Source organism: Pontibacter ramchanderi (genome assembly GCF_002846395.1).
Taxonomy (GTDB): domain Bacteria; phylum Bacteroidota; class Bacteroidia; order Cytophagales; family Hymenobacteraceae; genus Pontibacter; species Pontibacter ramchanderi.
Map to the genome: position 1 here is coordinate 518,837 of NZ_PJMU01000003.1, position 57,671 is coordinate 576,507.

The 57,671-nt window shown below is 46.4% G+C and carries 51 protein-coding genes (2 of these 51 running past the window's edge); 16 read left to right on the plus strand and 35 right to left on the minus strand.

What is annotated here, in order from left to right; genetic code table 11:
* The 5 genes from BD749_RS14815 to BD749_RS14835 all read left to right on the plus strand — a co-directional run.
* Positions 1–2,666, plus strand: partial view of a SusC/RagA family TonB-linked outer membrane protein gene (locus tag BD749_RS14815; protein WP_101445759.1) — the 3' portion only. 412 nt of this gene lie to the left of the window's left edge; the window shows 2,666 of its 3,078 coding nt (coding positions 413–3,078); the start codon falls outside the window, past its left edge; it ends in the stop codon at positions 2,664–2,666.
* Between the two features lie 20 nt (positions 2,667–2,686).
* Positions 2,687–4,075 carry a RagB/SusD family nutrient uptake outer membrane protein gene (locus tag BD749_RS14820; protein WP_101445761.1) on the plus strand — a complete coding sequence of 463 codons (1,389 nt, stop codon included), beginning with the start codon at positions 2,687–2,689 and terminating at the stop codon, positions 4,073–4,075.
* A 141-nt stretch (positions 4,076–4,216) separates the two neighbouring features.
* Entirely contained in the window at positions 4,217–4,609 is a 393-nt protein-coding gene (locus BD749_RS14825; RefSeq protein ID WP_101445765.1) for a BlaI/MecI/CopY family transcriptional regulator, read from the plus strand.
* Positions 4,593–6,023 (plus strand): M56 family metallopeptidase, encoded by a 1,431-nt coding sequence (locus BD749_RS14830; protein WP_101445770.1) that lies wholly within the window; start codon positions 4,593–4,595, stop codon positions 6,021–6,023. The genes BD749_RS14825 and BD749_RS14830 overlap by 17 nt, the downstream gene beginning before the upstream one ends.
* A gap of 102 nt (positions 6,024–6,125) precedes the next feature.
* Positions 6,126–7,388, plus strand: a complete 1,263-nt coding sequence (locus BD749_RS14835; RefSeq protein ID WP_101445772.1) for a TonB family protein — start codon at positions 6,126–6,128, stop codon at positions 7,386–7,388.
* Between the two features lie 210 nt (positions 7,389–7,598).
* Here BD749_RS14835 and surE read toward each other — a convergent pair whose 3' ends face one another.
* Entirely contained in the window at positions 7,599–8,372 is a 774-nt protein-coding gene (surE, locus tag BD749_RS14840; protein ID WP_101445776.1) for a 5'/3'-nucleotidase SurE, read from the minus strand.
* Positions 8,373–8,491: 119 nt separating this feature from the next.
* Here surE and BD749_RS14845 point away from each other — a divergent pair, with 119 nt between their 5' ends.
* From BD749_RS14845 to BD749_RS14860, 4 genes are all read left to right on the plus strand, one after another.
* Entirely contained in the window at positions 8,492–9,127 is a 636-nt protein-coding gene (locus BD749_RS14845; protein ID WP_101445778.1) for a mechanosensitive ion channel protein MscS, read from the plus strand.
* 40 nt (positions 9,128–9,167) lie between these two features.
* Complete coding sequence (locus tag BD749_RS14850) at positions 9,168–9,614, plus strand: DoxX family protein (protein WP_101445782.1); 447 nt, start codon at positions 9,168–9,170, stop codon at positions 9,612–9,614.
* A 250-nt stretch (positions 9,615–9,864) separates the two neighbouring features.
* Complete coding sequence (locus BD749_RS14855) at positions 9,865–11,616, plus strand: M14 family metallopeptidase (protein WP_101445785.1); 1,752 nt, start codon at positions 9,865–9,867, stop codon at positions 11,614–11,616.
* Positions 11,617–11,752: 136 nt separating this feature from the next.
* Positions 11,753–13,234, plus strand: a complete 1,482-nt coding sequence (locus tag BD749_RS14860; protein ID WP_101445788.1) for a PQQ-dependent sugar dehydrogenase — start codon at positions 11,753–11,755, stop codon at positions 13,232–13,234.
* A gap of 537 nt (positions 13,235–13,771) precedes the next feature.
* Here the strand turns inward: BD749_RS14860 and BD749_RS14865 are convergent.
* Entirely contained in the window at positions 13,772–14,971 is a 1,200-nt protein-coding gene (locus BD749_RS14865; RefSeq protein ID WP_101445791.1) for a dipeptidase, read from the minus strand.
* A 192-nt stretch (positions 14,972–15,163) separates the two neighbouring features.
* Positions 15,164–15,712 (minus strand): DUF3267 domain-containing protein, encoded by a 549-nt coding sequence (locus BD749_RS14870; RefSeq protein ID WP_245869260.1) that lies wholly within the window; start codon positions 15,710–15,712, stop codon positions 15,164–15,166.
* Between the two features lie 123 nt (positions 15,713–15,835).
* Here BD749_RS14870 and BD749_RS14875 point away from each other — a divergent pair, with 123 nt between their 5' ends.
* The 3 genes from BD749_RS14875 (at position 15,836) to BD749_RS14885 (ending at position 18,381) form a co-directional block, all read left to right on the plus strand.
* Complete coding sequence (locus tag BD749_RS14875; RefSeq protein ID WP_180336421.1) at positions 15,836–16,588, plus strand: DUF2490 domain-containing protein; 753 nt, start codon at positions 15,836–15,838, stop codon at positions 16,586–16,588.
* 124 nt (positions 16,589–16,712) lie between these two features.
* On the plus strand, positions 16,713–17,603 hold the full coding sequence (locus BD749_RS14880; RefSeq protein ID WP_101445803.1) for an ABC transporter ATP-binding protein: 891 nt from the start codon (positions 16,713–16,715) through the stop codon (positions 17,601–17,603).
* Positions 17,604–17,610: 7 nt separating this feature from the next.
* Positions 17,611–18,381 (plus strand): ABC transporter permease, encoded by a 771-nt coding sequence (locus BD749_RS14885; RefSeq protein WP_101445807.1) that lies wholly within the window; start codon positions 17,611–17,613, stop codon positions 18,379–18,381.
* Positions 18,382–18,392: 11 nt separating this feature from the next.
* On the opposite strand, the gene BD749_RS14890 is transcribed toward BD749_RS14885, so the two are convergent.
* The 4 genes from BD749_RS14890 to BD749_RS14905 all read right to left on the minus strand — a co-directional run bounded on the left by BD749_RS14890 (position 18,393) and on the right by BD749_RS14905 (position 23,208).
* Positions 18,393–19,064 (minus strand): hypothetical protein, encoded by a 672-nt coding sequence (locus BD749_RS14890; protein ID WP_143741269.1) that lies wholly within the window; start codon positions 19,062–19,064, stop codon positions 18,393–18,395.
* Between the two features lie 214 nt (positions 19,065–19,278).
* Positions 19,279–20,520: a bifunctional 3,4-dihydroxy-2-butanone-4-phosphate synthase/GTP cyclohydrolase II gene (locus tag BD749_RS14895; protein WP_101445815.1), complete on the minus strand. Its 1,242-nt coding sequence runs from the start codon at positions 20,518–20,520 to the stop codon at positions 19,279–19,281.
* Positions 20,521–20,660: 140 nt separating this feature from the next.
* Positions 20,661–22,589, minus strand: a complete 1,929-nt coding sequence (dnaG, locus tag BD749_RS14900) for a DNA primase (RefSeq protein ID WP_101445817.1) — start codon at positions 22,587–22,589, stop codon at positions 20,661–20,663.
* 79 nt (positions 22,590–22,668) lie between these two features.
* On the minus strand, positions 22,669–23,208 hold the full coding sequence (locus BD749_RS14905; RefSeq protein ID WP_101446647.1) for a transposase: 540 nt from the start codon (positions 23,206–23,208) through the stop codon (positions 22,669–22,671).
* Positions 23,209–23,532: 324 nt separating this feature from the next.
* Between BD749_RS14905 and BD749_RS14910 the strand changes: the two genes are divergently transcribed.
* From BD749_RS14910 to BD749_RS14925, 4 genes are all read left to right on the plus strand, one after another.
* Complete coding sequence (locus tag BD749_RS14910; RefSeq protein WP_101445819.1) at positions 23,533–24,636, plus strand: Mrp/NBP35 family ATP-binding protein; 1,104 nt, start codon at positions 23,533–23,535, stop codon at positions 24,634–24,636.
* A gap of 5 nt (positions 24,637–24,641) precedes the next feature.
* Complete coding sequence (locus tag BD749_RS14915; protein ID WP_101445821.1) at positions 24,642–24,908, plus strand: NifU family protein; 267 nt, start codon at positions 24,642–24,644, stop codon at positions 24,906–24,908.
* Between the two features lie 135 nt (positions 24,909–25,043).
* Positions 25,044–26,315, plus strand: coding sequence for a fumarylacetoacetase (fahA, locus tag BD749_RS14920; RefSeq protein ID WP_180336422.1), 1,272 nt, complete (start codon positions 25,044–25,046; stop codon positions 26,313–26,315).
* A 231-nt stretch (positions 26,316–26,546) separates the two neighbouring features.
* Positions 26,547–26,912 (plus strand): endonuclease domain-containing protein, encoded by a 366-nt coding sequence (locus BD749_RS14925; protein ID WP_101445823.1) that lies wholly within the window; start codon positions 26,547–26,549, stop codon positions 26,910–26,912.
* Positions 26,913–27,029: 117 nt separating this feature from the next.
* Here the strand turns inward: BD749_RS14925 and BD749_RS14930 are convergent, their stop codons facing one another.
* The 28 genes from BD749_RS14930 to BD749_RS15065 all read right to left on the minus strand — a co-directional run.
* Positions 27,030–28,961 carry a polysaccharide biosynthesis protein gene (locus BD749_RS14930; RefSeq protein ID WP_101445825.1) on the minus strand — a complete coding sequence of 644 codons (1,932 nt, stop codon included), beginning with the start codon at positions 28,959–28,961 and terminating at the stop codon, positions 27,030–27,032.
* Positions 28,962–29,306: 345 nt separating this feature from the next.
* Positions 29,307–30,440 carry a DegT/DnrJ/EryC1/StrS family aminotransferase gene (locus tag BD749_RS14935; protein ID WP_101445827.1) on the minus strand — a complete coding sequence of 378 codons (1,134 nt, stop codon included), beginning with the start codon at positions 30,438–30,440 and terminating at the stop codon, positions 29,307–29,309.
* Between the two features lie 135 nt (positions 30,441–30,575).
* Positions 30,576–31,175 (minus strand): acetyltransferase, encoded by a 600-nt coding sequence (locus BD749_RS14940; RefSeq protein ID WP_101445829.1) that lies wholly within the window; start codon positions 31,173–31,175, stop codon positions 30,576–30,578.
* A gap of 505 nt (positions 31,176–31,680) precedes the next feature.
* Positions 31,681–32,304 (minus strand): sugar transferase, encoded by a 624-nt coding sequence (locus BD749_RS14945; protein WP_101445831.1) that lies wholly within the window; start codon positions 32,302–32,304, stop codon positions 31,681–31,683.
* A complete protein-coding gene (locus BD749_RS14950) occupies positions 32,291–33,460 on the minus strand; it encodes a glycosyltransferase family 4 protein (RefSeq protein WP_101445833.1) in 1,170 nt (389 codons plus the stop codon). The genes BD749_RS14945 and BD749_RS14950 overlap by 14 nt, the downstream gene beginning before the upstream one ends.
* A gap of 119 nt (positions 33,461–33,579) precedes the next feature.
* Positions 33,580–34,578, minus strand: a complete 999-nt coding sequence (locus BD749_RS14955) for a polysaccharide deacetylase family protein (protein WP_101445835.1) — start codon at positions 34,576–34,578, stop codon at positions 33,580–33,582.
* 89 nt (positions 34,579–34,667) lie between these two features.
* Positions 34,668–35,888, minus strand: coding sequence for a hypothetical protein (locus BD749_RS14960; RefSeq protein WP_101445838.1), 1,221 nt, complete (start codon positions 35,886–35,888; stop codon positions 34,668–34,670).
* A 6-nt stretch (positions 35,889–35,894) separates the two neighbouring features.
* Complete coding sequence (locus BD749_RS14965) at positions 35,895–36,854, minus strand: GNAT family N-acetyltransferase (RefSeq protein WP_101445840.1); 960 nt, start codon at positions 36,852–36,854, stop codon at positions 35,895–35,897.
* Between the two features lie 199 nt (positions 36,855–37,053).
* A complete protein-coding gene (locus tag BD749_RS14970) occupies positions 37,054–38,241 on the minus strand; it encodes a glycosyltransferase (RefSeq protein WP_245869263.1) in 1,188 nt (395 codons plus the stop codon).
* Positions 38,231–39,352 carry a glycosyltransferase family 4 protein gene (locus BD749_RS14975; protein WP_101445843.1) on the minus strand — a complete coding sequence of 374 codons (1,122 nt, stop codon included), beginning with the start codon at positions 39,350–39,352 and terminating at the stop codon, positions 38,231–38,233. The genes BD749_RS14970 and BD749_RS14975 overlap by 11 nt, the downstream gene beginning before the upstream one ends.
* Complete coding sequence (locus tag BD749_RS14980; protein ID WP_101445845.1) at positions 39,349–40,470, minus strand: glycosyltransferase; 1,122 nt, start codon at positions 40,468–40,470, stop codon at positions 39,349–39,351. The genes BD749_RS14975 and BD749_RS14980 overlap by 4 nt, the downstream gene beginning before the upstream one ends.
* A 1-nt stretch (position 40,471) precedes the next feature.
* Positions 40,472–42,133, minus strand: coding sequence for a hypothetical protein (locus tag BD749_RS14985; RefSeq protein ID WP_101445847.1), 1,662 nt, complete (start codon positions 42,131–42,133; stop codon positions 40,472–40,474).
* Positions 42,126–42,995, minus strand: coding sequence for a glycosyltransferase family 2 protein (locus BD749_RS14990; protein WP_101445848.1), 870 nt, complete (start codon positions 42,993–42,995; stop codon positions 42,126–42,128). The genes BD749_RS14985 and BD749_RS14990 overlap by 8 nt, the downstream gene beginning before the upstream one ends.
* Positions 42,992–43,801 (minus strand): glycosyltransferase family 2 protein, encoded by an 810-nt coding sequence (locus tag BD749_RS14995; RefSeq protein ID WP_101445849.1) that lies wholly within the window; start codon positions 43,799–43,801, stop codon positions 42,992–42,994. Before BD749_RS14995 ends, BD749_RS14990 begins: the two co-directional genes overlap by 4 nt.
* Before the next feature lie 31 nt (positions 43,802–43,832).
* Entirely contained in the window at positions 43,833–44,513 is a 681-nt protein-coding gene (locus BD749_RS15000; protein ID WP_218972557.1) for a CatB-related O-acetyltransferase, read from the minus strand.
* Between the two features lie 5 nt (positions 44,514–44,518).
* Positions 44,519–45,958, minus strand: a complete 1,440-nt coding sequence (locus BD749_RS15005) for a hypothetical protein (RefSeq protein WP_101445850.1) — start codon at positions 45,956–45,958, stop codon at positions 44,519–44,521.
* Complete coding sequence (locus BD749_RS15010) at positions 45,924–47,357, minus strand: lipopolysaccharide biosynthesis protein (RefSeq protein ID WP_101445851.1); 1,434 nt, start codon at positions 47,355–47,357, stop codon at positions 45,924–45,926. The genes BD749_RS15005 and BD749_RS15010 overlap by 35 nt, the downstream gene beginning before the upstream one ends.
* Positions 47,358–47,361: 4 nt before the next feature.
* Positions 47,362–48,039, minus strand: coding sequence for an acylneuraminate cytidylyltransferase family protein (locus BD749_RS15015; protein ID WP_101445852.1), 678 nt, complete (start codon positions 48,037–48,039; stop codon positions 47,362–47,364).
* A complete protein-coding gene (locus tag BD749_RS15020; RefSeq protein ID WP_101445853.1) occupies positions 48,040–49,086 on the minus strand; it encodes a nucleotidyltransferase family protein in 1,047 nt (348 codons plus the stop codon).
* A 2-nt stretch (positions 49,087–49,088) separates the two neighbouring features.
* Positions 49,089–49,760 (minus strand): PIG-L deacetylase family protein, encoded by a 672-nt coding sequence (locus tag BD749_RS15025; protein WP_101445855.1) that lies wholly within the window; start codon positions 49,758–49,760, stop codon positions 49,089–49,091.
* Positions 49,760–50,641: a methionyl-tRNA formyltransferase gene (locus BD749_RS15030; protein ID WP_101445857.1), complete on the minus strand. Its 882-nt coding sequence runs from the start codon at positions 50,639–50,641 to the stop codon at positions 49,760–49,762. The genes BD749_RS15025 and BD749_RS15030 overlap by 1 nt, the downstream gene beginning before the upstream one ends.
* Positions 50,638–51,735: a UDP-N-acetylglucosamine 2-epimerase gene (neuC, locus tag BD749_RS15035; protein WP_245869266.1), complete on the minus strand. Its 1,098-nt coding sequence runs from the start codon at positions 51,733–51,735 to the stop codon at positions 50,638–50,640. Before neuC ends, BD749_RS15030 begins: the two co-directional genes overlap by 4 nt.
* A gap of 53 nt (positions 51,736–51,788) precedes the next feature.
* Positions 51,789–52,817: an N-acetylneuraminate synthase gene (neuB, locus tag BD749_RS15040; protein ID WP_101445859.1), complete on the minus strand. Its 1,029-nt coding sequence runs from the start codon at positions 52,815–52,817 to the stop codon at positions 51,789–51,791.
* Position 52,818: 1 nt separating this feature from the next.
* On the minus strand, positions 52,819–53,988 hold the full coding sequence (locus BD749_RS15045) for a LegC family aminotransferase (RefSeq protein WP_101445860.1): 1,170 nt from the start codon (positions 53,986–53,988) through the stop codon (positions 52,819–52,821).
* 35 nt (positions 53,989–54,023) lie between these two features.
* Complete coding sequence (locus tag BD749_RS15050; protein ID WP_101445861.1) at positions 54,024–55,025, minus strand: NAD-dependent 4,6-dehydratase LegB; 1,002 nt, start codon at positions 55,023–55,025, stop codon at positions 54,024–54,026.
* A gap of 32 nt (positions 55,026–55,057) precedes the next feature.
* On the minus strand, positions 55,058–56,056 hold the full coding sequence (locus BD749_RS15055; RefSeq protein ID WP_101445862.1) for an SDR family oxidoreductase: 999 nt from the start codon (positions 56,054–56,056) through the stop codon (positions 55,058–55,060).
* An 86-nt stretch (positions 56,057–56,142) separates the two neighbouring features.
* Positions 56,143–57,453 carry a nucleotide sugar dehydrogenase gene (locus BD749_RS15060; protein ID WP_317046362.1) on the minus strand — a complete coding sequence of 437 codons (1,311 nt, stop codon included), beginning with the start codon at positions 57,451–57,453 and terminating at the stop codon, positions 56,143–56,145.
* A gap of 138 nt (positions 57,454–57,591) precedes the next feature.
* Positions 57,592–57,671, minus strand: partial view of a GumC family protein gene (locus BD749_RS15065; protein ID WP_101445863.1) — the end only. 2,281 nt of this gene lie beyond the right edge of the window; only the last 80 of its 2,361 coding nucleotides appear in the window; its start codon lies off the right edge, out of view — the gene reads right to left on this strand; its stop codon occupies positions 57,592–57,594.

A 57,671-nucleotide genomic window follows, 5' to 3' on the forward strand; every position in this document is an offset into this window, starting at 1 on the left:
TTGACCAGGCGCTTCAGGGACGCGCTGCCGGTGTGCAGATCTCACAGAACTCCGGTACCCCTGGCGGTGGTATTACCGTGCGTGTGCGTGGTGCAACCTCTATTTCTGCCAGCAACCAGCCACTTTACGTGGTAGACGGCGTGCCGCTAACAACAGGCGACTTCTCTCAGTTGGGCTTTGGTGGTCAGTCTGTTAACGCTGTGACCGACATTAACCCGAACGACATTGAGTCGATCGACATCCTGAAAGACGCTTCTGCCGCCGCCATCTACGGTTCGCGCGCGGCCAACGGTGTTGTACTGATCACTACCAAGCGTGGCTCTGCCCGCCAGACGCAGGTGAACTTCAACATGTACGCCGGCACACAGAACTACTGGAAAAAGCCGAAGCTTTTGAATGCGGATCAGTATTTCGAAATCATGAAAGAAGCTTTCGTGAACGATGGTTTTCCACTGGAAGATTATAATAAAGAAGAGTTCTTTGAGTGGTACTATGGTGGTGATCTCGGTTTCCCACTGACAGACACGGATTGGGTAGACGAGATTTCCCGCTCGGCAGGCATCTCCAACTACGAAATCTCGTTGAGCGGTGGCGATCCGAAAACTCGCTACTATGTATCCGGCAACTACTTCGACCAGAAGGGCGTGGTAATCGGTAGCCGTTACCAGCGCTACTCTACACGTCTGAACCTGGACCACCAGGCAAACGACAAATTCTCGCTGGGCACCAGCATACAGCTCAGCCGCTCCGACAGCGACCGTATCATCAGCGACAACTCCATTACCAGCCCGTTTGCCAATGCACTGGCAGCCTCTCCGCTGTGGCCTGTTTTCACCGATCCGGCTACCAGAACGTATTCTTATCCTAACTTCTACTATACCAACCCGGTAGCAGAAGGCCTGGAGAACGACAACGAAACACGCAACCTGCGTGCCGTGGGTAACGCCTTTGCCAAATACGCAATTGTACCAGGCCTTGACCTGCAGGTGAAGGGTGGCGTGGACGTGCTGAACGTGGAAGAACGCCGCTACAGCGCTGCAAATTTTGAGGGTGCTACATACCTGGAGCAGGATGGTCAGGCTGTGAACGCTACCACAACTGTTACCAAGCGCCTGTTGGAAGCAACTTTGGCTTACAACAAGACTTTCAATGAAATACACAGCCTGTCTAGTGTGATTGGTACCAGCAACGAGGACAACCAGATCCGCAGCGCCAGCGTAACGGGCGAGGGCTTTGCCAGTGAGCGTTTCCGCTACGTATCCAGTGCTGCCCGCGTGAATGCAGGTACAAACTCTGAAATTGAGTCTTCACTGGTTTCATTCTTCGGTCGTGTTAACTACTCCTTCAGAGACAGATACCTGTTGGGTGTAAACTTCCGTGCTGACGGTTCATCACGCTTCGGTGAGAACAACCGCTATGGTTACTTCCCATCTGTTTCTGCTGGCTGGAGACTGATCGAGGAAGACTTTATGTCTGGCCTTGACTTCATGAGCGAACTGAAACTGCGCGCCTCTTACGGTGTAACGGGTAACCAGGAGATCGGCGACTTCCGATACCTGGCCCTTTACACAGGCGGCAGCAACTACCTCGACCTGTCGGGTCTGGCACAGTCGCAGTTGGCTAACCCGGACCTGAAGTGGGAAACGACGAAGCAGTTTAACGTGGGTACCGACATCGGCTTCCTGAACGGCCGTGTTAACCTGGCCTTCGACTACTATGTGAAAAAGACCGACGACCTGCTGTTTGCACGCCCTGTGCCTACTCAGAGCGGTTTCTCAAGCGTGCAGTTTAACGTAGGCTCTACCGAGAACAAAGGCTTTGAAATTGCCCTGAACACCGTGAACATCTCTAACCCGGGCAACGGTTTTAACTGGACTACTGACTTCAACATTGCCCGTAACCGCAACAAGGTAACGTCGCTTTACGAAGGACAGGACATTTTCTACGGTTTCGGTGGTAACTCACTGGTGCTGCGCGAAGGCTACCCGATCGGTACGTTCTACGGCCTGATCTCTGACGGTATCTACAGCAGACAAGACGAAGTGCCTGCCTCTAAAACAGAGTTTAACGGCACACTGGCCGGCGACGTGAACTACCGCGACCTCAACGACGACGGTATCATCACAGACGACGACTTCACCGTAATCGGTAACGCACAGCCAGACTTTATTGGTGGTTTCACAAACACATTCCGTTACAAAGGCTTCGACCTGAACGTGTTCTTCCAGTTCTCTTACGGCAACGACATCGCCATGCCATCGCGTGAGTACCAAATGCACCTGGGCCGTTACGACGACAACATGGTGGAAGAGGTACTGGGCAGATGGCGCCAGGAAGGTGACGTGACCGACGTGCCGCGTGCCACTTATTTTGATGATAACTACAACGGCAGAAGCAACTCTTCACGCTTCATCTACGACGGTTCGTACATGCGCCTCAAAAACATGGTACTTGGCTATACCCTGCCAACATCAGTAAGTGAGCGTCTGAAAATGAGAACCCTCCGCGTGTATGCGCAGGCCCAGAACCTGGTTACGTTCACAGATTACCCAGGCTTCGACCCGGAAGTGAACTTTGCAGGTACCAGCAACACCACATTGGGTGTAGACTTCTACACAGTGCCACAGAGCCGTACCATTACATTTGGTGTTAATGTTGGATTTTAATCATTAAACCGATTATCAAGATGAAAAAATATTCATACATATTGGCCGCAGCACTTGGTTTGAGCGTGATGACCGGCTGCGAAGAAAGACTGGAAGTGGCACCGACCACGCAAGTGGAGGCGGATATTGCCGTAACAGATTTCAATTCGTTGGACAAGGCTGCACTTGGTGCTTACAGTGCCGTACAATCTTCAGACTACTATGGTTACCGCTACGCCTTCTACAACGAGGTATACTCCGACAACATGGAGTTCATCGGTACTTTTACAACCGACCGTGAAGCGACAAACCGCAACTTTACAGCTTCTAACCTGCAAATAAACAATACCTGGAGCGCGATCTATGTGGTGATCAACCGTGCGAATACGGTTATCACGCAGGCAGAACGTTTGTTCACTGCCGGTACGATTACAGCGGAGCAGCGCGATGCCATTCAGGGAGAAATGTATTTCCTGAGAGGCCTGGCTTACTTTGACCTGGTAAAGGTGTTTGGCGGCGTGCCGCTTGAACTTAATGCTACTACCGGCCTGCCAGATATCCAGTTTTTGCCACGCTCTTCTGAGCAGGACGTCTACAATTCGATCATCAGCGACCTGACCAATGCGGAGAACATGCTGGGTACGACCGAAAGCTCAGACCCACGCCGCGCATCCGGTTTGGCTGCGTCTGCCCTGCTGGCCCGCGTATACCTGCAAAACGGCAACTACGCCCAGGCGCAGGCCAAAGCCAGCCAGGTGATCGAGAGCGGAGCCTTTGAACTGATGCCTACGTTTGCCAGCATATTCACGACTGAGGGAAGCGGCAACCGTGAGTCTATCTTCGAGGTCGACTTTACTACAAACGATCAGAACAGCTTGGGCTCTGCCACCAACCCGAACACGCCCGGCCAGAAGTTTTATGTACGCCAAGGCACTTATGAGGCGCTGCAGGCATCGGCGGCTAATGGCGATACCCGCTTCCAGGCAACTGTGCGTGTTGAAGGATCTGCCAACCGCCGCAGACTGCTGAAGTACGAGGATGCTGTGAACAATGCGGACAACGTGATCGTGATCCGCCTGGCAGAGATGTACCTGATCAGAGCAGAAGCTGCTGTAAGGCAAACTGCCAACGGGGGCGATAACATTCTGCCAGTGCTGCCAACGGTACTTGCCGATATCAACGCGATCAGAAGCAGAGCAGGCCTGCCACGACTGCTGGCCCTGACAAACAGAGCCGCTCTGGATGAGATCCTGCGTCAGCGTCGTTTGGAGTTCGTAGGTGAAGGCCTTCGCTTTATTGACCTGCGCCGCTACAACCAGACCTGTAGCGTGCTGGGCTTCTGCGATGCGCAGGCCTTCCGCAACCTGTGGCCTATACCGCTGCAGCAGATTGAGCGCAACCCTAACCTGGACAAGAACGAGGGTTATTAACACCTGATATTCAATCAAATAAAATAAAAAAGCTCTCCCTGTGGAGAGCTTTTTTATTTTAAATCGCACAAAAACTAAACAATTAGTTTGAAAACTAAGTAATTAGTTATATGTTTATCCTAACATAGCGAAAAGCACCTTATGAAAGAACTCACCAAAGCCGAAGAAGAGATCATGCAGATCCTCTGGAAACTGGAAAAGGGATTTGTGAAAGATATCCTGGAAGAGATGCCCGAGCCCAAACCAGCCTACAACACCGTGTCCACCATCGTGCGTATTCTGGAGAAGAAAGGCTTTGTCGGGTATACCGCCTTTGGCAAGTCGCATGAGTATTTCCCGCTCGTGGCTGAGGACAAGTATAAGAGCTTCTTTCTGAAAAACTTTATGAGCGGCTATTTCGGGGGTTCCTTCGAAAAGCTCGTTTCGTTCTTCGCCAAGGACAACAACCTGGATGTGAAAGAGCTCGACCAATTGATGCGCCATGTAAAAAACGACCTGAAAGAAGAGGACCAACAAGATGGAAACAACGGTTAATTACCTCCTGCAATCGGCCCTGGTGCTGCTGGTGCTCTATGTGTTTTACAGAGTCGTGCTGCACAACCAGCCCGGCCTGCTCTACAACAGGCTATACCTGCTGCTGGCTCCTCTAGTGGCCCTCATCATTCCGCTGCTGGAGCTGCCGCTACCCTTCCAGACGGTGCTTCCCACACCTAATGTGATACCGGCCATCCAACTGCAGGAAGTGCAGGTAACTGCTTTCGGGCCTTCCAGTGCAGAAGCTGCACCTTTACTCAGCCTCCGTGAAATGCTGCTTCTGCTTTACGGTGCCGTGGGTCTGGTTTTGCTCGTCCGACTAGGTATACAAGTGGCTCGGATCCGGTCGCTGGCCTCCGCCGCCAGCCCCCTGCCCGCGCCAGATTCCGCAGCAACCGTGCTCCAGACCGAAGGACAGGCACCTTCTTTCGCCTTTCTGCACTACGTGTTTTTGGGAGACATGCGGCACCTGTCCCCACAGGAACAGCAGCAGATCCTATCGCATGAAATAGCCCACGTGCGCCTGCGCCATACCTACGACGTGCTTTATTATGAGGTGTTGACGGCGGTGCTGTGGTTTAACCCGTTGGTGTGGCTGATGAAAGAAGAGCTGCGCAACGTACACGAGTTTCAGGCAGATGCCGAGGTGCTGGCCAACTGCCAGCCGCAGGAATACAGCTCGCTATTGGCCAAGGAGGCGCTTTTTATGGCCGGCATTCCGGTGGGGAGTTATTTCCAGAAACCGCAGGTGTTCCGCCGGCTGCGCATGCTGCAACTGCATGGCCAGCCAACCAGCAAAATGCGCCTGTTGCTGGCACTGCCGGTTATCCTCTTGTTGCTTGTAACTTTCTCCGCCAATACCGTAAGCGCCGACGTGTCAGCTTTTGTCGAGGAGCCGGCATCGCTGAAGGAAATCCTGATCACAGCCCCGGCCCGAAAAGCAGGTATACCAGTGAGGGAGCAGGAGCGCCCAGGTATAAGCCAGGAGCCCCTAGCAGCGCCAGCCAAAGAAACAGCCCCTGTGGTGAAGAAAGACATCAAAATGGTGGAGCCTGCCGCTAAGTCTGCTCCTTTAAACGAAGAACCTGCTGATGAGAAGCCCTATACCTATGTAGAGAATATGCCCGAGTTCAAGGGTGGCGAAGCGGAGATGATGAAGTTTATGGGGCGCAACATCCGCTACCCGAAAGATGCGCAGGAGGCCGGCACTGAGGGGCTGGTTGTGCTGAGCTTTGTAGTAGACAAAGAAGGGCAGTTGCAGGACATCGCCATCGTAAAGTCGCTGCACGAGTCGCTTGACAAGGAAGCCCTGCGTGTAGTGGAGAAAATGAATGGCCAGTGGACGCCGGGCAGCCAGAATGGGAGAACTGTACCGGTCCGCTATACCTTGCCGGTTCGCTTCTCGATAAAGTAATAGCTTATAGCCTTTCTATACCTGATTTGCCCGGTCTAAAAACCGGGACAGGACGACTATTGCCTTTTCTTTTCTAAAACAGAACCTTAAAACTTACATCTCATGAAAAACAAAAACACACACAAAGCCTGGCTGGCCGCTCCCCTGCTGGCCCTTTCCCTCAGCTTCGGCATGCAGCCGGAGGCCGTAGCGCAAAGCACAAAAACAAATAAGGAGCCTTACGCCTATGTAGAGCAGATGCCTGAGTTTAAGGGCGGCGAGGCCGGGATGATGAAATTCCTGGGCACCAACATCCAGTATCCGGCCGCTGCCAGGAGCAATGGCGTGGAAGGCTTGGTGGTGGCCAGCTTTGTAGTGGAGACCGACGGCAGTATAAACGAAGTGAAGATCCTGAAGTCGCTGGGGCACGGTACCGACGAGGAAACACAGCGGGTCGTGAAACTGATGAACGGCCATTGGCTGCCAGGCAGGCAAAAGGGTGAGGTAGTGCGGGTGCGCTATACCTTGCCGGTGCGCTTTGCGCTCACCGAAGCCGACCGAGCCGCATCAGCCGATGTAGCCAACCGCATGCCTGCCTTTAAGGGAGACGAGGGGGCTATGCAGCAAACCATGAAGGCCCACCTCGCCCTACCAGCAGAAGCCAAAAAGGAGAACCTGAATGCCCGTGTGGTAGTGAAGTTCTATGTAGACAAAGCAGGCCAGGTAAGCAACGTGCGGCTGGAAGGCACCAAACTGAAGAAAACGGTTGGCCCCGGCTCCGAACTCGATTACATGGACGCTTCCACGTTTCAGCTGCAGAATAAAACCATTTTGGCCAAACTTTCCGAATCGGCAATGGCGGCAGTTAAGGCTACGTCTGGCCAGTGGGAGCCGGCCCTAAAGAGCGGCCAGCCAACCGGTGCCGAGGTGGTACTGCCTGTGCAGTTCCTGAGCTCGGAATCGGGCCAGGGTAGCGAAAAAATGGGCACACCGAGCATGACAAAGTATACCAAGAATTTCTACAAAGCCGAAGAGGTGGATGTAAAGCCAACTTTAAAGGATGGTTCTTTAGAACGCTACCTCGCCAAAAACCTGCGCTACCCAGCTGGAGCTGACTACGAAGGTATAATAGGTTTGACGTACATGGTTAAAGAGAACGGCGACGTCATGACCATGATTCCGACCAGCATCGGCAAAGAATTACACGACATGCTGTCGACCGCTTTCCGCAGCACAAACGGGAAATGGAACCCAGGCAAGGTAGACGGTCAAGCGGTGGCTGTATCGCAAACGGTTAAAATCCTGTTCGTGATCGAGGGAAGCGCCAAAAAGCCCTCAGCCGAAGACCTGAAAAGCGCCGATGTGGTGGTGACAAAGCGTAAATAAGCTATTCAAACGCTACAGCCGACTAATTTAAGCAGTAACGGAGCAAAGCACAGCCCCACTACTTGCCTTGCTCAAAGGAAGTTATGAGGTAGTGGTCGTGAATAAAAAGGCAGAGGCGCGGAAACTGAAAATCAAAGTTAAGTAACAAGAAAGCCACCAGGATGCAGCATCCTGGTGGCTTTCTCTTAAACGCTATACCTAAGCTATACCTTACAAATCCCACTCGTTGAGCGTCGACATGGCGTGATAGGCGGTCATATCGAACTGGCAGGGCACCACCGACACGTAGTTATTCAACAGCGCCCACTCGTCGGTGTCCTCTCCCCTGTCATGGTTCACAAAGCTGCCCGTGAGCCAGAAATAGCGGCGGTTGCGCGGGTCCAGTCGCTCGTCGAACTCCTCCTGCCACTTGGCATGGGCCTGACGGCATATCTTCACGCCTTGAATCGGCTCGCTGCTTTTCTTAGGCAGGTTCACGTTCAGCGCCGTGTTTTCAGGTATACCATGCTCCAGCGCCTGCCGGATGATCAGTTCTACAAACTCCTCGGTATGCGAAAAATCAGCCTCGTGCCCGTAGTCGCAGAGGGAAAACCCGATGGCAGGAAGCCCTTCGATGGCCGCCTCAATAGCCGCAGACATGGTGCCGGAGTAGAGCACGCTGATGCTGGAGTTAGAGCCATGGTTGATGCCGCTTACCACCAGGTCGGGCTTGCGGTCTTTCAGCACATGAAACTTGGCCAGCTTCACGCAATCGGCCGGGGTGCCGGAGCACTCGTAGGCCTCTATACCTAAATCGTCGAAAGCAATGGAGCGGTCGAGGCGCAGCGTGTTACCAATCGTAATCGCGTGTCCCATACCTGACTGCGGCCCATCGGGTGCCACAACCACTACTTCTCCTACCTTTTGGGCCACGCGCACCAGCGTACGTATACCTGGCGCTGTAATGCCGTCGTCGTTCGAAACCAGTATCAATGGTAAAGCCATTTTGTTATTTTAAGTTGATGTATGACTAAATAAACGTTTTACGTTTTCGTGCTAATATACGACAACCCGGACTGTCATAACAGGGTTAGAATGAATATAACGATCCATTGCCTCACCTTATGCTGAAGAAACTCTTTTACGCCGTCTTGTTGGGGGTGGGCATGGCAGCTTGCCTTTCCGACCGCGACAACACCGATCAGACGGCCACTGCCACAGACACGCTACCCGACGATGGCGACCTAACGACAACAACTGCCGATCCTGAAACGAGCTCCCCTGCGGCAGACCCTGCAAACCTGGTGATCGCCCGGGGCCGGGCCGGACTGGTGCGCATCGGAATGCCCATAGCAGAACTGCGCAGCCAGGCAATGCCAGGCCTGCAGATACGAGACACCACGCTGCAACTCGAGGGCCAGCCCTACACGGCGTATGTGGTCAGCACCACGGAGCGCGCACCAGGTATACTGGTGGAGCAAAACTGCGAACCCGACTGCCAGGTATGGCGCATCAGCATCCGCGACCCTCATTACAAAACAGCACAAGGTATAGGACTCGGATCGAAATACAGTGAAGTGGCACAGCACTTTCCCATCTCCTACACGAGTATGGGCGAGGCGGGTTTTGTGGCAGTGAGCGAACAGGCGGGCCTATCCTTTATACTGGACACCAGCCAGTTAGATCAGAATATCCTGCACAAACTAAAGCCAGAACAGGTACCGGCCAATACCCTGGTGCGCGGCATTTTAATATATTAGATTTTTGTGATATTTCCGCGGATTGCGTATTATTGCTCTCATGTCATTACTCCGCACCCGCTACAGCTATAAAAACACCGGTCTACTGCTGCTTCGCATCGGCATCGGCATTATGTTCATTCTGCATGGCTGGCCTAAAATGGTCGGCGGGCCCGAGCGCTGGGCCAAGATCGGGGCGAACATGCAGCTGCTGGGGATAGACTTTATGCCGGAGTTCTGGGGCTTTATGGCGGCATTCGCCGAAACAGTGGGCGGTGCCCTGCTGGTGCTGGGACTTTTCTTCCGGCCTACCATTATCCTGCTCGTTATCACCATGGTGGTGGCCACGTGGCGCCACGTGGCGGCCGGCGACGGTTTCGGGGGCTATTCTCATGCCTTGGAAGCAGCTATCCTTTTCTTTGCGCTTTACTTTATCGGCCCGGGCAGGTATAGCCTGGACAAAGCCTTGTTTCCGACAAACAAACACCGCAAGACTTTTCAGGTATAGCTTTTTCAAACGATGGAGTATGTTGGCAAAAGCCCATAGGCGTTCATAGTAGCGTCTGGTAACTAACTGCTTTAAAATACCCCCTGCACCCTCTGAACACAGAGATAAACCTTTTCCTCTATACCTATACCTGACCAAAGTCTCCGCTATACCCTGTATCCATAAAATGGAAGTCCTCACACTTTTCTAATTCCATTTCTGAGCATAAATGGTTAACATTGCTTTGCAAGACCAATTGTAAACACCATACATGCTAACCACCCTGCTCTTGGCCACGCTGCTGGCCACCGGAACACCTGACAAAACCGACCTCAAAACGCCCTACGAGAAAGGCAACAAGAACCAGACTGCCACCTACGACGAAGCCATCGACTGGTACCGCAAGCTCGATGCCGCCTACGACGAGGTGAAAATGGTGCCTTACGGCTACACCGATTCCGGCCGACTGCTGCACCTGGTCATCATCTCCACCGATAAGGATTTTGATCCGAAATCGGTTAAACAGAAAGACAAGCGCGTGCTGCTGATCCAGAACGGCATCCACCCCGGAGAGCCGGAAGGTATAGACGCGACCATGCTGCTGGCCCGCGACTACCTGCAGGACAAAAACAAACGCAAGCAGCTCGATAATGTGGTGCTCGCCATTATACCTGTTTACAACATCGGAGGCGCCCTGAACCGCAACAGCCATACCCGCACCAACCAGAATGGTCCGGAGAGCTACGGCTTCCGGGGCAATGCCCGCAACCTCGACCTGAACCGCGACTACCTTAAGACGGATTCTAAAAACGCCCAGACCTTCCACCTCATCTACCGCGATTGGGACCCGGATGTGTTCATGGACAACCATACCTCCAACGGCGCCGATTACCAGCACGTGATGACGCTGATCGCCACGCAGCACAACAAACTCAACCCGACGCTGGCCGGTTACCTGCAGGGCAAAATGCTGCCGGCGCTTTATGAGGGAATGAAAAAAGACAAATTCCCGATGGTGCCCTACATGAATACCATTGGTGAGACGCCTGAGAAAGGCATCATTGGCTTTATGGAGTCGCCACGTTATGCCACAGGCTACACGGCGCTGTACAATACCATAGGCTTTGTGCCGGAAACGCACATGCTCAAGCCCTTCGACCAGCGGGTGCAGTCGACTTACAAGCTGATGGAGCACATGATCAGCACCGTGAGCCGCGATGCCAAAGAGATAGGCCAGCTCCGCGCCAAAGCCAAACAGGAAACGCTAACGCAGAAAACCTTCGCGCTGGACTGGCAGCTGGATACCACCAAAGTGGAGAAGATCCCTTTCCTGGGCTATGCCGCCAAGTACAAGCCGAGCGAAGTGAGCGGACTCGAGCGCCTCTACTACGACCGCAAAGCCCCTTATTCCACTAACATCAACTACTACAACACCTTCACCCCAACCGTAACGGTAGAGAAGCCGGTGGCCTATATTATTCCGCAGGCCTGGCGCGAGGTGATTGACCGCCTGAAGCTGAACAAAGTGGAAATGCGCCAACTCAAGCGCGACACCACCCTTACCCTCGACACTTACTACATCACCGACTACAAAACCGGGCAGCGTCCGTACGAGGGCCACTACCTGCACTACGGCACGCAAGTGGAGACGCGCACCATGCCGCGCCAGTTTCTGAAAGGCGACTACGTGGTATACCTGAATCAGGAGGCCAACCGCTTTCTGGTAGAGGCCCTGGAGCCGCAAGCCGTGGACTCCTACTTCAACTGGAACTTCTTCGACGGCATCCTGATGCAGAAAGAGTACTTCTCGAGCTATGTATTTGAAGACCTGGCCGCTGAGATTCTCCAAAAGAACCCGGACCTGCGCAAGCAGTTGGAAGAGCGAAAGAAAAAAGATCCGGAGTTCGCCAAGAGCGCCCGCGCCCAGCTGGACTTTGTGTACCGCAACTCCCCGCACTACGAGCCGACGCACCAGATGTACCCGGTCGGCCGACTGATGCAGGATGTGAAACTGCCACTGTAAAAAAAATTAGTCTATCATTGCGAAGGCCACCTTCATCGGGTGGCTTTCGCAGTTTTAAGGTATAGCGAAGAAATCATATATTTGTATACACCAGCTTGCGATCCACGTACAGCCCGAAGATTGAAACGCACAAACTATGTTAAAGACAAATCACCTGCTCCCTCTCCTGGGCTTAACTCTGATCACCCTCAACAGCTGCACCAGTTCCGGCAACAGTGCCAGCTCAACAGATGCAAAAACATCACCCGTTGCTCAAAATTCCATGCAGGAAGTGGCGCTCAGCGAGGCTCAGTTGGAGAAAGCCCGCACCAACTACGCCAGCTACTGCTCCGGCTGCCATGGCGAGCAGATGGAGGCCTTCACCGACCGGAAGTGGAAGCATGGCAATACGGCTGAAAACCTGTTTGCCGCCATTAAGCACGGCTACCCGGAGGAAGGGATGCCTGCCTTTGAGCAGACCTTTAACGACCAGGAGATCACAGCGCTGGTAGCCTACATACAGGAAGGTATACAGAACGTAAAGCAGTATGACTTCAGCGAAGAGACCAAAGCTGCTTCCGTTTATACCTCCGAGTCGCTCAGCTACCGCCTCGATACCGTTGCTACAGGTATGGAAGTACCTTGGGGCATGGCTTTCCTGCCAAACGGCGATATGCTGATCACTGACCGGAACGGGGCTTTTTACCGTCTGCCGAAGGATAGCCGGTCTTTGCAGAAAATTGCCGGCGCTCCGGAGGTGTTGGCACAAGGCCAAGGTGGCCTGCTGGATGTAGAACTGCACCCTGATTTCGCCAGAAACAACCTGATCTACCTCTCCTACTCCGCTTTTAGGAAAGAAGGAGACCAAACGCTTTCGACCACGGCTGTGATGCGCGCCAAACTGGAGGGCAATAAGCTCACGGATCAGAAAGTAATCTTCGAGGCACAGCCCTGGGCCCGCACCCGCCACCACTACGGCTCCCGCCTCGAGTTTGGTCGCGACGGTCTGCTGTATGTATCGGTAGGCGACCGCGGCCAGCACCACGAGAATGCCCAGACCATCGAAAGAGCGCCGGGCAAAGTGCACCGCATCAAAGACGACGGCACGATACCTGCCGATAACCCTTTCGCAAACGAAAAAGGAGCCATTGGCTCTATCTGGACTATTGGTAACCGCAACCTCCAGGGCATGACCATCCACCCACGCTCCGGCGCTATCTGGACAAACGAGCACGGCCCGCGCGGTGGTGATGAAGTAAACATCGCTGAACGCGGTAAGAATTATGGCTGGCCTGTCATTTCCTACGGCATCAACTACAACGGCACTGTGCTGACGGAGCTGACCAAAAAAGAAGGTATGGAACAACCGCTCTGGTACTGGGTACCCTCTATCGCCCCTTCCGGTATGGCCTTCGTGACGGGCAACCGCTACAAAGGCTGGGAAGGTGACCTGCTGGTGGGATCGCTGCGCTTCCAATTCCTGAGCAAACTCAAGATGGATGGTGATAAGATCGTGAGCGAGGAGAAGCTCCTGAAGAATATCGGTCGTGTGCGGGATGTGAAGATGGGGCCTGATGGGTATATCTATGTAGCGGTGGAGAGTCCGGGGACTATTTACAGGGTTGTACCTGTAGAGTAAGGTATAGCGGTTTCATGGCGCGTCCGTGCTGGTGTCTGCTATTGTGGAGCTCTGCCTCAGGTATAGGTAAAGCTAATAGTGTGGCCATACCTAGCCTGCGTTGCTTTGTAGCTTGCCCTGGCCGGGCGGGCCTCACTTTTTTCTTTGATGAAAAGAAAGAGGGCCCCTACCCCCAGTAAGCAAAAAAATCAAGACGATTTTGAACTCGCTGACCGCTCAAACACAAAATCGTCGGTTGTGCACCTGGCACTGCTGTCTGTTGCATAGTTGGAGGGGCAAGTTAGCCTTGCTATACCTGCCTGCGTTTTGTCAGGAGTGTACAATTCCCGTTAGCTACAACGCCTATACCTCGGTATGGCAGTTACTGGCTCCCCTCCTTGGACAAGGAGGGGCAGGGGTGTGTCAATCGTGCACGAAATCCTGTTAATCCGTGGGGGTAGGGGCCCTCTCTAATCCTGAAAATCCTTATTCAGACAACAAAAAAGGTCAGGCTCTCCTAAATGAGAGCCTGACCTTTTTTGCTATACCTTGAGTGGCTTAAGAACCCACGTTCGCGCGGAGCACGCGTAGGAAGTTTTCCCCCAGGATTTTTTTAACGTCTGCTTCGCTATACCCTCTGGCTAGCAACTCGCGGGTGATAACAGGCATATCGGCTACGCTGTCGAGTTGTTGGGGGGTGGAGGTAATACCGTCGAAGTCAGAGCCGAGGCCTACGTGGTCCACACCAACCAACTTTACGATATGATCTAAGTGATCGAGGAGCAGAGAAAGCGGGGGACGCAGTTGGGCAGCCTCTTCCGGGTAGTTTGCTTTCGCCCAGTCGTAGATTTCAATTGAGTTTTTGCCCTCCTTGCGCAGTGCGTCTACCTCGTCTTTGTGGTTGGTCCGGAAGGCGTTCATGCGTTTGTCATAGTCTGGATCGAGGAAACCAGAGAAGAAGTTGAGGTGGATTACGCCGCCATTTTTGGCGATCGCTTTGATCTGGTCGTCTTTCAGGTTGCGGAAATGCGGATTGAAGTGGTGCACACAGCTGTGCGAGATCAGAACCGGTTTGGTGGTGGTGGCCATGGCATCCCAGAAAGTACGCTCTCCTACGTGGCTCAGGTCAACCAGCATCCCCAGCTCGTTCATTTTCCGGACCACCTGCTTGCCTAGCTTGGTGAGCCCGGGTTTTCTTTTTTTGGGTAGTTTGCCGCTTGTCTCATCCATAGCCGATGTGGCCCAGGAAGTTGAGTTGTTCCAGGTCAGGGTCATGTAGATGGTGCCTCGCTTGTGAAGCTCCTCCAGGTACCGCAGGTTATCCTCGATCATATGTCCGCCTTCTACCCCGATCATGGTCGCTATTTTGTTTTGCGCCACGGCCTGCTCTATGTCGGCGGGCGTGCGGGCGATCATCATTTTGTCGGGGTTCCGCCCCACAATGGCGTAAAGGGAGTCGATCTGCAAGTTGGCGAATTGAAAGCCTTTGCCTTTTCCGTAGGTTTCGTCGCTCCAGACTGAAAACACCTGCACATCCACGCCGCCTTCTTTAAAGCGGGCAAGGTCAGAGTGCGTTTTGCCCCGCAGGTCGTCTTCCAGTCGCAGGCCCTCCAGCACCGAGATCAGCACATCGTTGTGAGTATCTACTACAATTGCCTTTTCGTGCACTTGCCTGTAATCCTGTGCCGATGCCTGCAGTGTGCCGAAAAGCAAAGCCGCCAACGTTGCGCCTCCGCCCAGTAGTTTCCTAAAATTCATAGAGTGATGCTTAGCCATACCTTAAATATAGCGAAAATGCGCAACTTTCCTAGTCTGACCCGACCTTCACGGCCGGCTGATAGCAGGAAGAAAGAACTGATCGGAAAGTGCACAGGTATAGGTATGGAAAAAATCCTTATGTACAGGCATAGCGTTGACTACTGTGGCATAGCAAGTCTTTCTACCAGGCAGCTATACCTTGGTCAGCACATAGCAACCGATCTTATCGGGGTGATCCTGCACGAGGTCGGAGCTTTGCTGATGGCGCAACATCCAGAGGATCAGCAGGTCGCCGGCAGCGGCCATGCTGAAGAACAGGCCGAACAGGAAAAGCAGAAAATGGCCCATGGCTATACCTGCCAGCGCTGGCAGCAGTCCCATGACCAGTCCCGGCATCATACCACCCAGCGCGTAGTGCCTGAGCGGAAGCACTTCTTTGCAATGGCAGTAGGGTGTCAGCATTTTCCAGTGCACACCAAATTTTATCGATCTGAAACCATCCCGACAGAAGGCAGCCCAGGTGAGCCCATGCAACAGCTCATGCACCGCGGCCCCCACAACAAACACCAACAGCAAGACAAAAGGCGATAAAAGCAGCAGTTTCTGCTGGGTCTCGGCGAGCTGCCGTATATGCTGGGTAGAGAACTGTTCGGGCCACACTACCCAGTAAGCCACCCCATATAAGAGCATGATGGGCACAATAAAGGTCACCGCCCGCACATTGGCTTCTGCGGCGGTCATGCTCAATTCAGTTTTAATGTATTCTTCTCCTCCCAGCGGCATGTGGCAATTTTAGACTAAATAACAATAAAGAGCTAAATATTCAAGTTGAATTTCAGCTTTTTGAGGATGAACTTTGTTTGCATGAACTCAAAAGGTATACTCCTCCGACTTTTGTTGGGCTTGCTGCTAGTTTCCGGACTGGGCTCGCCGGCATTGGCACAAAGCGAACGTGTTAAAGATGTAAACAGCAACGGCTGGTACATGTATTTCGGCGACCACAAGCTCAACAGCCGGTGGGGCTTGCATACCGAGCTGCAATGGCGGCGCCACAACGTCATCAGCGATCCGCAGCAGCTGCTTGTGCGCACCGGTATAAACTACGACCTCACACCATTGGCTATGTTTACGCTGGGCTACGGCTACATCGAAACGCACCCATACGGCGATTTCCCGGCGGCGGGCACTTTTCCGGAGCACCGCATCTACCAGCAGCTGCAGATTCGTAACAGCCTGTCGCGCGTGGGCCTGCAGCACCGCTACCGGCTGGAGCAACGCTGGATTAGACCGGCAGGCGCCGAAACCACCACGTACCTGAACCGGGCTCGCTACATGCTCAAGGCCACCCTGCCCCTTTTTGGGCCCAGCATCGAATCCGGCGAACCTTTCCTGGCGGCGTACAACGAGATCTTCATTGGCTTTGGCAACAACATACAGCGCAACATCTTCGACCAGAACCGGGCCTATGCCGCCCTGGGCTTCAAGGTAAATGATGCCGCCTCATTGGAACTGGGCTACCTGAACCAGATCGTGCAGCGCGCCAACGGCACCGTATTTGAGCACAACCATACCCTGCAGGTGAGCCTCTTCTACAACCTCAATTTCAGCGAAAACTAAACCGGCCAGGTAGCCTATACCTACAAATTGCCTCAAAAGCATGCAGGCCATACCTGGTTGGGGCTTCTTTCTTTTCTTGAGCAGTATCAGAAAAAGGCTATATTTGTTTAAACGACTCCCCGCTATGGCAACAGTCTTATACTTGGATGAACTCTCAAAGAATTACGGAAGCCTGAAGGCCGTCGACCGGCTATCGCTGGAGGTGGAAGCAGGCAGCATTTATGGCTTGCTTGGACCCAACGGCAGCGGCAAAACCACCACCCTGGGGATGGTGCTGGATGTGATCCGGCCAAGCAACGGCAGTTTTCTGTGGTTCGGACGGTCTATCAGCAAGGAAACCAAGCTGCGGGTAGGCGCCCTGCTCGAAACACCCAACTTTTACCCTTACCTCACGGCCAAAGCCAACCTGCAGGTAGTAGCCGATACCAAGCAGGCAAACCACCGGCACATAAACAAAATGCTCGACATGGTAGGGCTGGGTACCCGCAGCCATACTACTTTCAAGGGCTTTTCGCTGGGCATGAAGCAACGCCTGGCCCTGGCAGCCGCCATGCTCAACGACCCGGAGGTACTGGTGCTCGACGAACCCACCAACGGCCTTGACCCGCAAGGTATAGCCGAGGTGCGCGACCTGATCACCCGCATCGCTGCACAGGGCAAAACCATTCTGCTGGCCAGTCACCTCCTGGATGAAGTGGAGAAGGTATGCACACATGTAGCGGTGCTGCAATCAGGCAAACTCAAGGCCAATGGCCCGGTGGGAAACATTCTCTCCGCCAAAGACCAGTTGCTGATCAGTGCCGAAGAGCTGCCCCCCGTGTTGCAGTTGTTGGAGCGACTGCCCTATGTTGTGCAGTTTGCGCAGGAGAAGAGCTACATCAGCCTCACGCTTTCAGAAGGCTACACCAGCACCGACCTCAACCGCGACATGTTTGCGCAGGGTATTGTGCTCTCCCAAATTCTGGTGCGCCGCAAAAGTCTGGAGGCACAGTTCCTTGAAATCACCCAAAAATAAGCCCCGCATGAACCTGATCAGAACCGAGCTCAGAAAGATCATCCACTATCCGACTTTCTGGACCATCATGGCCATTTACGTACTGCTACAGGTACTGCTGATCTATTTCAGCAGTAACCTGATGGTGAGCGGGCAGTCGCTGGGGAAGTCGCTGTATGATTTCCCCAATATCTGGATGCGCTTCTCCTATATCGCCTACTTTTTCAACCTGCTGCTGGGTATACTGCTCATTGTGCTGATCACGGACGAATACAGTTTCCGTACGCTCCGCCAGCAAGTGATCGACGGGCGTTCGCGTGCCGAGGCGGTGCTGGCCAAATTTTACGTAACGTTGGGCCTGGCTGCAGCCGGCACCGTTTTTCTGTTGGCGATGGGATTGCTTTTTGGCTTGATTTACAGCACTAATACCAGCATAGAAGCCATTTTCAGCAAGATCGATTACCTCTCTTACTTTTTCGTGCAGGCTGTTGGCTACATGTGCCTGGCCATGTTCTTTGCCTTCCTGATCCGTAAAAGCGGATTGGCCATCATTGCTTTCCTGGCCTGGTCCAAAATAGTGGAGCCGATCATACACTACCAAATGGATGACCGCATCGACCGGTTTATGCCCATGAAAGTATTCGGGAGCCTCACCCCTACGCCAGGGCAGGAGCTGATTGACGGGCTCACCAGCCCCACCATGGCGCTTAGCCCGGGCTGGGCTGTGCTGCCAGCACTTGTATATATTGCGCTGCTGGTGTTTGGCTCCATCCTGCTGGTACGCCTCCGCGACCTGTAAGGGCGCTGGCTCTAAAGCGTGTTGTAATAGTCTACGATACTGAGCAGGTCCTGCGATTTCTTGTAGTCGAGCTTCCTGGCCTTAGCAAACTGCTTTACCTTACCGGTATGTACGCCGCACAGCTTTAGCAGATCTTTTTTGTTTTTGCGCAACTGCACGATCTCGCCGTCGGGCAGCAACATATAGAGCACCTCCTGCAGTCCATCGCCCTCGGTAGCGAAATGCGGGAAGTATACTGCCTGTAGCGAGGCGCTTGCAGGCTGTTGGTCTCCTTTTGCCGTCGTCAGGCCCACATAGCGCTTCATCAGCACGAGCTCTCCCTGGTTGATCTGCTCAAAAAAGACCGGCACCCGAAAATCGCTCTCGAGGCTGCCCCTGTTCCAGGGCAGGGACCGAAACAGCTGGGGCTTGCCCTTGTACACCCCGCTGATCATAAAATGGCTGACGTTTACAGCAGAAAAAGAACTAACAATACCGTCTTCTGATGCTATTTGCACAACATCCTCGGCAGGATGATAGATCACAGCCCCTTCCAAACTGTCGCCGGTGACCAGTACAACTTTCCCGTAGAGCCAACGCTCGGTATCGAACCCTTGCGGGGCCTGCGCCCACCCCTGCATGCTGCCACAGGCAAGAGTCACAAATAGCGTAAAAAACAAATATTCGGTTCTAAGTCTTCTCATCTGCCTTAAATTAAATCTTGTCAATAACCCAACTTATAACACCCCACTTAACACATTGTTATACAAAAGTTTACATACAAATTTTTTAACGTAATATCATGTAAACAGGTATGTAGCGCAGGATTATTTTAGTCAGCGTCATTAAAATTGGAGTACAAAAAAAGCCCGTACCAGAATGGCACGGGCTAAATGTTATAATGTAAATGCAGGCAGCTTAGCGCACAACCGTATTTTTCAGGATCTCGTGGCCCAGCTTGTCGCGTTTTGTAGTCAGGTAATTTTGGTTATGTGGGTTCGGCGCGATCTCGATCGGCAGATTCTCCACTACTTCAAGGCCATAACCGATCAGACCAACGCGCTTTTTCGGGTTGTTGGTGATCAGACGCATTTTGGTAACGCCGAGGTCGCGCAGAATCTGCGCACCTACACCGTAGTCGCGGTCGTCCATTCCAAAGCCCAGCTCCAGGTTGGCTTCCACGGTGTCGCGGCCCTGCTCCTGCAGTTTATAGGCTTTCAGTTTGTTGATCAGGCCAATGCCGCGTCCTTCCTGGTTCATGTACACGATCACGCCCTTGCCCTCACGTTCTACCATGCGCATGGCTTCGTGCAGCTGTGGGCCGCAGTCGCAGCGGCAAGAGCCAAAGATATCGCCTGTTACGCAGGATGAGTGCACACGCACCAGCACCGGCTCGTCTTCTTTCCACTCTCCTTTCACCAAAGCCAGGTGCTTGGCACCGTTGCTGCGCTGTGTGAAGGCATACAGGTCAAAATTCCCGAAGTCCGTCGGAAGCTCTACGGCTATCTCACGGTCAATCAGGCTTTCCTTCTTTAGGCGGTACTCCACCAGGTCCTTGATCGAGATCAGCTTCAGGTTGAAACGTTCAGCCACTTTCACCAGGTCCGGCAAACGGGCCATCGTACCGTCTTCGTTCATGATCTCGATCAGCACACCAGCCGGAGCAAGTCCTGCCAGGCGCGCCAGGTCAACGGCTGCCTCTGTGTGGCCCGGACGGCGCAACACGCCTTCTTTCTTAGCTTTGAGCGGGAAGATGTGGCCTGGTTTGCCTAGTGCATTCGGGTCTGTTTTAGGATCTACCAGCGCCTGAATGGTTTTGGCACGGTCAGAGGCCGAGATGCCGGTGGTGCAGCCATGCCCGATCAGGTCAACCGACACCGTAAATGGCGTAGCGTGCAGCGCCGTGTTGCGGCCCACCATCAGTTCAAGGCCGAGCTCCTCGCAGCGCTCCTCTGTGAGCGGCGCACAGATAAGGCCTCTGCCGTGTGTGGCCATAAAGTTGATGATCTCCGGTGTCACCATTTCGGCGGCACAGATGAAGTCGCCTTCGTTTTCGCGGTCGTCATCGTCCACCACAATAATGATCTTACCCTGGCGGATGTCCTCGATCGCGTCTTCTATTGAATCGAGCTTGATTGGCTCTAGTGAATTAGTTTCCATGTGTTAATCCGTATACCTGCTATACCTGTGGTAATCAGCAAGGTGATTGTCTATACTATGAAATGCGCTGCAAAGGTAAAAAGTTTATACCGCATTGCCTTCTTATTTCATAACACAATCTCGAGGGGAAGTATTCCGTCCTACTTGTTCACCACTATCCCTAACAAATCGCCGATCTGCTTTTCGAAGGATTTGAGCTGGAAGATGATCTGAAGCACGCGGTCCTGCTCGGTTGGGTCCGTCACGAGCCGGAGCTTCTCCATTTCGGATTTCATGAGCAGCTGCACGTTGCGCCACTTCAGGCGCAGCACGGCACGCTCGGCTCCGTAGGGCAGCAGATCGGACTCATGTGGCACGTAGATCTGGTGGGTCTCCCAGTTGTGGGAAAGTTCGTAGGGGTCTGAAAGCAGGTTGGTGGCTTCGGTACGTATTTCCTGGTCCGGGTAGTTAACGAAATCATCCGCCGCAGGTATAATACCCTGCTGCAGTTTCTCTTTCACCAGCTCGATCAGGCGGGCATACAGCGGTGTCCGGAAATCCACATCCTCCAGCTGTTCCAGCATGTACTGGCAGGTGTTCTGCCCGTCCACAAGCACCTTATCCGGGTAGTTAAGCAGCATACGCACGATTTCACGCTCGTAGCGCTTGAGGCTGTCGGCTTCGGTGGCAGGTTTTTGGGTTTCCTGCTGCTCTGCTTCGTAAGCCTCCGCTTCTGCCAGGTCCTCCGGACTACCCGAGCGCTGCTGCTTTTGCTGGCGATCCTGCAGGTGCATCTTGTTATATTCCGATATCAGCAACTGCTCATCGATATCGAAAATAAGGCTGCAGCTCTGGAAGAAAACCGAGCGCTTGATCGGGTCCGGAATTTTGGAGATAGAGGTCACGATCTCGCGGATCGCCTCGGCCTTCTTCACCGGGTTGCCCTTTGCCTCTTCGGCGTACAGGCTGGTCTTGAACGAGATAAAATCCTGTGCGTGGTCGGCCACGTAGGTTTTGAATTGCTCGTCGCCTACCTTGTGGATATAAGAATCAGGGTCTTCCCCTGCCGGGAAAGTGACCACGTTCACGTTCAAGCCATTCTCCAGGATCAGGTCTATACCTCGCAGCGAGGCCTTTATACCTGCCGCATCGCCATCGTACAGCACCGTGATGTTCTGGGTATAGCGGGCAATGAGCTTGATCTGCCCTTCGGTGAGCGAGGTTCCTGATGAGGCCACCACGTTCTCTATCCCTCCCTGGTGCAGCGACAGTACGTCCAGATAGCCTTCCACCATGTAGCAGTTGTCCTGCATCCGGATGGCCTGGCGGGCCTGGTACATGCCGTAGAGCACATTGCTCTTGTGGTAGATCTCCGATTCGGGGGAGTTCAGGTACTTCGGGCTCTTCTTGTCGTTGTTCTTGAGCGTACGGGCTCCAAAGCCAATTACGCGACCCGAAATATTGTGGATCGGGAACATGACGCGCCCACGGAAGCGGTCGTACTTTTTGCCGTCCTCCTTTACAATGGTAAGCCCGGTTTCCTCCAGGTACTTCTGCTTATACCCGGCCTTCAAAGCGGCATCCGTCAGGTCAGACCAGGCATCGAGGCTATACCCGAGCTCAAATTTTTTGATGGTGCTGTTGCTGAGCCCGCGCTCTTTCAGGTACGATTGCCCTATACCTCCTTCTTCGTGCTGGTGGAGCAGTTGCTGGTAGTGTTTGTTGGCGAAGTCGGAAACGATGTAGAGGCTGTCGCGCTCGCTCTGTTCCCTGGCGTACTCGGGGTTTGGCTGGTCTTCCGGCACCTCAATGCCATACTTCTTAGCCAGGTACTTGAGCGCCTCCGGAAAGCTGGTGCCTTCCACATCCATGATAAACTGCACGGAGTTGCCCGCCTTGCCGCAGCCAAAGCACTTGTAAATGCCCTTGGCCGGCGAAACCGAGAAAGACGGTGACTTTTCGTGGTGGAAAGGGCAGTTTGCCCACATGTTCTGCCCCTTTTTCTTGAGCGACACAAAATCGCCCACCACCTCCACGATATCGGCCTGGGCTAAAATCTGGTCAACTACTTCTTTTGGGATCAGGGACATGGGTATGCGGGTTGTGGGATGACAAAGTTAAAGTTTATTGTCAGAATCAGGATTTTCAGGATTAAAAGATTTTCAGGATTTACCTCTCGAAAAATACATCATCCGCCCATCTCTCTGGATTACTTAGGATATAATCCTTTATCTTTCCATAAGATTTGTCACTGCGAATGATATGATCATGAAAAGAGCGTTGCCATTCAAAACCAGTAAGCCCAGTAGTACGAATTAGTTTGGAAGATGTGGTTTTATAGGCTCCAATTATTTCGGACAGCGATTTTATTTTCTGTGCTGAAATGGGAAAGACATCAGTTTCATTAGACAGTTCTAGCGTGGACAGGTCGCGACCTGTCCCTACGAGGCTATTGTCAATTTCAAGTATCCCATGCACATGATTTGGCATCACAACAAATGCATGCGAAATCACATACGGATATTGCTCCTGCAGCCAGTACCATTGCTGCTCGGCTATAAATCCGTAGCTATTCAAATGCATTTCAGAATCAACCACTTTACCAAAAACACATGATTTATCTTTTACACAAGAAGTGACGAAGTATAAAGCATCCCGGCTGTAATCGTAGCCATTTAACCTGTTCTGTTTTCGGTCCGATCGTCTCATACAAAACATATACGGCATAATGCGAGTTTCCCCCTGTAGGGACAGGTCGCGACCTGTCCAATCGTGCACCGGCAATCGTGCATAGGTAAACATGCACGGACTGGATCATATATTAGCATACATCGGCTGATCCTGTCGGATCAGCCGTAATTGTTTCATGGCATAGCCATTGCCCGGCCAGGTCGCGACCTGTCCCTACAGAGGATTTTCATAAAAATTGAAATATCCCAATCACACATCGCCTCCACACATTCCCCTCGCCTAAATCATGTTTAAAGTTTTTTTGTTTGTATCTTTGTAAGGCTTTACAAAAGCAATAATACTATGGCAATTACAAAAGAAGATATACTCAAAGCCCTCAGCTATGTAGAGGAACCAGACCTGGGCAAGGACCTGGTGACACTCAACATGGTGGAGGATGTGCAGGTGGATGGCAAGAACGTGAGCTTCACCGTGATCCTGACGACACCAGCCTGCCCCCTCAAAGACCTGATCCGTAACGCCTGTATCCGCGCTATCCATACCATGGTAGACAAGGAGGCAGACGTGACCGTTAACATGACTTCACGTGTAACCTCAGGACGTGCCGGCAACAGCGAAGTACTGACAGGCGTGAAAAACATCATTGCGATCGCTTCCGGTAAAGGTGGCGTGGGCAAGTCTACGGTTACCAGCAACCTGGCAATCGCCCTAGCGCAGTCCGGCGCCAGAGTAGGCCTGATCGACGCAGATATTTTCGGTCCCTCTATACCTACCATGTTTGGTGTAGAAGACCAGCGTCCGAGCATGGTGCAGGGCGACCACGGCAAGAACTACATCATCCCGGTTGAGAAATACGGTGTCAAGCTGATGTCGATCGGTTTCCTGACTCCCCCTGATCATGCCGTGATCTGGCGTGGCCCTATGGCAAGCTCTGCCCTGAAGCAGTTCATCAGCGACGTGGAGTGGGGTGAACTGGATTATCTGCTGCTCGACCTTCCTCCGGGAACATCCGATATCCACCTGACCATGGTGCAGGTGCTGCCTGTAACAGGCGCTGTGATTGTGACAACACCACAGAAAGTAGCCATTGCCGACGCGCAGAAAGGTTTGCAGATGTTCCGTCAGCCTCAGATCAATGTACCGGTATTGGGCGTAGTCGAGAACATGGCTTATTTTACACCTGCTGAACTTCCGGAGAACAAATATTTCATCTTTGGCAAGGAAGGCGGCCAGAACCTGGCCAGGAAGTTTGATGTGCCGGTATTGGGGCAAGTACCGCTGGTGCAAGGTATACGCGAGTGTGGCGACGAAGGAACTCCGGTGGCTTTACAGAACGATTCTCCGGCTTCCGGTGTTTTCAGAGAGTTGGCCCAGGCTGTTGCCCAGCAGGTGTCTGTTCGCAATGCAACTTTGGCCAAAACACAACCTGTAGAAATTAAAAGCTAGGACAGATGGCTACTATAAACGTTGACAACGATTTTTTACTTCGCATCGAGAGTGCCCTCGACCAGATCAGGCCTTACCTGGAAGCTGACGGCGGCAACGTAAAGGTGCTGGAGGTAACCGACGACATGACGCTGAAGCTGGAACTACTCGGTGCCTGTGGCACTTGCCCCATGTCTACCATGACACTCAAAGCAGGTGTGGAGCAATCAGTTCTGAAAGCGGTACCCGAGATCAGAGCAGTAGAGGCTGTGAATATAACGCCACTGGCCTAAGTCATGTAGAGAGAAGACTCTCTCATAATAGGCAATAGAATTAAAGCAGGTGCTGAGATGTCGGCACCTGCTTTTTTATTTCCCATACCCTCCAAAATCTCTATCTTTGTCTAACAACCCAGATTCTCTTGCACTATGATAAAAGCGAACGACCCTTCCCTGCATTCCTGGATCGAAATAGCACCTGAAAGCGACTTCCCGATACAAAACCTCCCATTTGGCATTTTTGAGACAGCCACCAAAGACCCACGTGTTGGGGTGGCCATCGGGGAGTATGTGCTCGACCTTTATGCAGTGGCGCAGTATAACCTGTTCGAGTTGCTCGACATTGACCCAACGGTTTTCCACCGTCCCTACCTGAACGATTTCATTGCGCTCGGCAAACCGGTATGGCGGGCTGTACGCAATCGCGTGTCGGAGCTATTGCGCAACGACAACGATGAGATCAGCGGCAACAGCAGGCTGATGCAGGAGTGTCTCATCAAACAAAGCGCCGCCCGGATGCTGATGCCTGTAAAAGTGGGTAATTATACAGACTTCTATTCCAGCATCGAGCATGCCACAAACGTGGGCACCATGTTCCGCGATCCGAAAAACGCCTTGTTGCCTAACTGGAAACACATTCCCATTGGTTACCATGGTCGCGCATCATCCATCATCGTGTCTGGCACCGACATTCGCCGCCCGAACGGACAAACCAAAGCGCCCGATGCCGATACGCCAACCTTTGGTCCATCGCGTCTGCTTGATTTCGAACTGGAGGTAGCCTTTATCACGGGCCGCGAAACCAAACTGGGCGATATGATCAGCCCCGATGAAGCCGATGACTTTATCTTCGGCCTCGTGCTCTTTAACGACTGGTCGGCCCGCGACATGCAGACCTGGGAGTATGTGCCCCTGGGGCCATTCCTGGCTAAGAGCTTTGCCTCTTCCATTTCACCCTGGGTGGTAACGCTGGATGCCCTTGAGCCTTTCAGAGTAAAGGGACCCGTGCAGGACCCCAAGCCACTCCCCTACCTGGAGTTCCATGGCGATCACAACTACGACATCAACCTGGAAGTGCTTCTGAAGCCGGAAGACGGGAAGGAGAACAGCATTTGCCGCTCTAACTTTAAGTACATGTACTGGAACATGAACCAGCAGCTCGCCCACCAGAGCAGCAACGGCTGCAACATACAGGTAGGCGACATGTACGCCTCCGGCACCATCAGCGGCCCCGACAAGACCTCCTTCGGCTCCATGCTCGAGCTCACCTGGCGCGGCACCCAGCCCATCCAACTCACCGACGGCACCGAACGCAAGTTCATCAACGACTACGACACCGTGATCATGCGCGGCTTTGCAGAGCGAAATGGCATAAGAGTTGGTTTTGGGGAAGTAAGGAGCAAGGTACTGCCGGCGTTGTAACCTCCCCCTGCCCCCTCCTAAAAACAGGAGGGGGAGTTTTTCGGGAGTAACTTTCATTCCCCTGCCCCCTTCAAAGGGGGACTTTCTGGGTAATGCTATTTGGGAGGTCTACTCTTCATCGTATCATTAATGGCCTACTTTATGTCAATTACATTATAAGGGAGTATTAGATCTGCGAAAGTCCCCCTTTGAAGGGGGCAGGGGGATGACACATTTTTAGAGACGTAGACCATGCCACACAATAACCACTACAACCACCAGCTGAAGCCACTTGCCAAAGCACTCCGCAAGGAATCTACAAAGGCAGAGGTTAGGCTGTGGTGTGAAGTATTGAGCAAAAGCAAAACCGGCTATACCTTTTTAAGACAGCGACCAGTAGGAAAATATATTGCTGACTTTATGTGCAAAGAATTAAAGCTGATCATTGAGGTTGACGGCTATTCTCATAACTTTAAAGCGAAGGAGGATGAAGAGCGAGATATGGTATTAAATGAGCTAGGTTACTCTGTACTTCGCTTTCATGATGAAGAGGTGTTGAAGAATTTGCCTAATGTTCATCGTGTGATTGAGGCCTTTATTGAGGATCAGCAGAAGTAGGTCATCCCCCTGCCCCCTTCAAAGGGGGACTTTCTCACTGAAGCCTAAAACCATCAAACAGCAGAAGGCCCGGATTGCATCTGGGCCTTCTGCTGTTTGATACTATCTAAAGAGGTGTTACTGCACCATCGAGTCCAATTCCTCGAACCTGGAGTTTTTGCTTTTGAACTCCGGAACGATCTTTTTCATTTGCTTCACGGTATCCAGCTCGTCGCCTTCCTTGTTAAGGTTCAACAACTCGTTGATGCTGGCGAGTACCTTGTTGTAGGTATACTCCCGCACTTTTGATACTTTGATCTTTTCGTGGTGTGTAGGGATGGTAAGTTCTTCCTGGTTCAGAAGCTCTTCGTAAAGTTTCTCACCCGGGCGCAAACCCGAGAACACGATCTCAATGTCGCTGGAAGTCAGGCCGGCCAGCTTGATCATTTTGCGGGCCAGGTCCACGATCTTCACCGGCTGCCCCATGTCGAAGATAAAGATCTCACCGCCTTTGCCCATTGTACCCGCCTCGAGCACCAGTTGCACCGCTTCCGGTATGGTCATAAAGTAGCGGGTGATATCCGGGTGCGTTACAGTAATCGGGCCACCCTTCTCAATCTGCGAGCGGAAACGTGGGATAACCGAGCCATTAGAACCCAGTACATTGCCAAAGCGCGTTGTAATGAAGCGGGTCTGCTGCAGGGCTGTACCCTGCACATTATCCTGTAGCTTTGGCTGGGCGCTGATGTTGTTGAGCGACTGGATGTAGATCTCCGCAATACGCTTGGATGCCCCCATGATATTGGTCGGGTTCACAGCCTTGTCCGTAGAGATCATCACAAACTTCTCCACATCGAAGGTCATCGAAAGGTCTGCCAGGTTTTTGGTACCTAGCACGTTTGTCAGGATCGCCTCGGATGGATTGCTCTCCATCATCGGCACGTGCTTGTAGGCGGCGGCATGGTATACCATCTGTGGGTTATACTCCTTGAACAGGGCATACATGCGGTTGAAGTTCTGAATGTCGGCGATGCAAAGTCTCAGGTTAGCCTCCGGAAAAGCTTCTTCCATTTCCAGCTGCAGGTCATGCAGCGGCGACTCAGCCTGGTCGCAGATGATCACCATCTCTGGCTTGTAAGACAACACCTGGCGCACGATCTCTGAACCAATAGAGCCAGCTCCTCCTGTAATCAGAATACGCTTACCGGCCAGGTCAGCCGAGATCTTGTCGTTCTCGATTACGATAGGCGGACGCTGCAGCAGGTCCTCGATGCGCAGATCCTGAATCTGGTTCATGCGCAGCTGTCCCGACATCCACTGCTCTGTTGGCGGAACCGTCACGACTTTAATGCCGAGCTCCACACAGGTTTCAATGGCATTCTTGCGGGCATCCGATTTCAGGTCCTCGCTCAAAATCACCAGTTTGTCGATGTGCAGTTTCCGCTGCAGTTTCTCAATGTCGTTGATATGGTATACCCGCTTCTGCTGAATGTGCTTGTCGATCTTGTTCGGATTGTCGTCCACGAAACCAGCAATGGTCAGGCGACCGGCATTGCTCACTTCCAGCGCCTGCTTCACCAGTATGGCAAAGCTATCGGCACCATAGATCAGCACTGTTTCTTTATCGCCGCTGCTGCCGCGCTTGATGTAGTAGAACAAGGCTTTGGCACCCAATCGCATCATGATCAGCACAGAGGAGCTGATAAAGAAGTTGACCAGCAATACGACGTAGATATTTACGGAGTCGATGTGAAGCTCCGGTGATATCCAGAACCCGATGATGGCACCATAAAGCAGGCTGGCGATCAATACAGCGGTGAAAATACGGTAAATGTCGTCGGTGCTGGAATAGCGGATCAGACCGGTATGGATACGCATAGCGTAAAACACCATCACGGAGATGGCCAGGTATATACCTGTATACACAAAGAAATGGCCGCGCAGGATCGTTTCGAAATCAAACTGGCGGATGATGAAGAAAGACAAAGCGAAAGACCAGGTGGAGATAATTTGATCGATGATCAGAATGATCCATTTTGGTAAAGCCTTGTTCTGTAAAAATGTTTTCATACGGTGGTCTCGGGAAGAGAAGAGCTTAGATTACGGTATTCGTTGGAGCTTCGTTATAATTTAATTTACTACCTGCACAATACACTCAGAAGTTCCTTTTCACTACGGGATGTATAAATCAGTCCACCCCTTAACTAAACCTTAACGTTGTTTCACAAGCATAATTACATCTTTCGCTTTTTTTAAGGTACAGATGGCGTCAAAATTACAAAAAAAAACTGATACTACAGCTTTCAAGTTCCTGTTCCTCAACCGACACAGGTAGTTCCCTATACGTGAAAAGCCATCTTTGCTATGCATGTTCTACAAAGCAAAGATGGCTTTTCACAAGTAAAGTTTTTGCCTTTATAAACTAAAGCAGGCCTTGATACAGGTAATGACACGCGCCCGTTCCTCGTCCGTCATATTGGAACCGGAAGGGAGGCACAAGCCCTGGTCAAAAAGGCGCTCGCTGGTCCCATCGCCATAAAAAGGCGCATCGGCAAATATTGGCTGCAGGTGCATGGGTTTCCAGAGCGGGCGCGACTCGATATTTTCCTTCTCAAGGGCCAGGCGGATATCCTCCCGACTCACGCCCTGGCTGTCGTTTACCAATATCGTGCTGAGCCAGCGGTTGGAGTAGTAGTCGCTGTTTGGCTCCCCGGCAAATTGAATAGCAGGTGTAGCAGCCAGTTGTTCTTGATAGAAACTATAGTTGAACCGGCGCTGCTGCACCCGATCCGGCAACACTTCCATTTGCCCACGGCCGATGGCAGCGCACACGTTGCTCATGCGGTAGTTATACCCGATGTGCGAATGCTGGTAATGCGGTGCTGCATCACGGGCTTGTGTCGCCAGGAAACGGGCCTGTTTGATAAAAGCCTCGCTGTTTGATACCAGCGCCCCGCCGCCTGATGTAGTGATGATCTTGTTGCCATTGAAGGACAAGATGCTCATGGCCCCGAAGGTTCCCAGCTTCTGCCCCTTAAAAGAAGAACCCAGCGCCTCAGCAGCATCTTCCACCACAGGTATAGCATAGCGATCGGCGATGGCCATGATGCGGTCCATCTCCGCAGGCATACCATACAGGTGCACCACAATGATCGCCTTTGGCTTCTTCCCTTTGCTGATGCGGTCTTCTATGGCTGTTTCCAACAAGTCCGGCGACATGTTCCAGGTGCGGTCCTCGCTGTCTACAAACACAGGTATAGCGCCCTGGTAAGCGATGGGGTTGGCAGAAGCAGAGAAGGTCATGCTCTGGCAGATCACCTCATCACCAGCCTGCACCCCCAGCATGATCAACGCTAAATGCAAGGCTGCCGTACCTGAGCTCAGCGCCGCCACATGCACCCCTTCTCCCAGGAAATCAGCCAGGTCACGCTCAAAGCCATCTACATGCGGACCAAGCGGCGCGATCCAGTTCGTATCAAAAGCCTCTTTTACATTTTTAAACTCGCTTGTTCCCATATGTGGGGAAGAGAGCCAGATCTTTGTATTCATAGTGATTATTTGGACAAAAGAATTTTAGACAAAGTTTTTTATAGACAAAAGAGTTTTTTGACAAAGGACAATAGACTTGAGGTTTAGCAATTACCTGGAGCAATCGTGCTGCAAGCCACCCTTCTACCTGTCGAGCTACAGTTCATGTACTTTGATGATGCGGGCCGGATTGCCCACAGCGGTTACTCCATCCGGTATATCGCGAATCACGACAGCTCCAGCTCCTATTTTGCACCACTTCCCTATCTTCAGGTTCGGAATCACGACGGCTCCGGCTCCAATGTGCGTCCCTTCTCCTACCTGCACATTCCCGCTAAGCACTGCTCCCGGCGAGATATGGGCAAAGTCGCCTATTCTGCAATCGTGGTCGATGCTGGCTCCCGTGTTGATGATGGCATGCCTTCCTATAACAGCATCAGCTTGTACGATAGCCCCCTGCATCACTACGGTTCCCTCAGCAATGGTCGCGGATGGTGAGATAATGGCAGTGGAATGAATGGCTCTGCCAAAAGTTACTTCCAGCTTTTCAGCTACCCGGTAGCGGATGGCATTATCACCAATGCTGATGATCACCGGTTGCTCCGGTTCTTCTTCTATTTCAGCACCCAGCACAGGTATACCGCCCACTTCTTTTAAAGCAGGGTTCTTATCAAAGGCTCCCAGCACAGGTATAGCATTATCCCGCAGGATGTCGATGATCACTTTCGCATGTCCGCTCGCGCCGTACAGGTACATGGTTTCTTTGTTGGTAGTGAAAGTGTAAAGGTAAGAATTCTCAGATTGTCTTTGAGGATGTAATAAGAAAACTGTCTGAATCTGTACATAGGGCCCCTACCCCAAGGATTTGCAGGATTCTAGTGCATGATTAACCCACCCCTGCCCCTCCGAGGAGGGGAATTTCTGCGCCTACTAAGTAAGGAGCAAAAGCTCTGTATAGTCTCATCATCGGTCCCAATTCATTGAACTTGAATCAGAGGGGAATTTACACTTGCGTGTGTCCCCTTTTAAAGGACAGGGCCGTTAAGTTCTGCGAAAACTATCCCCTTGAGGGGATTATAGGGGTGTAAATTCGGTGCTATAATGCCATTCATTGTCTTGTTTGGGATTCGTCCGCAGTTGCAAACACCCCTCTGCACTCCCCTCAAGGGGAGAATTTGGTAGAACTTAACGGCCCTGCCTTTGAAGGGGGCAGGGGGATGACAATCGTGCACGATACCCTCCTCAGAGGGGCAGGGGTGGGTTATTCTTTCACGTAGTTACTTCCCCTAAACCGCTCCATCGTCGCTACGCCCTCCGCACTAATGCCCTCCGACTTAAACACTTTTCCGATGGTCATGAAGATAATCTTCAGATCTAAGACAAAAGAAACATTATCCACATACCACACATCGTAGCGGAATTTCTCTTCCCAGCTAATAGCGTTGCGGCCGTTTACCTGTGCCCAACCAGTGATACCGGGACGTACTTCGTGGCGGCGGTGCTGTACTTCATTGTACAGGGGCAGGTATTCCACCAGCAAGGGGCGCGGACCGATCAGTGACATTTCTCCTTTGATCACATTCAGCAACTGGGGTATTTCATCGAGCGAGGTCTTGCGAACAAATGAACCAATGGGTGTTAGGCGGTCAGCGTCAGGCAACAACTCTCCCTGGGCGTCCCGCTTGTCATTCATCGTCTTGTATTTGATCACCCGAAAGATACGCCCATGCTTGCCCGGCCGCGGTTGCAGGAAAAAGGGCTTGCCGTCGTTGGCCATAGCCAGCAAGAGCGTCACCACCAGAAAAACGGGCAGCAACACGATGAAGGCCGTCAAACTAAGCACAAAATCGATTAGGCGTTTGAAAAACCGGCTATATAACTTCATGCTGCTCCAGATGGGTTTGGTATTCCTGTAATAAAAGCTCCCAGAAATGGGTTTGCTCGTAGCGCTCTACGATCATGCGACGCGCCTGTGCCTGCATGTGGCCAAAAATCTCTTTGTCACTTATAAAGGTAAGCATGGCCTCGTAGAGTTTCTCCATAGACTTAGGGGGCACAATAAAGCCATTCTCCCCATGCCGGATGATCTCATTGCAGCCATTAATATCTGTTACAATGCTCGGTAAGTCAAGACAGCCCGCCTGCATGGGCACATTCGGGAAACCCTCGCGGTAAGATGGGAAGGCCAATGCCTGGCTGATTGCCAGGTATGGCCGCACGTCATGTTGGAAACCGACGGATAGGATACCTGGATTATGCTCGATCTCCTGCAGAATACGATCCTCAATGGGATCCAGATCCTGCTCGAAGGGACCAACCAACAGCAGCTTCACCTGAGGATACTGCGCCTGCAGTTTTTTAAAGGCAGTGACAAGTTCCTGGATACCTTTATCCTTTACCAGTCGGCCAATAAACACAAATACAAAGTCATCCGGTTTGATGCCTAGTTGGGCTTTCAGTTCCTCCAGCTTAGCTGGGTCCAACTGTTCCCTGTTATAAAAGGCGGTGTCAACTCCGTTGCTACTCCCATTGCCGATCACCTTTACCTTAGCCGGCCCACAGAAGCCACTCTTCAGGATGAAGTCTTTCAACACAGTAGAGTTCGGGTATACCTTTGTTGCACAGGCATAAGTGAGTTTTTCTACTGCTTCCAGTACCTGACGTGTCTTACCATTTGTCTCCATTAGCGGCAAGCCAGCTACCGTGTGCAGCCGTACCGGCACGCCTGCCATTTTCGCGCCGAGCATACCAATAATGCCGGCCTTCGGTGTATGGGAGTGTACAATGGCAGGCTTGTGTTTTTTGCAAAGTCTGTAAAATTGCCAAAGCGCTTTCAAATCCTGTACCGGGGTGATCTTTCGCGTCATCCCAATCTCGATCAAGGGCGTGGCCTGCTCCTTCACGACCGCTTCTGCCTCAGGCCCGGCTGCAGATACCATCAATGGCTCAAAACCTTTGGCACGCATATAAGGCAACTGACCTGTAATCAGCTTTTGGAGTGAGAGCGGTACCGTGGTGATGCGAATGAGTACTGGGGGCATGTAGTAATATTTGTTTTCGGGTGCAAAGGTATAACCTCCCCCTACCCCCTCCTAAAAACAGGTGGGGGAATTATAAAAATTATTTTTTCCCTCCCTTGTTTTGGGGGTAGGGGCCCTCTTTAAATGGGGATGGCTGGGGTGGGGTTTACAAACTCATAAATACTCCGCATACTCAGGCTCTGCATACCATACTGCTGCTCCAGCTTCTTGTAATGATCGATAATTACTTTCAGATCAGCCATACTGCGCTCAGGGTAACTCCCGAAATTATGCGGATGCCACCATAGGTGATAACATTCTTTGCGCTTGGCAGCCTCTGTCATCTCAATCAGGATGCGCCTTAGCCGGAGTTTGTTCAGGATATCTCTTTTGCCATCGACAGGCCGCAAGAAACGGCTGGCAGGTATAGAAAGCGGCAGCCCATCTTCTAGTCTAAGCGAAGAAAGCGGAAAAGAGGTTCTTTTACCCAATGGCAGGTAAGCATCGCCTGTCCGAAAGATTCGCTTCGACAGTTTATCTTCTACTGTCTGTTCCCAAAACCAGTCGCTTGGGTTAGAGCGGACTGTTTTGATACCCTCTTCGCGGCAAACACGCAGGTAAGCTTCGTTAAACTGGTTACGCGGGAATACAAGCGACTCCAGCTTCATCCCTTGTCTGGCAGCTATACCTTGCGCTGCCTGCAGGTCTTGTCGAAACTGCTCCAGCGTCTGCCCTGCTTCCTGGCAGTAGTAATGCGCAAAGGTATGGGTCGCCATCTCCTGGTAAGGCGTCTGATGAATCTGCTCAACCAAACCTGGTGCAAAAAAGAAATCCTTCAGAGTACCGTCCCTTTCAAACTCCTCCTTCAGACGGTAAGCAGAGAGTTGATCGTTATGATACGAAGGGCGGAGCGCAGGTATAGCGTTCGTCCAATCATTCCAGTCCTTGGCAAAGAGCATCCCTACCGTAGCCCAGGTTACCTGCACCTGCTGCTTTTCGAATACCGCTAGCATTTCCGGTATCACATTGCGTGTGTTCCTAAAATACTGCTTCCGATCCGCTAAAGGCACTTTATCAAAAATACCCCAGTACAGCTCAAAGTCAAGGGAGATGGTGAAGACAGGTAAATCGTTGATCATAACTTTTAATAAAATTCCCCGCCTTAGAAAAGGAGGGGTTAGGGGTGGTTGGATTCCCTTACTCGGAGGGGCAGGGGTGGGTTATAGTATTAAGATAGAGCCGGAGCAGGATATCCACTTAGCCGCTCCTGCTCCTCTAGCTTTTTCTTCTTTAACTGAAATAATGCAATCTTCTTTTGTTTCTTGTACTCCAGGAAGGAGATAATCACAAAGAAGAGGAAATACATCACCATGCTCTTCTGCCGCATAGCGATCCCCAAGTTCGACATTACAAATGATAAAGCTATAGAAGATGAGATGAAGATTACAAGGCTCATCTTGACCAAAGAAGTTGACTTCTTAATGAAAGGGATAAAGTCCTTATCCACCAGCTTCAAGGTGAGAAGTACATAGATCAAGTTTTCAAAAGACACAAAAATCCCGAGCGCACCAGGGGCATCCACAAATAGTGGCCGGAACCAGAAAGTGAAGAGTTTGATCGGAAGCGGGTAACTAGTTATATCTACACCCGAGCCGGCTCGCACTAAACGGCCTGCTTGAACTTGGGAAAAATCTTCAAAACTTCCTAAAACATCCTCTTCATTGATATTAGCCATAGCCAAAATCTGGTCTGACATTACAAAAATGCCCCCAGCAAATGCAACATAGACAAGTACCTTTTGATATAAAGGCACCCTTTCTCTACCTGTGAAATAGCCTATTACTGCTCCAACACCAAGGAACATGAATATATGAGGGCGAACCATATACACAATGAATGAACCCAATAAAAGCGCAAATAGCCTTTTCTGCGGGTAACGCATTGCATAGGCAAACAGTCCTAAACCCATGAATATTAGTGATCCTTTTCCTAGAGAAGCTGTCCAAAAATGCATATTTGGCAGAAATAGGAGAATTACTAACAGATCATAACCCCAGATTTGCACTTTTTGTTTTAAATTTTCCCGAAAAAAAATGTAGAAATGGACGAAGCCAATATAGCCAAACCATGCAAACAAAAGCATAGCCATTTCATAGCTAAATCCTAGAGAATTCGTAAAAGGATAAGCTACAAATTCTACAAATCGAGTACCCGTCGAAAAGAAATCTAACCATACTTTATCTTGATTGCTCGATTTTACAAAGTATGATTTAGAATCAGATGGATTTAGACTAGCATATACATAATAAACCAGAAAAAATATTATGTGGTAAAAGTATAGCTTATTCATCAGCGATACCGAAAAGAAAAAGTACTTCTTTTTGTAACTTTTCAGCAATGGCTGATTTAGTGCGTAGAGTATAAAAATTAAAATGATTGCGCCTATCATGCGTTCTTAAAACAATTCCATATCTCCGAGCGCAAAGCCCCAATTCTCCTGCTGCTGTAATTCATTGAATTGCGCCACCTCCAAAGTAACATTTCGCAACGTAACTATTGGTCCTTTATATACTAATGGAAGCAAACCCATACTTGGGTAAACATCTTTAACTAGCTCAAAGTGCCTTCCAGATGCGGAAGTCAAAAAACAAGCCTTGCTGATTTGCTTGAAAGCTGTACTTAGTTGCTTCCTGGCAGTCTTATCAAACGCTTTTTTATCTATTAATAAATCAACTACCCGCATCTCTTGTCCAAAGCTATGTGCCTTTATTCTATAGAAAAGCGCGTACGAGCGGTAATCAGAGAGAAAACAATAATTGAATAGCGGATTGTCCTGGTAGCGCCAGCGGATATAGGCGGGACTCAAAACCGTTTGTACCTGTTCAGCTTCTACCGGATTGTTGAGTTGTGGCAATATAGTCTCCAATTTCCCCCAATCTTGAGGAGGTGCATCAGCATCTGTTGACTGCTTGTAGGCAAATGGGTTTACTTTAAGCTTTATTGCCATTCTGCCCATTTCCACCCAACCCATTTTCAGGTAGCCAGGTTTGCTGCTTTCGTTAGGTGTGTTGTATACCAGCTGAATGCCTGCCTCTTTAGCATCGTCCAAGCCTTGTAAAGTAAGCTTTTTGAAAATGCCCTTCCCCTGATAATCCGGATGTGTTGCGGTGTCTACAGCACGAATGGCTTGAAGCACTTGGCCTTTATATTGCCACTGCCAGCGCAGAAAAGCCCGCACACCTACTAACTTTCCATCTGCCTCCGCTACCAGCACTGGCGAAGCGCCATGCGGGTTCTCTACGTGCTTCCAAATCCACAGGCGCTCTGACTTTTGGATCAAGCCCTCTCCCAATGAGGACTTTAATAGTTCTACGATCGCTGGTATATCTGATTCTGTTGCTTTCCTTATTTGCATGGTTTGTATGTGTTATCGAACCACCCCTAGCCCCTTCTTTTCTAAGGAGGGGAATTTTCCTTGCTGCTCCAACGCTATTGCTAATAGCTCCTGCAGACAGAAAAAATTGATTAGCAGGTACTATAAAACTATTACTCAACTGAGGCAGAAACAGATTCCCCGCCTTAGAAAAGGAGGGGTTAGGGGTGGTTGGACCCGATTAACCTCTCTCCTCTTTCAAATACAAATATAACGCTTCCAATTGCTTTGCCATTTTATTTATGCTGAAGTCGGCTTCTACGCGGGAGCGGGCGCCTGTGGCGAGGGCCTGGCGTTGGTCTGGGTTTTGGAATAATTGGATGCCGTGGTCGACTAGTTTGGTGTAATCATCCACATCGCAGAGCAGGCCACTTTTATCCTGCTCCACCACCTCGGCCACACCGCCAGCAGTGGTACTGATGATCGCACAGCCGCAACTCATGGCTTCCAGCAAGGCGATAGGCAGGCCTTCGAAGATGGAGGACATCATGTAGATATCCATCGCGCTGAAGTAAGGATTTACGTCTGTTTTCAGGCCGGGCATGTGCAGGTGCTCTTCTATGCCTAGTGCTTTTCGTTTCGCGAGTAGCTCCTCTTTTAATGGTCCATCGCCTACTAGGATAAAATGTGCCTCAGGCATTTTCTGAAGTATCGCTGCTGCTATCTCCATCCAAAGGTCCAGGCGCTTTTGGAAGCGAAAAACCGATACGGTGCCAATTACTGGTGCATTTGCAGGTATACCGAGTTCCTGCCGTATCTGTAACCCAGCCTGTTCGTCCCGTACAAAATGTACGGTATTCACACCATTGAGTATATTGAGCAGGTAAGGCAATTGGGTTTTCGTTTGAGGCATGGTAGGACGTGCCAGGGCAGCTACATCTAGTTGGCTAAAATCAATTCCTGCATTCTTCCGGATGGACTGTTGCACATCATCTGAAACCGCCACCGCTGCCTGTTGCCAGCCGAAGCTAAGCTTATTCAGCCAGTAGGTGATCTTGTTGTAGCGTTCCCACTTGTTATGCTCCGTGTACACAACAGGTACCCCGGTTTTCTTCCCTACCAACCTGGCAATTAGGCCAGCCCAGGGTAAGTGACTATGAATAACATCAATCTGATTTTCTCGCACATAACGACTGATCTCCCTTACCCGCTGAAACATCTGTAGATTGTTTTTCGCCTTAAAGCAAATAGCGGTTGCGCCTAGCGCTTCAATGGCTGGCACCATCTGGTCTTTCCAGGGGAGGAAGTATGCGAAGTGGAAATCGAAATGTTCCCGATCGTGTACTTTAAGCGTTTCTGGCAAAAGCATTTCGGCTCCGCCCCTACCCAAAGATTTGATCAGGTGAAGTACTCTCAGTTTATTTACCATGCTTGTTCAGCAGTGATTTATATAAGTTAATGAATTTGTGAACATTGGTTTTAGGATCATATTCCTCCTTCACCATCTCAAATCCCGCGTTTGAAAGTTTTTCCATTCTGGATTTGTCACGTAGCAGGCTAAGAATGTTTTCAGCAAAGGTATCACTATCGTGGTCTTGCACCAGTACACCCGTTACACCATCTCGTACGACTTCACTTACGCCACCTACATTTACAGCAATAGCCGGAACTTTCTGGGCTGCGGCTTCCAGGATAACCCCGGGCACTCCCTCAATCAAGCTGCATAAGGCAAATAGATCACAACCCGCAATTACATCCTGCACACTGCTGTTAAAGCCTCCGAAGAAAATCGTATCGCTTAACCTCCTATCGCGAACTTTCGCCTTTATCTCATCTTCCAAAAGACCTTCCCCTAAGAGAAGTAGCTTCAATGATGGATTTGCCGCCCGCAATTTCTCCATGACATCTATCAGGAAAGCATGATTTTTTTCAGGAGAGAAGTTACCAACATGCACAATTATCTGATCTTGCGCTGCGAGTCCATAAGATGAACGTACACGTTGCCTAGCTGACGCTTTATCGATTTGCTGAATAGGTATTCCCCTGTTTATAACGGAAACGTCCTCGGCAGAAAAACCAATGGTTGAAATAATATCTTCCCGGGCAACATGACCAACACATGTAATATGGTCTATAGGAGAGAAAAGCCTTTTATAAAAAGCAAGCTTGAGTTTATTGCCTCCTATCCAGGTACTGATGATACTGATATTACGATAGGTTACCGGAATCTGGGGAAAGAAAAGCTTTACGAGCGCAGCATACTTAAGCGTATCTGATCCGTTTGCCTGAATTATATCAGGCTTTTCAGTTTTAATCAGCTTTAGCAAGTTTTGAAGCAATGCCCAGGAAACCAATTTTGCTTTCGACCCATTCAGGTCTATGTTTTGGGCTCCATCTACACGTAATGCCTTGTCAGGTGGGCTATAAAGGCCAGCAAAAATAATATCAATATTTTCTTTTAGTAACTCTTTGCTTAGGTTAGCTGCAAACACCTCTGCACCTCGATATTGTCGTTTTGTAACTAATTGAATAATCTTCATTCAGCCAAAACTTTTAAATAGATTGCTTCATATTGCCTTGCAATTTTAGATAAATCAAATTTTTCAATTGCATATTGACGACCAACCTGACCCATGATTTTTGCTTTCTCTCGATTCAAAATCATATATTCCATCTTGCTAACTAAATCATCAACAGAACCAAGCTTAAATAAGAGTCCGTTCTTATTATGTTGGATATTTTCAGATAAAACACTGATATCGGAAGCTATGATCGGCTTAGCTGCAAGCATAGCCTCAATTATAGAACCACCCAACCCTTCAAAATGTGACGGCATTACAAAACAGTCCGACTTTGAAAGTAACTCAGGTATATCACTTCGACTTCCAAGCAATTTAACCTTATTTTGAAGTTGATAGGAGTTAATTAAGGCATTATAAGCTTCTTTTGATGGGCCATCACCTGCAAATAATAACCGAACATTTGAATGCTTCTGGTTTAGTCTATAGAATGCTTCTATAAGATCAGCTTGCCCTTTACGGTTTATTAATCTAGCTACATTTATAAATGTAAAAACATCATTATCAGTCTTATTAGGCAAATTAACAAACTTATCAAGTTCTCTCCCTCTGGGTATCACATCAACTTTATCTGCAGGAATATTAAGATAATTTTGATTTGATATTTTTATAGTTTGAGTAATAGCAATATACTTATCACACCAATGGGCTGTCAACCTGTCTATGCTTTCGAATAATGACAATTTATATTTTGCCATTCTTGTAAGAGATGCATAACGATTGGCTACATAAGAATCATTTACGAAGGAGCCAATATGTGGAATTTTGTCCCAATGCGAAACCCATCGTGATACGAGGCTTGATCTAAGTAGCGAAGAATGTATTAAATCCGGTTGCTCATCTTTAATTACTTTTCTTAATTTTTTTATGGCACTTCTAAAACTGTACCCCCCTGTAATATTCAAAGAGATAACTTTTATACCTTGCGCTTCATAGTCTTTCTTTAGAATATCACCTTTATACAAGTGAACCACAATAGGAGTTATATGAGTAAAATACGGAGCCATCTCCAGAATACTTTTCTCCGCCCCCCCTATATTAAGTGTATCAATAACAAATAATATTTTTTTTCTTCTCATTTTAATGTTTACTAAGCTTAGTATACATTGCAGAAAGTATGTATAGTCTTAAAGCAATTTTCCCATAACTAAGCGATTTTTTACCTTTAGATGCTAAGAGTTTTTTAATTTTTTTAGGTATTAAACTCTTTATAATACTATTTGATTTAGTTTTTCCTGTTGAGTTTTCTAAAAAGTATAAAGTAGATTTTACTAAATCTTGAGGTATACCCATTAAACTCCATACTCTCGAATCAATTTTACTCAGTTCAGTTTTAAGATACTCATTTAATAATGATAGCGTAATGTCATTGATAGAGAAAGTAGATGCGTATTTAGCATAAGGTATACCCGGCAATATCGAATCATTCAACGACTTACTCATATTCTTACCCTCTAAAAAACTTGGTGGGATAGTTTGTGAGAATAGAATGATTGAATTATTAAGAAGGGGATTATAAATCTCAGTAAATGAAAGTTTCAAATCATTTAATGCAGCATTTACATAAGTGTGTCTAAAATCAAGACCTAGTCGAAAAGAGTATTCTTCTAATGTTTCATTTTCTCTCTTCGTAAATGATTCTTTAATATTGTTTTGTAGACTTAAGGTTGATAAATTTCTATAATCAGAGACAAGTTCAAAACCCAATGTTTGGCGCATCTGTTCGAAACCATATGCTTTGTATCTTCCAAAGTTATGATCACCCCTGATGATTACTTCAATGTCTTTGTTATAAATCTCTCTCCAAATACTGAACCCATCAATATAGCCTGAAATGTGGTCTATGCGCCCCTCACCATGTCTTAAAAATTCTTTTAGAATAAATTCTTGGTTTCCTGAATCAAAATTGATTTCAAGTATTGAATGGGCAAGGTTAAGTTTTTTGCTTATATCCTTAGCAATACTTACATCACTTAAAGGTTGAGATAACGAGCTTGGATCAGTCCACGTCAAACATGGTAATGCTTTCTCTTTAGCAAAGAATAGTAGTAATAAACGGCTCTCAATACCACCAGATAACAAATGGGTGGTATTTCCAGCATTTAAGTTGATATTCTTAAAACTACTCTTTAACTTTTCAGGCAGTAGTCTGAATACTTCTTTTTTTTTGAAAGCACGGTTTTGAGTTGGTACTTCCAGTATATTATCAACTTTTACATTACCGCTACCATAAAAGTATTTAACTGATTCGTTACGGCTGAGCAAATTTAGTCTTTTATCCCATGAATTACCAGGTCCTAAAGTACCAGAACTGAGCATCCAAGGCACAACCTGCGAGTTGAAATCGAAACCACCAATCAATTTGATAATTGGTTCTTGCAATGACGAAAAAATAAAAAAATCATTATTGCTGTAATACCAAATACCTCTTGAATTTCCCTGATCAGAGGCTATTTCAAAATACTCATTTGTCTTTCTAAACAAAAAGTAGTTCCCATCAGGATAATGCTTTGGATCCTCAATTCTATAGGAATCAGCAAAACCTAATAAGCCTTCACTCTCATTTAAATATAAGCTATGATGCTTACCAATAACTACTCTGAATTGGTTGTCGAAATTGAAAATAGAGATTTCAAAATCTTTGTAATTTTCTTCGAACCAATCTTGTATTTTAGATATAAGAGACCTTACGTTACTTTTATCTGACTTACTGGAATAATATAAATTGAATATTTTAGCCATTTTTAAGCAGATATTTAAATAAGTAATAATAGTTTCTAAAGTCCAGAGGATTAGCCTTTATTGCATTACTAATTATTGTCTTTGCCATCGACAAATTGCCAGACAGCATATTATAATAACTAGCCTTTCTTAGCAAACGTGCTAAATACCAGATATTATCGTTAATAAACCCTTTATGCTTAGAAATAATATAGTTATAAGACTTTGCTTGATTGCTGTAATCCAATGTAAGTCTATACCCTTCATGAATAATCGAGAGATATAAGACATCAGGCACTACATGAAATTTTGCAATTTGGAATACTCTTAATAAGAATTCAGTATCTTCAGAGGTTCGTAAATTGGGATCAAACAATCCTGCTTGAATACAAGTACTTTTTCTAACAACTAATCCTCTCCCTGTACTAGTCCTAATTGTCTTCAAATAGAACTTGAGATCTGTTACATCAGGCTGCCACAATTGATGTCGCTCTCTTATAACTTCTCCTTCTTTAACCCACTTATGTTGAACACCACACCAAAAGATACTAGCTTCTGAATTTTCTAAAATATTACGATTAAATACTTCTATAAAATTGGGGTATAGCTGATTATCACTATCTAAAAAAACAATAAAGTCACCCTTCGCTTCTAGTATCCCAGTATTTCGAGAATATGCAGCTCCAGAATTTTCCTTGTTCCTTAAATATTTGATTCTGCTATCTTTTAATTTTTCGAAATAGGCTTGCGTTTCATCAGATGAACAATCATCAACTACTATAATTTCAAAATATGAGTAAGATTGATTTAATACACTTGCTATGGCCTCTTTGAGCAACGAAAGTCTATTAAAGGTAGGTATGACTACAGTATAATAAATCATGCGAACAGCTTAGTTATACGATATTTGTTAATAGCTAATGCAATTACAGTAAACCTCTTAATGATATATAATTGATTGCTAAAACTTACATGTCTATTGAAGACGTATAGTCTTAGTAGGTTATGTCTAAATTTGTATTTATCCTCAAATTTCGATTTAGTAATTCTGTTGTTGGCATGAATTCTTACAACACTTACTGGGTCAGAATTGAAGTTTGTTATTACATTACAATATAAGCTCAGTTTCAACCATAAGTCGGTATCCTGGTTTAATCTTAAATCCTCGTTGAACAAGAATGGTGGTTTCAAAATAGAGCGTTTGATAGTAATTGCATTCGTTGCTATCGTTCCCCGGCCCATCCTTAATAGTGCTGAAAATGTACTCTCATCTTTTAGTTGATAAATATATTTGGAACTATCAGTGATTGACTTTTCCATTAGTACGTCGAATTTATCTAGACTATATACTGAACGGGCATAATCAAATCTATTGGGCAGATACCAGTCGTCAGCATCAAGGAAAGCTATATAATCGTACTGCGCATATGATATACCTAGATTTCTACTAGCTCCTGCACCTCTATTTTCACCATTAGGATGTCGAAAGAGTCTAACTTTGTCATACATTTTTTGTAACTGTAGGCAGATTTCAAGCGCATTGTCCGGAGAATTATCTTCAATCAATAATATCTCTCCAACTTCTTTTAAATGAACTGCTGATTCAACTGATTTTGTAACAAATTTAGCAGCATTATAAACTGGGATTATTACTGATACACGGAATTGGTCAATGTCATATTTTCCCATATTTGATTAGAATTATCGAGAGAAGAAATGATTAATATCTGAGTAAATATTTATTTAATATATCTTCAGTTAACGTACTTAAAAACAATTCTTCATTCTGTTGTATTTTTTCAACATCCCAATCCCACCAAGCCAGATCGTTAATCTTTTGTATAATAGCTGTATCAAACCTATATTTGATAACTTTTGCTGGTGACCCAGCAACAATTGCATAAGGGGGTATATATCCCGAAACAACAGAATTTGCCGCTACAATAACTCCATTACTAATATGTGCACCAGATAGTATAACACAGTGTGTTCCTATCCAGACGTCATTACCTATTATAATGTCACCTTTGGATACTATATCAGATTCAATACTATTATTAAATATATTTTTACTCATAAAATAAGTTGAAATTCTATCCATTTTATGATGATACTCTTGAATAGAAACATTTCGAGCTATAGAACAAAACCGCCCTATTTGGACACTATTAATTTTACTGTAGATATCAGTGTTAGGGCCATTAATCACAGATAGCTTACCTATAGAAACATTACCACTAATTTTAACACCTCCAACAATTTTAACGCCAAATTCTAAATTTACATTACCTTTAATAGATGCTTTCTTTATATGGATATCCTCTGATAATAATCTAGAGTTTAAAGATCCCATATAATTAGATACAATTCTTTTAAGTTTTGATTTCAATGATGTTAACATAATTCTTATGCTTTTATGGAATCTTCGAAATTTAAGAATACATCGTTAATATCTGTTGCTTTTTGGGTTATCCTATAACTCCCTAGTTCCTCAATCAACTCTATTAGTTTTGTTGAGTCTTCATCAATAAGAGGAAATGCGAGTTTATGATTAATTAAGTTATTAAAGCTTGCTACACCTATTTCATCAATTATAATCGTGGGCACACCAATTTGAGCTGCTTCTAAAATTGAGCCTGAGAATTTTGAAATATGTATGGTTGTTCTTTTTAATAAATCTGGCAAAGGTATATCTGTTGCGTCTTTAATATTAACCTTATTCTTTAAGTCGTGTTTTTCAAGTAATTTAATCAAAGTATCATACTGATGCATTTGCCTTGGATGAAGTCTAATAAACCAATTATAGCTATTGGCAGTTTTTGCTATTACCTTTAATATATAATCATCGAGAATAGGTGCTATTGGTTGTAAAGTATACAAAATAATCTTTTCAGGTAATTCAAATGAATTATTTTTTGCATATGTTAGATAACTTAACCATGGATTCCCCCCGGCTATTACACTATGATTGTTAGTTGTATCTGTCCAAATACCAATATGACTACATGAATCCTCATCCCAACACCAAAAAGTTTTTGGTAGTAGTTCATATCCCTTAGTTGGTATATTTGACCATTTAGTATAAGCAACATGTAACGGACCTTGTGTCCCATGTTGCATATCAAATGATTTAACTCCGAGTCTGTAGGCGGCTAAATTAAAAGCTAGCATTTCTTTGCTATAATAGCATAGAGCAAAACAATGGGTAGCATTAACTTTTTTAAAGAAAATCTCAAATACTGTACTATAGGTTTCTATTTGAGAAAGTTTCCTCTCCAATTTCTCTATTTTCAATCCTGATATTTCAAACCCCTCTGCCTCTGCATCAATTAAAAAGGCATTGTAGCCCAGCAGTTGTGAATTGAACTTCTTAGTTTTCAGTTTCCATCTAAATCTCTCAAAGATTTTGGCAATATGGAGAATCCTGTATAATTCAATTATTCTAGACTTTTTATAAAATTTGTCAAAAGATTCTCTTACTCCATCATATTCTAAAAGATAAAATGATTTACCATTTTTATCTTCTAAATAGTCTAATAATGGATCGAAATATTTATTAATATTTTTTTCATTTAGCCAAGATCTATGTGAGTTTGCACCTGCAAACACAACGTTACTCTTCTTAAATTTTTTTAATATAAAAAAAATTGAATATAGAAAATCTTGTATTAATGACGACTTATTAGCTCTCTTAATTTTCTCGGTCGATTTATGCTTATTCCAATGAGAAAAAAACAGATCAAGCCTTATGACTGGCCAAATGTGTATATCATTAATTTTCCAAGATGCAACATCATATTTACCTTCAAAATCAATTATAGACTTTATTATTTTGTTTCTTTCCAAGGTTTTTCGAATTAAATATTCTTACTGTTAAGCCTCCAATTAATAAGATTATAGTTGTTATAAATATTTTGTATAATAGATTTAATTCAACTAAATAGTAGGCCAATACGGTTATAAATATAGATCCAGATATCCAAAACAAAGGATAATATTTCACTTTAGTTATTTCTCTAAATTTTTTCATAAAGAAGCCTGCATATCCCATATACATTAAGCTTACAAAAGTTGTAACTGCGGCTATTTGAAATCCATAAAATGGTATTAGGAAAAAGTTTAGAACGAGATTGCTAATGCCAGCAACAGTAGTAATTTTCCAAAGCTGTTTCGTATTCTCTGTATAAAATAATTTACTATTCGCTCCATAGTACATGGGTCGATAATTATAGCTCATGACTATTATTATAGCTAATGGATACATTTCGCTCAAAACATTATTTTTAATAAGGATATAGAAAATCTCTTTTAACCATAAGCTTATTATGAAAGTCATCAACCAAAATATTATCTGCAACAAAAAAATTAAATCTCTTGCTCTCTTGTCCTCTCCCTGTTTATAATACTCATTAAGCATTGGGTTAATTGCTAAACCACTTGCAATAGCTATTCGCTCTACATAACCACCAATGGTATAAGCAATATTATACTTCCCTATATCTCCTGTTCCTATTTTCAACCAATCCATTACCATACGGTCAGAACTATTTAATAAATAGCTAGAGTAATAGTGCGGAACAGTTGGTAAACTTCTTTTCAAATAACCCCTGATGGTTTTCCATTTAAAGTTGAATATAGGCGTAATACCCAATTGTATGTTTATTGGTATCCAATATGATACATTTGAGAGTATACCAACTATAAATGATGTCCAAAACCATCCCATATACCCTAGTTTTAGATATGAGATAGTAAATAGATTTAAGAAAACAGCTAACACTCCAAAAATTGCTGTCCTAACTCCTACTTGTAGAGGCTGTTTATTTATTTGGAAGTAAGTAGTTCCTAAAGTACTTGTATTACCAAATGCCACAATTGGTAATATATTCAATAATACAATTGATATTGTATTATCACTAGCTTCATTAGGAACTACTTTATAAAGAAGCAAACCCAATATTAATGTATAAGGAATAACCCATAAACTTAAAAAGCCGTAAATTTGCCTCCAAGCCCACTTATATTGGTTTGGAGATTTATAAAAAGTATTTACTAAAATTAGTCTAAGTCCAAGAGTTGATAAAACTGAAATTACGCCAGTATAAGCTGTGAGGGTTCCTGCAACACCGTAATCTAACTCAGTTAGGTCTTGTGTAATTACTGGTAAAACAAAAAGACTTGCAATTTTTGATACATGTGGCGCAAGTCCATATATGGCTGTATGAGAAAAAATCCTTTTTAACATTCTTCTATTTTCTCATCAAAATATATTCGCACCATGCAAAATCTAAGTTATCATCAATATCAATAGAGCTCATTTTATCCATAACATACTTTGCTTTTTGTAGTTCAGCTAGTACTTTATGTTTTAGTTTTTCAATATTAATAATATAAATAGCGCCATTCAATTCATAGACCTTTGGACAATCTTGCCTGGTAGTAAAAGTACCTTCCTTTGATTTTTTTAAAAATCCATATTTATCTTCTTCAAAGAGTACATAGTATGGATTTGCATCTGTTTCTTTTACTGAAACGATCATTTCAGTTTCGGAATTTATAAGATCTAATGCTTCTTTAATTTGTTTACCTGTGCGTAAAGGAGAAGTTGGTTGAAGCAATACCACGTAATCATATGGTTTGCTGATACTTTCATAATACTGAATCGCATGCTTCAAAACCTCTTCTGAAGTTGCATTATCTGTAGCGAGCTCCGCTGGTCTTATGAAGGGAAGATCCAAGCCATAATGTTTAACAACTTCTGCTATGCTCTCATCATCAGTTGAGACACAAATATCAATATCACTACTTACTTCTCTTGCGGCATCAATAGTATAGTATATTAAAGGCCTTCCATTAAGATGCTTAATATTTTTGCCAGGTAAACCTTTAGATCCCCCTCTCGCAGGAATTAAATAGAGTATATTCATCTAAAACTTAATATGATGTATATCTTCTTGAGCTTTTTTATAATCTTCATGCTGGCCAATGTCTAACCAATAACCCCTTAATGGATAAGATGTTACTTTCAATCCTTTAGAGATCAAAAGCTCCATAAGATCAGTAGTGTTATAAAAGCTATTTTTAGGAATATAATTAAGCACTTCTTTCTTTAATAGGTAGATACCTCCATTAGAGTAATATGTGTAGGTAGGCTTCTCTTTAAAACTCTTGATACTATTATTCTCTGTTTCCAAAACAGCATAAGGTACATTAACAGTATAAGGTATAGTAACTACAGATAGAGCAGCATCATTTTCTTGAAAATGCAGGAAGAAATCTTCGTAATCCAGATTTGTCAATAGATCTGAATTTGTTACCAAAATATACTCATGCTGAAAATCCTCAATTTTACTCACCGCACCAAGAGTTCCGAGTGGTTCATCTTCCCAAACATATTTAACATTAATAAACTTGGAGCTTCCATCCTTAAAATATCCTTCAAGCTGCTCACCCAGATACCTGACCGAAATCCATACATCATCGATACCATAACTGATCAATCGATCAATGTTATGCTCTATTATAGGCTTTTTACCTACTTTAAGAAGAGGCTTTGGTGTATCATCCGTCAGAGGTTTTAAGCGCTCTCCCCTTCCTCCTGCCATTAATACAGCATCAACTGGTAAGTAAGATTTAAGAAACCTGAAGTTTATTATATTGACAATTTTACCATCTTTACAGAGGACTGGAATTATTTTGAAGTTGTTTTTTCTGTAGCTGATTACTTCATCAATTGTGTAGGAGCCTCTTTGAAGAAACTTAGGGTTCGGCTGTATAAACTCATTAACTACATCATTTAACGTGAGTCCTTTTAAGAAACCTCTTCGAACATCACCATCCGTTAAAGATCCTAATAGCTTTTCCTCCTCATTAACAACAAAAAGTATTGCATCAGCGGCCAATTCATTTAGTTGAGCTAGCGCTGCCTTAATGGGGGTATTGCTAAGAATAATATGCTTCCGATAATCAACCATATTTATTTATCAATAAACTTTATAAGTTGGAAAGCCTCTGCATAGTGTACTCCAACACTAGCTCCTCTAAAGTGTGCTAGTGCTTTTATATTTTCTAATGACCGAGGGAAAGGGTGCTTCCCTAACTCTGACTCATATATTTCCATTATTTCAAGCTTCTGCTCTAGATGCTTTGAAATATCTATGAAGTAATTAGGTAAAAATGCTTTCTCTGCCAGTACAGGGGCAAACTCTGTCTCAGAGATACATTCGTACATTAGAACTTTTTTTATGAATGGATATCGAAATGATTTTGTACAGGCCATCACAGCATCAAAAATAACTCTATGATCAGAATGCGCATCAGATCTATTCAACGAGTAAATGATCTCAGGCTCAACCTCTTGGAAAATAGCGGATATTTCAGGTACCATTTTAATCAAACTAGAGCTTGATAGTGTCATTGTAGGGTAATCAAGTTTAAAAGTCTGTTTGACACCAAGCAGGTTCGCAACTTTTACAATTTCCTCCTGCCTTGTTTTGACTCTATACTCTGAAAAACCATCCTTTTCAAATATGTTAGTCACTATCAACCAATATATCTCATCCCCATTTTCCTTATGCTTGAGTAATGCACCGCCTACACCAAGAACTTCATCATCTGGATGGGCAGAAATAACTATAACTTTTGCCATTATATATATTGTCCTACTGCTATATCTTTAATTTGATCATATTCTGTTAGCCAGAGTGCTCCATCTCCTGTTTTGACCAACATTTTATCAGCTTCTATTTTCAAAACTTTGCCCGGCTCTATGTTTGTCATTTTCTCAGTAGCTTCAACTACACATCTCCAAACTTTATACTCCTCATTATTGTGCACGAAGTGTGCTCCCAAATAAGGCCTTGTTAAAGCTTTAACCAGATTTATGATTGACTTACTTGACATTCGCCAATCAATTTCTCCGTCTTTTTCCCCCCTTTTTCTCCAAGTGTTACCTTCGCCTACCTGCTTAATTCTTTTATACTTCCCACTGATCAGCTTAGGTATAAACTCCTCAATTTGACCTAGTGCTACTTTTATAATTTTGATATAGAGGCTAGCTGCGTCATCCTCACAATTAATAAGGACTTCTTTTTGATTAAGAATGTCACCGGTGTCAGCACCTTCATCCATAAAAAAGAAAGTAGACCCTGTTTTATCCAGCCCTAATGCAAGGGCCCAAATAATGGGATGTCTGCCTCTATTAGCAGGAATAAGAGCAGGATGAAATCCTAAAACACCATGAGGGGCTAAATTAAGAACTTCAGGCTTGAGCAGACTAGACCATCCAAAACAAAATAATATGTCTGGTTTTAGTTGCTTAATCCACTTAACATTGTTTGGATGGTTGATATTGTTAACGTATTTACAATTAATACCCCGCTCTTCACATATATCTACCAGATTAGAGAAATCTGCGTTAAACTCTGACTTCTCCTTAGTTACAACTCCAACAACATTAACGTTAAGTTCTAGAAGCTTAAGTAAGGCTTCCCTTGAGAACTCTACAGTACCAATAAAGACTACTCTCATACTAGGTCGTAAAACTTCTTTTTCAGAAGCGAGCTTAGGTTCGTGTTCTTTATTACTTTGACTATATCTTTAGAAGAATCTTTTTCTCCGTAGGGATTCTTAATATGAACCAATTTCTCCCTAAAACTATCAGAGAACGCTTCTTCAATAGCATTTTTAATTGAAACATAGCTAGGCTCACAGGATATTACACTGTCTGCTTTGATTCTCCCTCTTTGCCTGTCTCCTATGTCTATCGTTGCAGTTTTGAAGCTAGGCACCTCAATTAACCCACTTGAAGAGTTGCCTATAACGGCATCCATGAATTGTAAAGCTGATAAATATCTGAGCTGGCCCAGAGATACAAACGCGACACTCTTCTCCGGATTTTTCTTCGTATACTGATCAATTAGGTTGATTATAATCCTTCCATCAGTATCTGCATTAGGCTTTGTGAAAATTATCTTAGTAGCTTGTAGTTCATCTAAGGCTTTTAAAAGCTCAGTGAATTGATGCTCAGCTGTGGCGTTTTCAAGCGTTACAGGATGGAAGGTTACAAGTACATTTCTATCTCCAAGCCTGAAACCTATACTTTCTTCGAAATTTGTTCTACTCAATAGATCAAGCTTATTTATATTTTCAATTCCCAGAGCCCCCACGTTATGCACATTATGAGGTTGCTCGCCTAACTGAATCACCCTTTTTCTATACTGTTCGGTTGAAGTGAAATGTATGTGTGACATCTTAGTAATTGAGTGTCGAATCGGCTCATCAATTAACCCTTCTGTAGCCTCCCCTCCATGGCAATGAGCAACAGGTATTTTACCAATCATAGCGGCAGAGGCGGCTGCAAATGCCTCAAACCGATCACCTAGTAATAGAACTAAATCTGGCTTGAGTTCATTAAAAGCTTCGGAGAAAGAAATAATACCAAGGCCTATGCTTTTAGAAACTCCAACGGATGTATCAGAAGACAGCAGTATCTCTACTTTCTTGTCTATATGAAACCCATCTTGCTCAATTTGCTTATATGTTAGCCCAAATTCTGGTGATAGGTGCATTCCTGTAACACATATCTGCAAATCAATATCAAATTCTTGCTGTAACTCCTTCATTGTCCAATAGAGAAGCCCATACTCAGCTCTAGTGCCAGTGACTACACAAATTTTCATTGCTCAAAATCATCAAAACTCACAATCTGCCCCTGCTCCACATCGCTTTTCAATGCTTTGCCAACTACAGAGTCTACTTCCATTGGGCTTATACCTGTTGCAGGACGCATCATTATTAAATGATCCTCACCTATTACAGTACCTTTAGTCAAAGCTGAATTATAATAAATACTCTTTCTGATTAGCTCTCTATTCTTCAACTCTGATGCGCTAGGTTCCTTTTCAGTACTTCCGCTTAGTGCCTGCTCAATGTTACGAATTGCAAGAACCATATCTTTCAGTTCCTGAGGGCTGAGAGAAGCTTTATGGTCCGGACCAGGCAACTCCTTATCTAGAGTATAGTGTTTTTCAATTATGACTGCACCTAGTGCAACTGCAGCAATGGGTACTTCAATTCCTAATGTGTGATCAGAATACCCCACTTTAACGCCAAGACTGTCTCTTATAGCTAGCATTGCTCTTAGATTAACATCACCCATAGGGGTGGGATACTCTGTGTTGCAGTGAAGAACAGAGATATCTTCTTTATTTAATCCTTCCTTCATCAAAACTGAGATAGCATCTTTGACTTCCTGCAGAGTTGCCATACCTGTAGAAAGGACAACAGCTTTACCTTTTTTCGCAATCTGCTCTAAGTATGGCTTATTTGTTATTTCACCAGACGGTACCTTGAATAGATCAATCCCTATTTGATCAAGAAAGTCAATACTCTCAGGGTCAAAACCAGTAGATAAAAACTTAACTCCTCTATCAGATGCATATGCTTGGAGTACAAAATGGTTTTCCTCTGAAAGTTCAAGCTTTTTGAGCATTGAGTACTGAGTATCATCACTCTGCCTTTTTTGATTCTTTACCTGGTAGGCAGCCTGCTTGGCAGTTCTACTAACTAATTTATCAGCTTTAAAGGTTTGAAATTTCACATAATCAGCACCTGCATCAGCAGCAACATCAATTAGTTGCTTCGCTAATGCGATATCACCGTTGTGGTTAACACCTGCTTCTGCTATAATGATCGTTCTCTTCATTTTAAAATTCTCTGGAGATCCTTACACTACTCGGGATATTCACCAGTCTTTCTTCCACCCATTTACTTACTGTCAGATCGTCGTGCAAGCAATTTTGGAACATGGGCAATTTGTGCATCAATGTCCAAACAGGACGTGTCATCACACCATTACCATTCAAATCCGCTAAGAAAGCTTCGCGTGCTTCCTTGTCTTCTAACAGCAGCGCATTCAGCCAATAGTTTGCTTTTGCATCTGGTTCTTCACTCACAAACTCTACCCCTTCTATACCTTCAAAGAAGTTCTTATAACTTTCAGCTAATGCACGCTTATTTTCAACAAAAGCTCCTAATTGCTCTAATTGAGCACAAGCAAGTGCGGCATTAAGATTAGGCATGCGGTAGTTATAGCCGATATGATCATGGTTAAACTCCCATGCATGGGGCATTTTAGCTTGCGTTGTTAGGTGTTTTGCTAATTTAGCAATTCTTTCGTCGTCGGTTACTATAGCACCTCCGCCGCCGCATGTTACAGTTTTATTGCCATTGAAGCTAAAAGTACCTAGCAGCCCAAAATTGCCTGTGTGTTTGCCTTTATAATAGCTACCTAAAGACTCTGCGGCATCCTCTACTAAAGCAATATTCCAGTTTTCACAGATTGCAGCTATTCGGTCAATCTCACATGGGAAACCGAAGGTATGCATAGGCACACAGGCTGCAATTCTGTTTCCGGTTTTCGTATTGATCGTTACACCATTTTCATTCCTGCCATATTTTAGCAGAAAAGCTTCCAGCTTTTCTGCAGACAGTCCCAATGTTTTTCTATCTATATCTAGAAAAACAGGTATAGCCCCTATATAGCTGATAGCATTGGCTGTGGCTATAAAAGTCAGGTCCTGAGCCAATACCTCTTCACCTTGTTTAACACCAGCTACTATAAGTGCCATATGCAAAGCTGCCGTACCGTTCACAGTAGCAATCGCATAATTCGCGCCAGTGATTTCCTGCATCATTTCTTCGAAGCGGTTTACATATGCACCCACAGAAGAAACAAAAGTAGAGTCTATTGCATCAGCAACGTACTTCTTCTCATTGCCAATAAACCTAGGCTCATGTAAGGGTATAAAATCCTGATTCGGAAACTGTGATTTTATAAATGAAATGATGCGGCTATGCCTGGAGTTCTGCTCCATGAGGTATTAATAGAATATTTAAACCAGGAAAACGATTAGATATTGTAAATATCAGCTTTGTATTGGCGCAGGTTCTCTTTATTTCTGAACCATTCAACTGTTTCGGCAAGTCCCTCTTCCAAGGTATACTGTATCTTCCAATTGGTGTGGCTCTTAATTTTGCCATTAGCGCCGTACAAACGGAATACTTCGCTTTTTTCGGGTCTTAGGCGAACGTTATCCTGAATGATCCTTGCGTCCGGATTGATCTGATTAATCAAACTCTGTGCAAGGTCACCTACAGTTATTTCGGATTCGGTTGCAATGTTACAATCCTCACCAACAAGACTATCAGACTTTGCAATTTCTATAAACCCATTGGCTGTATCTTTTACAAAGAGAAGGTCGCGTGTCGGCGTGATATCACCTAATTTGATTTCGGTTTTACCTTGCAACAATTGTGTAATAATAGTAGGTATAACAGCCCTAGCTGACTGCCGCGGTCCATAGGTATTGAATGGACGCACAATTGTCAGTGGTAAATTAAAGCTTCTGTAAAAAGAATCAGCTATGCAGTCAGCTCCGATTTTAGAGGCTGAATAGGGCGATTGTGGCTGACGAGGATGCTTCTCATCAATAGGAATGTATTGTGCCGTACCGTACACCTCCGAAGTAGAAGTAACCAGTACTCGCTCGATACCTAAGTCTTTAGCTGCCTGCACTATATTGAGAGTACCTTTTACATTTGTATCAATATAGCTATCCGGTGAATGATAACTGAAAGGTATAGCTATCAAAGCAGCCAAGTGAAATACAACATCAATGTCTTTCATGGCAGTACGCACACCATTTGGATCTCTTATGTCTCCAGAGAAGATCTCAATCTGTGAAAGCTTTTCTTTAGAGAAATTATCGAGCCAGCCCCAGCTATTAAATGAATTATAATATGTAAAGGCTCTTACTTGGCAGCCTTCTTCTATTAAACGTTCGACCAAATGGCTTCCAATAAAACCATCCGCTCCTGTTACTAATACCTTTTTACTCTTTAACTCGGCCATTTACTTTCTTACTATCAGTTGTGTTGTTACACTTACAAACTAACCTTAACGGTATTTTCTTTATACCAATTATAAGCTATACTTAAACCTTCCAGTACAGAGTATGCAGGTTTATAGCCTATCAATGCATTGGCTTTATTAATATCAGCCAAACTATGTCGTACATCTCCTTTGCGCTCCTCTCTGTATTCAGGAGACAGGCTGATCCCAGCAATATCTGCAATCCTATTCCAGAGTTGGTTAAGTGTAGTCCGTTCGCCAAAAGCAATATTAACTACCTCGTGTTTGTTAACGCTAGTAGTAAGCATTGCTCTTACGTTAGCTTGTACCGCATTTTCAACAAATGTAAAATCACGGCTAGTCTCCCCATCTCCATTGATATATGGAGCTTTATTATCAAGGGCTGCTTCTATAAAAAGAGGAATTACTGCCGCATAAGGTCCTTTAGGATTTTGCTTTGGCCCAAACACGTTAAAGTAGCGCAATCCTATGGTGTGAAAATCATAGGTCTTGGAAAATACTTTAGCATACAGCTCATTTACAAATTTTGTCACGGCGTAAGGGGACAGTGGACTACCAATCTTATCCTCCATTTTTGGCAGGCCCGGATGATCACCATATGTACTGGAGCTAGCAGCGTAAATAAAGCTTTTAACAGTAGCATCTCTTGCTGCTACTAACATATTCAAAAAACCGCTCACGTTCACATCATTGCTGTTTATTGGATCATTGATAGAACGTGGCACAGAACCCAATGCTGCCTGGTGTGATACATAATCTATACCTTCCAATGCCCTTCTACAGGTTTCGAGGTCGCGGATATCGCCTTCAAGCAGTTCAAAGGCTGGATTGTTTTTGAACTCCTCTATATTAACATAAGAGCCGGTCGAGAAATTATCTAATACTCGTACTTTACCAGCACCATATTTCAGAAGGTACTCAACAATATTAGAACCAATGAAGCCTGCTCCTCCGGTAATTAGGAAAGAACTCTGGCTTAGGTCTGTAGTATGATAAGGTGTGCTATACATATCCTCTTTATGAAAATGGTTTGAATACCGGGTCAAACCACCCCTGCCCCTCCTTAACCAAGGAGCGGAGCTTTTATTGCCTATTTTTATAGACGAGCGTCGGAGAGCTCTTTTGGGAGTACTCCTTTTACGTCGTAGATCACAGCTTTTTCTTTGCAAAGCTTGCTTAGGTCGAGTGACTTGAACTCTTCATGTGAAACGGCTAGGATGACAGCATCGCAATCAGTAGTGCCGTTTAACTCCTTCACCGAACTCCAGCCATATTCATGCTTTACCTCAGTTGGCTCAGCCCAGGGGTCGTATATGGTGATGTTGGTATTGTACTCCTTCAAGGTGCGTAAGATGTCTACTACTTTGGTGTTGCGCACGTCCGGACAGTTCTCCTTAAAGGTGATTCCTAGCACCAGGATATTAGCACCTTTTACAGGGATATCCTTTTTAACCATCAGTTTGATCACTTCATGGGCTACGTACTCACCCATGCCGTCGTTTAAGCGACGACCGGCCAGAATAATCTCTGGATGATAGCCAGCCTCTTGCGCCTTCTGAGCCAGATAGTAAGGATCTACCCCAATACAGTGGCCGCCCACCAAGCCAGGCTTAAACTTCAGGAAGTTCCATTTCGTGCCAGCCGCTTCTAATACTTCGTCCGTATCAATGCCCAAACGGTTGAAAATCTTAGCCAGTTCGTTCACAAAGGCAATGTTGATATCACGCTGCGCATTCTCGATCACTTTGGCTGCTTCAGCAACTTTAATAGAGGCCGCCTTGTGTGTACCGGCTGTAATCACACTTTTGTAGAGCCTATCTACTTTCTCAGCAGTTTCAGGCGTAGAGCCGGAAGTGATTTTCAGGATTTTAGCTACCGTGTGTTCCTTATCGCCAGGGTTGATGCGTTCAGGTGAGTAGCCTGCAAAAAAGTCTTCGTTGAATTTCAGACCTGACATACGCTCCAGCACCGGCACGCACTCCTCTTCTGTTACGCCAGGGTATACAGTAGATTCATAGATTACGATATCTCCACGCTTCAACACCTTACCAACTGTTTCGCTCGCTTTGTAAAGAGGAGTTAAGTCAGGACGGTTGTTTTTATCAACAGGGGTAGGAACAGTTACTATAAAATAGTTACATGTCTCAATATCTTGCAGTTGATCGGAGCAATAGAGACCAGATTGCCCATTTGTATTAGGAGCTAATACAGATTTTAAGTATTCATCTTCTACTTCCAATGTGCGGTCATGCCCGCTGTTCAGTTCCTGAACACGTCCCTCATTAATATCGAAACCAACGGCTGGAAATTTCTTTGCAAACTCTACGGCCAGCGGTAGTCCTACATAACCCAATCCAATCACGGCGATCCTGGCATTCTCTATACCTGTCATTTCTGTACCTGACATCTTTTTATGTTCGTTTTTCTAGTTTTTAGTATACGTAAACTTGCAACACACCCCTGCCCCTCTCAAGAGGGGATATCTCCTGTCAATTCCCCTCTTGAGAGGGGCAGGGGTGTGTTCTTTTTGCAAATCAATAATTTATTAGCCTTTCACCAATTTCCTTAACTTCCCACCAAGCCCCTTCTTACCATCTTCTTCGTAGTAATTGCCATAACCGTACC

What these genes read in the sequence shown, in the direction of transcription:
- BD749_RS14820 (WP_101445761.1), top strand. Translation starts at nt 2,687, where the DNA reads ATGAAAAAATATTCATACATATTGGCCGCAGCACTTGGTTTGAGCGTG.
- BD749_RS14825 (WP_101445765.1), top strand. Translation starts at nt 4,217, where the DNA reads ATGAAAGAACTCACCAAAGCCGAAGAAGAGATCATGCAGATCCTCTGG.
- BD749_RS14830 (WP_101445770.1), top strand. Translation starts at nt 4,593, where the DNA reads ATGGAAACAACGGTTAATTACCTCCTGCAATCGGCCCTGGTGCTGCTG.
- BD749_RS14835 (WP_101445772.1), top strand. Translation starts at nt 6,126, where the DNA reads ATGAAAAACAAAAACACACACAAAGCCTGGCTGGCCGCTCCCCTGCTG.
- surE (WP_101445776.1), bottom strand. Translation starts at nt 8,372, where the DNA reads ATGGCTTTACCATTGATACTGGTTTCGAACGACGACGGCATTACAGCG.
- BD749_RS14845 (WP_101445778.1), top strand. Translation starts at nt 8,492, where the DNA reads ATGCTGAAGAAACTCTTTTACGCCGTCTTGTTGGGGGTGGGCATGGCA.
- BD749_RS14850 (WP_101445782.1), top strand. Translation starts at nt 9,168, where the DNA reads ATGTCATTACTCCGCACCCGCTACAGCTATAAAAACACCGGTCTACTG.
- BD749_RS14855 (WP_101445785.1), top strand. Translation starts at nt 9,865, where the DNA reads ATGCTAACCACCCTGCTCTTGGCCACGCTGCTGGCCACCGGAACACCT.
- BD749_RS14860 (WP_101445788.1), top strand. Translation starts at nt 11,753, where the DNA reads ATGTTAAAGACAAATCACCTGCTCCCTCTCCTGGGCTTAACTCTGATC.
- BD749_RS14865 (WP_101445791.1), bottom strand. Translation starts at nt 14,971, where the DNA reads ATGAATTTTAGGAAACTACTGGGCGGAGGCGCAACGTTGGCGGCTTTG.
- BD749_RS14870 (WP_245869260.1), bottom strand. Translation starts at nt 15,712, where the DNA reads ATGACCGCCGCAGAAGCCAATGTGCGGGCGGTGACCTTTATTGTGCCC.
- BD749_RS14875 (WP_180336421.1), top strand. Translation starts at nt 15,836, where the DNA reads ATGAACTCAAAAGGTATACTCCTCCGACTTTTGTTGGGCTTGCTGCTA.
- BD749_RS14880 (WP_101445803.1), top strand. Translation starts at nt 16,713, where the DNA reads ATGGCAACAGTCTTATACTTGGATGAACTCTCAAAGAATTACGGAAGC.
- BD749_RS14885 (WP_101445807.1), top strand. Translation starts at nt 17,611, where the DNA reads ATGAACCTGATCAGAACCGAGCTCAGAAAGATCATCCACTATCCGACT.
- BD749_RS14890 (WP_143741269.1), bottom strand. Translation starts at nt 19,064, where the DNA reads ATGAGAAGACTTAGAACCGAATATTTGTTTTTTACGCTATTTGTGACT.
- BD749_RS14895 (WP_101445815.1), bottom strand. Translation starts at nt 20,520, where the DNA reads ATGGAAACTAATTCACTAGAGCCAATCAAGCTCGATTCAATAGAAGAC.
- dnaG (WP_101445817.1), bottom strand. Translation starts at nt 22,589, where the DNA reads ATGTCCCTGATCCCAAAAGAAGTAGTTGACCAGATTTTAGCCCAGGCC.
- BD749_RS14905 (WP_101446647.1), bottom strand. Translation starts at nt 23,208, where the DNA reads ATGAGACGATCGGACCGAAAACAGAACAGGTTAAATGGCTACGATTAC.
- BD749_RS14910 (WP_101445819.1), top strand. Translation starts at nt 23,533, where the DNA reads ATGGCAATTACAAAAGAAGATATACTCAAAGCCCTCAGCTATGTAGAG.
- BD749_RS14915 (WP_101445821.1), top strand. Translation starts at nt 24,642, where the DNA reads ATGGCTACTATAAACGTTGACAACGATTTTTTACTTCGCATCGAGAGT.
- fahA (WP_180336422.1), top strand. Translation starts at nt 25,044, where the DNA reads ATGATAAAAGCGAACGACCCTTCCCTGCATTCCTGGATCGAAATAGCA.
- BD749_RS14925 (WP_101445823.1), top strand. Translation starts at nt 26,547, where the DNA reads ATGCCACACAATAACCACTACAACCACCAGCTGAAGCCACTTGCCAAA.
- BD749_RS14930 (WP_101445825.1), bottom strand. Translation starts at nt 28,961, where the DNA reads ATGAAAACATTTTTACAGAACAAGGCTTTACCAAAATGGATCATTCTG.
- BD749_RS14935 (WP_101445827.1), bottom strand. Translation starts at nt 30,440, where the DNA reads ATGAATACAAAGATCTGGCTCTCTTCCCCACATATGGGAACAAGCGAG.
- BD749_RS14940 (WP_101445829.1), bottom strand. Translation starts at nt 31,175, where the DNA reads ATGTACCTGTACGGCGCGAGCGGACATGCGAAAGTGATCATCGACATC.
- BD749_RS14945 (WP_101445831.1), bottom strand. Translation starts at nt 32,304, where the DNA reads ATGAAGTTATATAGCCGGTTTTTCAAACGCCTAATCGATTTTGTGCTT.
- BD749_RS14950 (WP_101445833.1), bottom strand. Translation starts at nt 33,460, where the DNA reads ATGCCCCCAGTACTCATTCGCATCACCACGGTACCGCTCTCACTCCAA.
- BD749_RS14955 (WP_101445835.1), bottom strand. Translation starts at nt 34,578, where the DNA reads ATGATCAACGATTTACCTGTCTTCACCATCTCCCTTGACTTTGAGCTG.
- BD749_RS14960 (WP_101445838.1), bottom strand. Translation starts at nt 35,888, where the DNA reads ATGATAGGCGCAATCATTTTAATTTTTATACTCTACGCACTAAATCAG.
- BD749_RS14965 (WP_101445840.1), bottom strand. Translation starts at nt 36,854, where the DNA reads ATGCAAATAAGGAAAGCAACAGAATCAGATATACCAGCGATCGTAGAA.
- BD749_RS14970 (WP_245869263.1), bottom strand. Translation starts at nt 38,241, where the DNA reads ATGGTAAATAAACTGAGAGTACTTCACCTGATCAAATCTTTGGGTAGG.
- BD749_RS14975 (WP_101445843.1), bottom strand. Translation starts at nt 39,352, where the DNA reads ATGAAGATTATTCAATTAGTTACAAAACGACAATATCGAGGTGCAGAG.
- BD749_RS14980 (WP_101445845.1), bottom strand. Translation starts at nt 40,470, where the DNA reads ATGAGAAGAAAAAAAATATTATTTGTTATTGATACACTTAATATAGGG.
- BD749_RS14985 (WP_101445847.1), bottom strand. Translation starts at nt 42,133, where the DNA reads ATGGCTAAAATATTCAATTTATATTATTCCAGTAAGTCAGATAAAAGT.
- BD749_RS14990 (WP_101445848.1), bottom strand. Translation starts at nt 42,995, where the DNA reads ATGATTTATTATACTGTAGTCATACCTACCTTTAATAGACTTTCGTTG.
- BD749_RS14995 (WP_101445849.1), bottom strand. Translation starts at nt 43,801, where the DNA reads ATGGGAAAATATGACATTGACCAATTCCGTGTATCAGTAATAATCCCA.
- BD749_RS15000 (WP_218972557.1), bottom strand. Translation starts at nt 44,513, where the DNA reads ATGTTAACATCATTGAAATCAAAACTTAAAAGAATTGTATCTAATTAT.
- BD749_RS15010 (WP_101445851.1), bottom strand. Translation starts at nt 47,357, where the DNA reads ATGTTAAAAAGGATTTTTTCTCATACAGCCATATATGGACTTGCGCCA.
- BD749_RS15015 (WP_101445852.1), bottom strand. Translation starts at nt 48,039, where the DNA reads ATGAATATACTCTATTTAATTCCTGCGAGAGGGGGATCTAAAGGTTTA.
- BD749_RS15020 (WP_101445853.1), bottom strand. Translation starts at nt 49,086, where the DNA reads ATGGTTGATTATCGGAAGCATATTATTCTTAGCAATACCCCCATTAAG.
- BD749_RS15025 (WP_101445855.1), bottom strand. Translation starts at nt 49,760, where the DNA reads ATGGCAAAAGTTATAGTTATTTCTGCCCATCCAGATGATGAAGTTCTT.
- BD749_RS15030 (WP_101445857.1), bottom strand. Translation starts at nt 50,641, where the DNA reads ATGAGAGTAGTCTTTATTGGTACTGTAGAGTTCTCAAGGGAAGCCTTA.
- neuC (WP_245869266.1), bottom strand. Translation starts at nt 51,735, where the DNA reads ATGAAGGAGTTACAGCAAGAATTTGATATTGATTTGCAGATATGTGTT.
- neuB (WP_101445859.1), bottom strand. Translation starts at nt 52,817, where the DNA reads ATGAAGAGAACGATCATTATAGCAGAAGCAGGTGTTAACCACAACGGT.
- BD749_RS15045 (WP_101445860.1), bottom strand. Translation starts at nt 53,988, where the DNA reads ATGGAGCAGAACTCCAGGCATAGCCGCATCATTTCATTTATAAAATCA.
- BD749_RS15050 (WP_101445861.1), bottom strand. Translation starts at nt 55,025, where the DNA reads ATGGCCGAGTTAAAGAGTAAAAAGGTATTAGTAACAGGAGCGGATGGT.
- BD749_RS15055 (WP_101445862.1), bottom strand. Translation starts at nt 56,056, where the DNA reads ATGTATAGCACACCTTATCATACTACAGACCTAAGCCAGAGTTCTTTC.
- BD749_RS15060 (WP_317046362.1), bottom strand. Translation starts at nt 57,453, where the DNA reads ATGTCAGGTACAGAAATGACAGGTATAGAGAATGCCAGGATCGCCGTG.